This is a genomic window from Paracoccus alkanivorans, assembly GCF_003697785.1.
GTDB lineage: Bacteria > Pseudomonadota > Alphaproteobacteria > Rhodobacterales > Rhodobacteraceae > Paracoccus > Paracoccus alkanivorans.
In genome coordinates this window covers 1-57671 of sequence record NZ_QOKZ01000012.1, presented here as the reverse complement: position 1 = coordinate 57671, position 57671 = coordinate 1, and the positions used below count along the sequence as shown (strand labels likewise).

At 64.2% G+C, this 57671-nt stretch carries 51 protein-coding genes and 2 pseudogenes (1 of these 53 running past the window's edge); 21 read left to right on the top strand and 32 right to left on the bottom strand.

Annotated elements, in window-relative coordinates:
• Together C9E81_RS20635 and C9E81_RS20630 are read left to right on the top strand one after the other, a co-directional pair.
• Window positions 1-1079 carry the 3' portion of a sigma-54-dependent Fis family transcriptional regulator gene (locus C9E81_RS20635; protein WP_122114249.1) on the top strand. 667 nt of this gene lie to the left of the window's left edge, so the window shows 1079 of its 1746 coding nt (coding positions 668-1746); the start codon falls outside the window, past its left edge; it ends in the stop codon at window positions 1077-1079.
• 164 nt (window positions 1080-1243) lie between these two features.
• Window positions 1244-3043, top strand: coding sequence for an NAD(P)/FAD-dependent oxidoreductase (locus tag C9E81_RS20630; RefSeq protein WP_122114248.1), 1800 nt, complete (start codon window positions 1244-1246; stop codon window positions 3041-3043).
• A 140-nt stretch (window positions 3044-3183) separates the two neighbouring features.
• Here C9E81_RS20630 and C9E81_RS20625 read toward each other — a convergent pair whose 3' ends face one another.
• From C9E81_RS20625 to C9E81_RS20560, 14 genes are all read right to left on the bottom strand, one after another.
• Window positions 3184-4230 (bottom strand): HlyD family secretion protein, encoded by a 1047-nt coding sequence (locus C9E81_RS20625; RefSeq protein ID WP_122114247.1) that lies wholly within the window; start codon window positions 4228-4230, stop codon window positions 3184-3186.
• A complete protein-coding gene (locus tag C9E81_RS20620) occupies window positions 4227-5876 on the bottom strand; it encodes an efflux MFS transporter permease (protein WP_122114246.1) in 1650 nt (549 codons plus the stop codon). The genes C9E81_RS20625 and C9E81_RS20620 overlap by 4 nt, the downstream gene beginning before the upstream one ends.
• Window positions 5873-6301 (bottom strand): MarR family winged helix-turn-helix transcriptional regulator, encoded by a 429-nt coding sequence (locus tag C9E81_RS20615; RefSeq protein ID WP_122114245.1) that lies wholly within the window; start codon window positions 6299-6301, stop codon window positions 5873-5875. Before C9E81_RS20615 ends, C9E81_RS20620 begins: the two co-directional genes overlap by 4 nt.
• A 177-nt stretch (window positions 6302-6478) precedes the next feature.
• A complete protein-coding gene (locus C9E81_RS20610) occupies window positions 6479-8083 on the bottom strand; it encodes a hypothetical protein (protein WP_122114244.1) in 1605 nt (534 codons plus the stop codon).
• Window positions 8084-8127: 44 nt separating this feature from the next.
• Complete coding sequence (locus C9E81_RS20605; protein WP_122114243.1) at window positions 8128-9204, bottom strand: protein-glutamate methylesterase/protein-glutamine glutaminase; 1077 nt, start codon at window positions 9202-9204, stop codon at window positions 8128-8130.
• A 4-nt stretch (window positions 9205-9208) separates the two neighbouring features.
• Window positions 9209-10063, bottom strand: a complete 855-nt coding sequence (locus tag C9E81_RS20600) for a CheR family methyltransferase (RefSeq protein WP_166461995.1) — start codon at window positions 10061-10063, stop codon at window positions 9209-9211.
• Window positions 10064-10068: 5 nt separating this feature from the next.
• Window positions 10069-10602, bottom strand: a complete 534-nt coding sequence (locus C9E81_RS20595) for a chemotaxis protein CheW (protein WP_166461994.1) — start codon at window positions 10600-10602, stop codon at window positions 10069-10071.
• A 64-nt stretch (window positions 10603-10666) separates the two neighbouring features.
• Window positions 10667-12850, bottom strand: coding sequence for a HAMP domain-containing methyl-accepting chemotaxis protein (locus C9E81_RS20590; RefSeq protein ID WP_122114240.1), 2184 nt, complete (start codon window positions 12848-12850; stop codon window positions 10667-10669).
• A gap of 13 nt (window positions 12851-12863) precedes the next feature.
• Complete coding sequence (locus C9E81_RS20585) at window positions 12864-13364, bottom strand: chemotaxis protein CheW (RefSeq protein ID WP_122114239.1); 501 nt, start codon at window positions 13362-13364, stop codon at window positions 12864-12866.
• Between the two features lie 9 nt (window positions 13365-13373).
• Window positions 13374-15347, bottom strand: coding sequence for a chemotaxis protein CheA (locus C9E81_RS20580; RefSeq protein ID WP_122114259.1), 1974 nt, complete (start codon window positions 15345-15347; stop codon window positions 13374-13376).
• A gap of 5 nt (window positions 15348-15352) precedes the next feature.
• On the bottom strand, window positions 15353-15718 hold the full coding sequence (locus tag C9E81_RS20575; RefSeq protein ID WP_122114238.1) for a response regulator: 366 nt from the start codon (window positions 15716-15718) through the stop codon (window positions 15353-15355).
• Entirely contained in the window at window positions 15711-16010 is a 300-nt protein-coding gene (locus C9E81_RS20570; RefSeq protein ID WP_122114237.1) for a hypothetical protein, read from the bottom strand. The genes C9E81_RS20575 and C9E81_RS20570 overlap by 8 nt, the downstream gene beginning before the upstream one ends.
• Window positions 16011-16253: 243 nt before the next feature.
• Window positions 16254-18458, bottom strand: a complete 2205-nt coding sequence (locus tag C9E81_RS20565) for a methyl-accepting chemotaxis protein (protein WP_243698749.1) — start codon at window positions 18456-18458, stop codon at window positions 16254-16256.
• A gap of 88 nt (window positions 18459-18546) precedes the next feature.
• Complete coding sequence (locus C9E81_RS20560) at window positions 18547-19077, bottom strand: chemotaxis protein CheD (protein WP_122114236.1); 531 nt, start codon at window positions 19075-19077, stop codon at window positions 18547-18549.
• A gap of 415 nt (window positions 19078-19492) precedes the next feature.
• Here C9E81_RS20560 and C9E81_RS23020 point away from each other — a divergent pair, with 415 nt between their 5' ends.
• From C9E81_RS23020 to C9E81_RS20520, 7 genes are read left to right on the top strand one after another with little or no spacing between them, the layout of a single operon-like run.
• A complete protein-coding gene (locus C9E81_RS23020) occupies window positions 19493-19768 on the top strand; it encodes an STAS domain-containing protein (RefSeq protein WP_166461993.1) in 276 nt (91 codons plus the stop codon).
• Entirely contained in the window at window positions 19765-20133 is a 369-nt protein-coding gene (locus tag C9E81_RS20545; protein WP_122114233.1) for a response regulator, read from the top strand. The genes C9E81_RS23020 and C9E81_RS20545 overlap by 4 nt, the downstream gene beginning before the upstream one ends.
• 5 nt (window positions 20134-20138) lie before the next feature.
• Complete coding sequence (locus C9E81_RS20540; RefSeq protein WP_122114232.1) at window positions 20139-22253, top strand: chemotaxis protein CheA; 2115 nt, start codon at window positions 20139-20141, stop codon at window positions 22251-22253.
• A gap of 15 nt (window positions 22254-22268) precedes the next feature.
• A complete protein-coding gene (locus C9E81_RS20535) occupies window positions 22269-22727 on the top strand; it encodes a chemotaxis protein CheW (protein ID WP_243698748.1) in 459 nt (152 codons plus the stop codon).
• 5 nt (window positions 22728-22732) lie between these two features.
• Entirely contained in the window at window positions 22733-23584 is an 852-nt protein-coding gene (locus C9E81_RS20530; protein WP_122114257.1) for a CheR family methyltransferase, read from the top strand.
• A gap of 11 nt (window positions 23585-23595) precedes the next feature.
• Complete coding sequence (locus C9E81_RS20525) at window positions 23596-23985, top strand: response regulator (RefSeq protein ID WP_122114230.1); 390 nt, start codon at window positions 23596-23598, stop codon at window positions 23983-23985.
• A complete protein-coding gene (locus tag C9E81_RS20520) occupies window positions 23982-24359 on the top strand; it encodes a hypothetical protein (protein WP_122114229.1) in 378 nt (125 codons plus the stop codon). The genes C9E81_RS20525 and C9E81_RS20520 overlap by 4 nt, the downstream gene beginning before the upstream one ends.
• A 97-nt stretch (window positions 24360-24456) precedes the next feature.
• Here C9E81_RS20520 and C9E81_RS20515 read toward each other — a convergent pair whose 3' ends face one another.
• From C9E81_RS20515 to C9E81_RS20500, 4 genes are read right to left on the bottom strand one after another with little or no spacing between them, the layout of a single operon-like run.
• Window positions 24457-27078 (bottom strand): nitrate reductase, encoded by a 2622-nt coding sequence (locus C9E81_RS20515; RefSeq protein ID WP_122114228.1) that lies wholly within the window; start codon window positions 27076-27078, stop codon window positions 24457-24459.
• Window positions 27075-27410, bottom strand: coding sequence for a nitrite reductase small subunit NirD (gene nirD / locus C9E81_RS20510; RefSeq protein WP_122114227.1), 336 nt, complete (start codon window positions 27408-27410; stop codon window positions 27075-27077). Before nirD ends, C9E81_RS20515 begins: the two co-directional genes overlap by 4 nt.
• Window positions 27407-29845 carry a nitrite reductase large subunit NirB gene (gene nirB / locus C9E81_RS20505; RefSeq protein ID WP_122114226.1) on the bottom strand — a complete coding sequence of 813 codons (2439 nt, stop codon included), beginning with the start codon at window positions 29843-29845 and terminating at the stop codon, window positions 27407-27409. Before nirB ends, nirD begins: the two co-directional genes overlap by 4 nt.
• Before the next feature lie 13 nt (window positions 29846-29858).
• Window positions 29859-31094, bottom strand: coding sequence for an MFS transporter (locus tag C9E81_RS20500; RefSeq protein ID WP_208021239.1), 1236 nt, complete (start codon window positions 31092-31094; stop codon window positions 29859-29861).
• 405 nt (window positions 31095-31499) lie between these two features.
• Here C9E81_RS20500 and nadA point away from each other — a divergent pair, with 405 nt between their 5' ends.
• The 6 genes from nadA to C9E81_RS20470 all read left to right on the top strand — a co-directional run bounded on the left by nadA (window position 31500) and on the right by C9E81_RS20470 (window position 38963).
• A complete protein-coding gene (gene nadA, locus C9E81_RS20495) occupies window positions 31500-32552 on the top strand; it encodes a quinolinate synthase NadA (protein ID WP_122114225.1) in 1053 nt (350 codons plus the stop codon).
• 12 nt (window positions 32553-32564) lie between these two features.
• Window positions 32565-34130 (top strand): L-aspartate oxidase, encoded by a 1566-nt coding sequence (locus C9E81_RS20490; RefSeq protein ID WP_122114224.1) that lies wholly within the window; start codon window positions 32565-32567, stop codon window positions 34128-34130.
• Window positions 34127-34972 (top strand): carboxylating nicotinate-nucleotide diphosphorylase, encoded by an 846-nt coding sequence (nadC, locus tag C9E81_RS20485; RefSeq protein ID WP_122114223.1) that lies wholly within the window; start codon window positions 34127-34129, stop codon window positions 34970-34972. The genes C9E81_RS20490 and nadC overlap by 4 nt, the downstream gene beginning before the upstream one ends.
• A 219-nt stretch (window positions 34973-35191) precedes the next feature.
• Window positions 35192-37720, top strand: a complete 2529-nt coding sequence (locus C9E81_RS20480; protein WP_122114255.1) for a heavy metal translocating P-type ATPase — start codon at window positions 35192-35194, stop codon at window positions 37718-37720.
• An 86-nt stretch (window positions 37721-37806) separates the two neighbouring features.
• On the top strand, window positions 37807-38208 hold the full coding sequence (locus C9E81_RS20475; protein ID WP_122114222.1) for a MerR family DNA-binding protein: 402 nt from the start codon (window positions 37807-37809) through the stop codon (window positions 38206-38208).
• Window positions 38209-38507: 299 nt separating this feature from the next.
• Window positions 38508-38963, top strand: coding sequence for a YaiI/YqxD family protein (locus C9E81_RS20470; RefSeq protein ID WP_122114221.1), 456 nt, complete (start codon window positions 38508-38510; stop codon window positions 38961-38963).
• A 437-nt stretch (window positions 38964-39400) separates the two neighbouring features.
• Here the strand turns inward: C9E81_RS20470 and C9E81_RS20465 are convergent, their stop codons facing one another.
• Together C9E81_RS20465 and C9E81_RS20460 are read right to left on the bottom strand one after the other, a co-directional pair.
• Window positions 39401-39679 carry a hypothetical protein gene (locus C9E81_RS20465; RefSeq protein WP_122114220.1) on the bottom strand — a complete coding sequence of 93 codons (279 nt, stop codon included), beginning with the start codon at window positions 39677-39679 and terminating at the stop codon, window positions 39401-39403.
• A 223-nt stretch (window positions 39680-39902) separates the two neighbouring features.
• Window positions 39903-40541 (bottom strand): class I SAM-dependent methyltransferase, encoded by a 639-nt coding sequence (locus C9E81_RS20460; protein ID WP_122114219.1) that lies wholly within the window; start codon window positions 40539-40541, stop codon window positions 39903-39905.
• An 86-nt stretch (window positions 40542-40627) separates the two neighbouring features.
• Between C9E81_RS20460 and C9E81_RS23715 the strand changes: the two genes are divergently transcribed.
• Window positions 40628-41092, top strand: a complete 465-nt coding sequence (locus tag C9E81_RS23715) for a LysR family transcriptional regulator (RefSeq protein ID WP_425010677.1) — start codon at window positions 40628-40630, stop codon at window positions 41090-41092.
• A gap of 154 nt (window positions 41093-41246) precedes the next feature.
• On the opposite strand, the gene C9E81_RS20445 is transcribed toward C9E81_RS23715, so the two are convergent.
• Entirely contained in the window at window positions 41247-41969 is a 723-nt protein-coding gene (locus C9E81_RS20445; RefSeq protein ID WP_208021238.1) for a GNAT family N-acetyltransferase, read from the bottom strand.
• Between the two features lie 300 nt (window positions 41970-42269).
• Here C9E81_RS20445 and C9E81_RS20440 point away from each other — a divergent pair, with 300 nt between their 5' ends.
• Together C9E81_RS20440 and C9E81_RS20435 are read left to right on the top strand one after the other, a co-directional pair.
• On the top strand, window positions 42270-42782 hold the full coding sequence (locus C9E81_RS20440) for a GNAT family N-acetyltransferase (RefSeq protein WP_122114218.1): 513 nt from the start codon (window positions 42270-42272) through the stop codon (window positions 42780-42782).
• A 294-nt stretch (window positions 42783-43076) separates the two neighbouring features.
• Window positions 43077-44008, top strand: a pseudogene (locus C9E81_RS20435) (IS5 family transposase).
• An 80-nt stretch (window positions 44009-44088) separates the two neighbouring features.
• Here the strand turns inward: C9E81_RS20435 and C9E81_RS20430 are convergent.
• From C9E81_RS20430 to C9E81_RS20400, 7 genes are all read right to left on the bottom strand, one after another.
• A complete protein-coding gene (locus tag C9E81_RS20430) occupies window positions 44089-45297 on the bottom strand; it encodes a M20/M25/M40 family metallo-hydrolase (protein ID WP_122114217.1) in 1209 nt (402 codons plus the stop codon).
• A 45-nt stretch (window positions 45298-45342) separates the two neighbouring features.
• Window positions 45343-46218 (bottom strand): alpha/beta hydrolase family protein, encoded by an 876-nt coding sequence (locus tag C9E81_RS20425; protein WP_122114216.1) that lies wholly within the window; start codon window positions 46216-46218, stop codon window positions 45343-45345.
• A gap of 7 nt (window positions 46219-46225) precedes the next feature.
• Complete coding sequence (locus C9E81_RS20420; protein WP_243698747.1) at window positions 46226-47260, bottom strand: ABC transporter ATP-binding protein; 1035 nt, start codon at window positions 47258-47260, stop codon at window positions 46226-46228.
• Complete coding sequence (locus C9E81_RS20415; RefSeq protein WP_122114215.1) at window positions 47257-48255, bottom strand: ABC transporter ATP-binding protein; 999 nt, start codon at window positions 48253-48255, stop codon at window positions 47257-47259. The genes C9E81_RS20420 and C9E81_RS20415 overlap by 4 nt, the downstream gene beginning before the upstream one ends.
• The gene (locus C9E81_RS20410; RefSeq protein ID WP_122114214.1) at window positions 48252-49154 is read right to left on the bottom strand and encodes an ABC transporter permease; all 903 of its coding nucleotides are present in this window, start codon (window positions 49152-49154) and stop codon (window positions 48252-48254) included. The genes C9E81_RS20415 and C9E81_RS20410 overlap by 4 nt, the downstream gene beginning before the upstream one ends.
• Window positions 49151-50128, bottom strand: a complete 978-nt coding sequence (locus tag C9E81_RS20405; RefSeq protein WP_122114213.1) for an ABC transporter permease — start codon at window positions 50126-50128, stop codon at window positions 49151-49153. The genes C9E81_RS20410 and C9E81_RS20405 overlap by 4 nt, the downstream gene beginning before the upstream one ends.
• Before the next feature lie 81 nt (window positions 50129-50209).
• On the bottom strand, window positions 50210-51835 hold the full coding sequence (locus C9E81_RS20400) for an ABC transporter substrate-binding protein (RefSeq protein WP_122114212.1): 1626 nt from the start codon (window positions 51833-51835) through the stop codon (window positions 50210-50212).
• An 84-nt stretch (window positions 51836-51919) separates the two neighbouring features.
• Here C9E81_RS20400 and C9E81_RS20395 point away from each other — a divergent pair, with 84 nt between their 5' ends.
• Window positions 51920-52825, top strand: coding sequence for a MurR/RpiR family transcriptional regulator (locus tag C9E81_RS20395; RefSeq protein ID WP_122114211.1), 906 nt, complete (start codon window positions 51920-51922; stop codon window positions 52823-52825).
• Between the two features lie 273 nt (window positions 52826-53098).
• Here the strand turns inward: C9E81_RS20395 and C9E81_RS20390 are convergent, their stop codons facing one another.
• Complete coding sequence (locus C9E81_RS20390) at window positions 53099-54082, bottom strand: LacI family DNA-binding transcriptional regulator (protein ID WP_122114210.1); 984 nt, start codon at window positions 54080-54082, stop codon at window positions 53099-53101.
• A gap of 159 nt (window positions 54083-54241) precedes the next feature.
• On the opposite strand from C9E81_RS20390, the gene hisD reads away from it, so the two are divergent.
• Together hisD and C9E81_RS20380 are read left to right on the top strand one after the other, a co-directional pair.
• Window positions 54242-55552 (top strand): histidinol dehydrogenase, encoded by a 1311-nt coding sequence (gene hisD, locus C9E81_RS20385; RefSeq protein WP_122114209.1) that lies wholly within the window; start codon window positions 54242-54244, stop codon window positions 55550-55552.
• Window positions 55549-56304, top strand: a complete 756-nt coding sequence (locus tag C9E81_RS20380) for an SDR family NAD(P)-dependent oxidoreductase (protein ID WP_122114208.1) — start codon at window positions 55549-55551, stop codon at window positions 56302-56304. Before hisD ends, C9E81_RS20380 begins: the two co-directional genes overlap by 4 nt.
• A gap of 151 nt (window positions 56305-56455) precedes the next feature.
• Here the strand turns inward: C9E81_RS20380 and C9E81_RS20375 are convergent, their stop codons facing one another.
• The 3 genes and pseudogenes from C9E81_RS20375 to C9E81_RS20370 form a co-directional block, all read right to left on the bottom strand.
• Window positions 56456-57262 (bottom strand): substrate-binding domain-containing protein, encoded by an 807-nt coding sequence (locus C9E81_RS20375; protein WP_243698746.1) that lies wholly within the window; start codon window positions 57260-57262, stop codon window positions 56456-56458.
• Between the two features lie 29 nt (window positions 57263-57291).
• Window positions 57292-57465 (bottom strand): LacI family DNA-binding transcriptional regulator, encoded by a 174-nt coding sequence (locus tag C9E81_RS23430; RefSeq protein ID WP_243698745.1) that lies wholly within the window; start codon window positions 57463-57465, stop codon window positions 57292-57294.
• Window positions 57466-57544: 79 nt separating this feature from the next.
• A pseudogene (locus tag C9E81_RS20370) lies at window positions 57545-57671 on the bottom strand (IS5/IS1182 family transposase); the annotation flags it as partial.

Below are 57671 nucleotides of genomic sequence, written 5' to 3'. Positions count from 1 at the left end.
TCCTGGAGGTCGATCCCGAGGCCGCCATCGCGCTGGACGGATCGGGGCGGATCATCGGCATGACCCATGCGGCGCAAGAGGTGCTTGGCGCGGGCAATGGCAGCCTGCTGGGGCAGCGGCTGGACCAGGTCATGGAGCTGTCGGCCGATGACCTGCCCGAGCTGATGCGCGGGCGGCCAAGCGAGGAACGCGTGATCCGCCTGCATGACGGCCGCGCCCTGTTCGGTCATGCGATCGCCCCGCAATCGCCGAGGGTGCCGCGCGGAACCGGGGTCGCGCTGCCCGGCGGGCTGTCCAGCCTCGCCGGCCCGGATCCGGCGATGCAGACCCTGCTGACACGGGCGGCCAAGTTGGCGCGGACCCGGATCCCGCTCTTGCTGAGCGGCGAGACAGGGACCGGCAAGCAACGCCTCGCCCGCGCCATCCACATGTGCGAACCCGACGCGCGGCCCTTTTTCCTGCTGGATTGCGCCGGGGCGGATCCGGCGGCAATCGATGCGCTGCAACCACGCGCCGATCAGGCGGGCACCCTGTTCCTGCAGGGCGCCGACGACCTGTCGGCGGCGGGACAAGCCGCCCTGCTGCGGCTGTTGACCGACGCCAAGCTGCGGGTCATCGCCTCGGCTCGCGGGGATTTGGCGGCGATGACCCGCTCGGGCGAGTTCCGGGGCGAGCTGTTCTTTCGTATCGCCGGCGCGACGCTGGCCCTGCCGCCCTTGCGGCTGCGGCAGGATTTCGACTGGCTGCTGGACAAGCTGCTGCGGCAGCGCAATCCCGATGGGCTGCGCCTGACCCCCGCTGCCCGCGCCGAGTTGAAGGCCCGCGACTGGCCCGGGAACCTGCGCGAACTGGCCAGTACGCTGGATGTGGCCGTCAGCCTCGCCGAGGGCGTGGCCATCGACATCACCGATCTGCCCGATCCGGTGCTGGCCGGGGCCGGCCGGGACTCTACCGAAGGTTTCGAGGCGCTGCTGGACGCCTGCGGCTGGAACATGGCGCTGGCGGCGCGGCGGCTTGGCGTCAACCGCTCGACCGTGCTGCGCCGGGTGCAGCGGCTTGGGCTGACCCCGCCGCAATAGACCCGCCGCATTGGGGTTGCATCACCGTTGCGCGGCGTTGCGTCTGCAACCGCGCGGGCGGAAAATGCGCCCCTGCCCCGCTTGTCCCGCGAATTTCCCTGTTCGGACACAGCCGAACAACGCAGGTTTCCCCCGGAGGAATTGCAACCCGAGGGAGGAACAAGATGCTCGATTCCGCATTGTCAGACCACGTGCAGGCCACGCTGGACGAATTCGGCGCGGCGCTGGAGGCCGGAGATATCGGCCGCGCCACGCAGATGTTCGTGAGTGACTGTTACTGGCGCGACCTGGTGGCGTTCACATGGAACCTGCGCACCATGGAGGGGCAGGACCAGGTGGCCGACATGCTGCGCGCGCAGCTTGGAACGGTGAAGCCTTCCGGCTGGAAACTGGCCGAGAACGAGATACCGGCCGAAGAGGACGGCGTCGTCACCGCATGGATCACCTTCGAGACCGGGGTGGCCCGGGGCTACGGCCTCGTCCGGCTGCGCGACGGCAGGATCTGGACGCTCTTGACCGCCATGCAGGAACTCAAGGGCCACGAGGAGGCCAGGGGCTTTGCCCGTCCCTTGGGCGCGAAACACGGTGCGGGCAAGAACCGGCAAAGCTGGAAGGAAGAGCGCGAGGCGGAGGCCGCCGAACTCGGCTATAGCCGCCAGCCCTATACCGTCATCATCGGCGGCGGTCAGGGCGGTATCGCCCTTGGCGCGCGGCTGCGCCAGCTTGGCGTGCCGACCATCGTTCTGGACAAGCATGACCGCCCCGGAGACCAGTGGCGCAAGCGTTACAAGTCGCTATGCCTGCATGACCCGGTCTGGTACGATCACCTGCCTTATATCAAGTTTCCCGACAACTGGCCGGTCTTTACGCCCAAGGACAAGGTGGGCGACTGGCTTGAGATGTATACCAAGGTCATGGAACTCAACTACTGGACGCGCAGCACCTGCCAGCGCGCCAGCTATGACGAGGCGGCAAAGGAATGGACCGTCGTGGTCGATCGCGACGGCGAGGAAGTGGTGCTGAAGCCGAAACAGCTGGTGCTGGCCACCGGCATGTCGGGCAAGCCGAATATCCCCGAATTCCCCGGCGCCGATACGTTCAGGGGCGAGCAGCAGCATTCCTCGCAGCACCCCGGCCCCGACGCCTACAAGGGCAAGAAGGTGGTCATCATCGGCTCGAACAACTCGGCCCATGATATCGCCGCTGCCCTGTGGGAGCATGACGTGGATGTCACCATGATCCAGCGCTCAAGCACGCATATCGTGCGCTCGGACACGCTGATGGATATCGGGCTGGGCGGGCTGTATTCCGAGCAGGCGGTGCAGAACGGCGTGACCACGGAAAAAGCCGACCTGATCTTTGCCTCGCTGCCCTACAGGATCATGCATGAATGGCAGATCCCGCTCTATGACCAGATGCGCGAACGCGACAAGGAGTTCTACGAGGGGCTGGAAAAGGCCGGGTTCAAGCTGGACTGGGGCGATGACGGCTCGGGCCTGTTCATGAAATACCTGCGCCGCGGCTCGGGCTATTACATCGATGTCGGCGCCAGCCAGTTGATCATCGATGGCGAGATCAAGCTGGCGCAGGGCCAGGTCACAGAGATCGTCCCCGATGGCGTGAAACTGGACACGGGTGAGGTGTTGCCCGCCGATCTGATCGTCTATGCCACCGGTTACGGCTCGATGAATGGCTGGGCCGCCGACCTGATGGGGCAGGAGATCGCGGACAAGGTCGGCAAGGTCTGGGGCCTCGGTTCCGGCACCACCAAGGATCCCGGCCCGTGGGAAGGCGAACAGCGCAACATGTGGAAGCCCACCCAGCAAGAGGCGCTATGGTTCCATGGCGGCAACCTGCACCAGTCGCGGCATTACTCGCTGTATCTGGCATTGCAGCTCAAGGCGCGGATGGAGGGGATCGAGACCCCCGTCTACAAGCTCCAGGAGGTTCACCACCTGGGTTAAGATCGTGGCCGGCGGGATTGCCCGCCGGCCATGGCCCAACCGCGCGGCTGCCTCTTCATCCAAATATCCCGAGGGGGTTGCCGACAGGCTGCGCCATTGGTTCGAAAGATCTGGTGGCGACGGGCATGGAGTCCCCTGCCCTATTGCCGCGACAGCCCGTTCGTATCCACCTGCACGACGACCGACAGGCCGGGGGCGAGATATTCCGACATCTCCTGCCCCGAATCGATCGAGATGCGGACCGGCAGGCGCTGCGCGATCTTGGTGAAATTGCCGGTGGCGTTCGAACCCGCCATCAGGCTGTATTCCGAGGCGGTGGCCGGGGAGAACGCCTCGACCTTGCCGGTAAAGGCACGATGCTGAAGCGCATCGACGGTAAAGCGAACGGTTTCGCCCACGCGCATCCCGTGCAGCCCGGTCTCCTTGAAATTCGCCACGATCCAGACATCCGTGCCGATATGCGAGACCAGCGCGCTGCCCGGCGTCACATATTGCCCCTCGCGGACCGAGACCTGGCCCAACCGGCCGTCGGCAGGGGCGCGGATCACGGTATTGTCCAGATCGATCCGCGCCAGTTCGACCGCTGCCTCGGCGCTGGCGATATCGGCCTTTTGCGCCGACAGCGCGACCCTGGTCGAATTGACCGCCTCGCGCTGGACATCCAGCTGCGCCTCGGCCTGCGTCACCGAGGCCCGCGCCTGTTGCAGCGCCAGTTCGGACTGATCGGCCGAGGATTGCGAGGCGACGCCGCGCGTCCGCAGCTCCCGCGCGCGGTCCCAGCTTGTCTGCGCGGTTTCCAGCGCCGATTTCGCCGAAGCCAGCCCGGCCTCGTTCGCCCGCAAGGTTGCTTGGGCCGAGGCCACATTCTGCTGTCCGACCTGCAGCGCGGCTCTGGCGGCGGCAAGCTGCGCCTCGGCCTGTGCCAGTTTCTGGCGATAGATCCGGTCGTCGATCCGGGCGATCACATCGCCTTTCTCGACCGTCTGGAAATCGCTGGCCGCAACCTCGCTGACATAGCCCGAAAGCTGCGGCGCGATCGTCGTGACCTTGCCGCGGATATAGGCGTTCTCGGTTGTCGGCTCTGCCGGGTGGAAGGGCGGCAGGTGCCAGGCAAACAGCAGCAGAAGGACTCCGGCGATGCCGATGACAAGGGCGATGGCGGTGGGCAGGATATGTGATCTGGTCATGATGCGGATTCCGTGTCGGATATGGCGTCCCGCCCGGATGCGAGGCGCGCGGCCAGCCAGTCGCGGAACACATGCAAAAGCAAGGCACCCGCGGTGAAACCGGCAATGAGGAAAATCAGGAAATAGGCGTCGTTATAGGCCAGCACATAGGACTGGCGGCTGGCCTCTTGCGCCAGCGATGAGATCGCCTGCGCCTTGCGCGCGGCGGCATCGGGGATCTGGCTGGCCAGCATGGCGGCGCGGGCGGCGATGGCCGAGGCTGTCTGGCTGTCGGTCAGGGTCAGCTGCTCTGACAGGGCCTGCAGATGCGCGGCCTGGCGGTGGTTGATGAAGCTGGTGAACAGGCCCGAGCCCAGCACCCCGCCAAGGCTCTGGGTCGAAATGAACACGATCACGAAGGACAGCAGGTATTGCGGCCCCCGCGCCAGCGCCTTGATCAGCCCGGCCATCATCGCCGGCGGCAGGAACAGCATCCCCGCAAAGGCGATCATCGCCTGGCTGAGCAGCATCTGCCCGGGCCTTGTATCCACGGTGGACCGGCTGTCCATGAAGGCCCCGGCCATGATCAGGATCAGCGCGACCAGGTGAAACCATTTCTCCCGCCCCGGCTTGATCCAGGCGATGCAGGCCAGCCCGCCCAGCAGGCTGGCAATGACGATGATCGAAAACAGCGTGACCATCTGCGAGGGCGCCACCCCGAGGGCCGAGAACATCCTGGGTGCGCCGGTGCTCTGTTCCGACAGGATCAGCCGGAACAGGAACAGCGTCGCGGTCAGGTGCAGCATGGCGGGACTGGTCAGCCAGCGTATATCGATGATCGGCGCCTTGCGGTTCAGCTCGATCACCACCACTCCGGTCAGGGCGGCGACCGAGGCCGCCAGCAGCCAGCCGATCCAGGGCTGCTCGACCCAGTAATGGATCGGCCCCATGACAAAGCCGATGATCAGCCCGCCGAAGCCGCAGGCGATCAGCAGGAAGCTGACGAAATCCAGCGGCTGGATGACCTTCATGCGCGGCATCGGGCGCAGCGGCAGCAGATAGACCAGCATCAGCGACAGCATCGCCATGCCAAGCGCGGTCAGGTGCAGCCATGTCAGCCCGCCATCGCCGATCAGCGCCGGCGAGACAACCCGCGCCAGCGACGGCCCCGACATGATCACCGCCATCGCCAGCGGCAGGCCAAGCCGCATCTTCCATTGCTGGGAAAGCGGTTCCAGCATGTAGAGGAAAGCCAGCGTCGACAGCGACGCGGCCGCCGCGCCCGACAGCAGCTGCACCACCACGGCCGAGCGGAAATCGCTGATCCAGACCGAGGCGAAGGCCACCGCGACATAGATCACGATGCCGATCTCGGCAAAGCGGCGCAGCCCGAATTGCGTGCGGATCTTGATCAGCATCACCGGCAGGGCGGCGCGGGGGATCATGTAGACCGCCATCAGCCAGCTTGCTTGGGTGGTGGTGATGCCCAGGTCTCCGGCGAATTGCGGGATGTTGGACGAAACGAACCCCTGCCCCAGCCCCTGCGACAGCGCCAGCATCACCGAGGCGCCCATATAGGCGAGCGCGCGCGGCACCGGCAGGGGCGGATGCTGCGGCGGGGCGGCAGGGGCTGCGGCGGGCGCGGGCTGTTGCGGGGCGTTGCTCATTTCCGCCCCAGTTTCACGATGTTCTCGGCGATCCTGTCCAGCACGTCGCGGGCGCGGGTCAGATCCTCGGGGGCAATCCCCTCCAGCACGTCCGAGCGCAGCTTGCGGGTGAAGGCGGTGATCTGGCTGGCGCGGCCCTGCTCGGTCAGGAAGATCGCATTCTTGCGCGCGTCCCCTTCGATCGGACGCCGGGAGACGAAACCCCCGGCCTCGAGCGCGTCGATCTGGCGTTTCAGCGTCGGCGCCTCGATGTCCAGCGCCGAGGCCAGTTCAGTCTGGGTGACGCCTTCCTTCCGGGTCAACTCGCTGATCACCCGCGCCCGGGACATCGTCAGCCCCATGTCCCGGGCGCAATCGTCGTAATGACGGCGCAGGATTCGCATGACCTGCAAGAGAGAGTCGATGATGGCGGTGTCCGTGGGCATGGCGCAGTCGCTTAGCTTGCTAATGATCCGAAGAATGTTAGCTAGCTAATGAATGCGGCGCCGGGGTTCAAGACCCGCGCGGGAATTTCATACGAGGGATGATCCCGCCGCATTGCTATTGGGTTGAAAAAGATGCGGCTGCATGCCGGTCCACAGCCGCACCGGAACGGGAGCGGGTCAGAAAAAGATGTCGTCCAGCGATTGCGACTGGCCCACGGCCACGGCAGCCGGAGGCGGCGCCCCGACCAGCCCGGCATGAACGTCGCGCTCGCGATCCATCGTGTAGATCGCGCTGAACGGCATCAGCACCGCCGCCTGATCCGGCGGCAGCGACTTCGCGGCCCTCGGAGCATATCCGGCAATCCTGGCAATCAGGTCCGGCAGGTTCGACAGGGCCAGCAGGCCATCGTCCACCGCGTGCTGCAGCGCCACCGCGCTTTGCCGGGCGGCCTGTTGCATCGCCTCGAGCCGCGCGAACATCTCGGAGGCCAGCGCCAGATCCGTATCGGCGCGCGCAATCAGGGCGCTGAGCTGCTCTGCCTCGGCGGTCAACTGGCTGAAATCGGCATTCCGGGTGTGATCGTCGATCCGGCCGAAGCTGGCGCGGCAGCGGGTATTCAACTCGTTGCAGGCATGCGCACGTTCCCGCACCGTCGTCGACAGCACGTCCATGGCCGATTTCGCCGAACCGCTGCGCCGCGCCAGAAGCCCGGCATTGACGGTCGCCAGGCTGACCTCCAGCGCGGTGGAGGAGAGCGTCTCGAGGTTCTCGCGGGCATGGCCGACGGCAATGTCGATATTCCTGACCGCCGCCATGGCCCCTTCCAGCGCGGGCGCGACAAGGCGCTCGATCTGGTGCCCGTCATCCAGCTCGGCCCGCCATTCGGCCAGAAGCCGCGCCGCCTGCGCACCGGTATCACCGGTCAGGGCCTTGGCGGCGGACTGGCCGATCACGCCCAGCTGCGCCAGTGCCTCGCGCGTGGCCGTCAGCATCTCGGATGCATCCGAAACCAGCGCCGAGATCTGCGCGGCGGCAAGGGAGGCGGCCGGGGGCTGGGAATCCGCAGCCTTCAGGATGGTTTCGATATGATCCAGCCGCTGCGCGAAAGCGTCCGAGAACTGGATCCCGGTCATCAGCACACCGGTATTGGCCTGCGTATGGCCGCGCATCTGTTCCGCGAGCGAGCGGGCCGCACCGCAGATATCCCCCATCTCGTGGACTGGCAGATCCTGCCCGCGCTCACCGATCGCCATCCGCGCGCAGGATACGGCAGAGCCAAGCTGACCGGTAGCCTGACGGACCGCGGTGCCGATGCTGACCAGATCGTCCTGCACCGCCATCGTCGTCGAGGAAAGGCGCTGGATCATGCCGCGCAGGGTGACGATATAATCCTCTATCGCATCGATATTGACCGAATATCCCGTGACCCGCGTCATCGAGGCGATCGCGTTGAGTTGCCGGCATTCGCGGCGCAGGGTCTCGACCGCGTCCAGCCCGTCGGCGATCGCATGGGCCAGTTCCGCCGTCGAGATCGCGGCATGTGCAGTGCCAAGATGATCGGCAAGATTGCCGCAGGCGTCGTGCAGTGCGCCGGATTCGCCCCGCGCGCTGCCCACCTCGTCAACCAGCTGCGTCAGGCGGTCGAAATCGCCGCCGATCTCCCGCAGCGCGGCATGCACCCTGCTCAGAACCTCGGTCAGCCGTTCGAACTGAGCCTGGCTTTCCTGGCGCAGGCCGCTCAGCCCGGCCGCGGCCGCGATCGCATTCTCAGCCGGCATCATCTCCACCTCCGTTACCCTTGTCCCGCATATCGCCCGCCCTTGCCTCAAGCCGATGCCCATCGCAGCAACGTGGCCGGCAGGCGGGAAAGCGGCAGCTCTTCCTCGACCGCGCCCAGCTTGCGGGCCTCGTTGGGCATGCCATAGACGACGCAGCTTGCCTCGTCCTGCCCCAATGTCCGCGCCCCGGCCTGCCGCATCTCCAGCAATCCGCGCGCGCCGTCATCGCCCATGCCGGTCATGATCAGCCCCACCGCGTTGCGCCCTGCCGCCCGCGCCACCGAGCGGAACAGCACATCGACCGAGGGCCGATGCCGCGACACCAGCGGGCCCTCCCGCACCTCGACGCAGTAATTCGCGCCGCTGCGGGTCAACAGGGTATGGCGGTTGCCGGGCGCGATCAGGGCATGGCCGCGCAGCATGCGATCGCCATCCTTCGCCTCGCTCACGGTGATCCTGCACAGCCCGTCCAGGCGGCGGGCAAAGGCAGCGGTGAAATGTTCGGGCATATGCTGGACCACCACGATCGGCGGACAATCCGCAGGCAGCGCCTCGAGCACCGACCGCACCGCCTCGGTGCCGCCGGTCGAGACACCGATGGCAATGATCGTTTCGGTGGTCTTGCTCATGGCGGATCCGGAAGGCGGCGGCAGCACGGCATCGGCGGACAGCTTGGCCGAGACATGCACGGGCCGGATACGGTTCAGCCTGGCATGCGCCGCCGCCTTGATCGCGTCGCACAGGACAGTCCGGCTTTCCTCCAGAAAACCTTTCACGCCCATCTGCGGCTTGCAGATCACGTCCACCGCCCCGGCAGCCATCGCCTGCTGCAGCGTCTCGGTCTTGTCTCCCACCAGCGAGGAACACATGATCACCGGGATCGGGTGCTGGGCCATCAGCTTGCGCAGGAAGGTGACGCCATCCATCCTGGGCATCTCGACATCCAGCGTGATGACGTCGGGCCGCTCCTTGCTGATCCGGGCCGCCGCGGCGAAAGGATCGGAGGCCGTATCCATCACCTCCAGCTCGGGATCCGAGGCAATCAGTTCGGCCATGGTCTGGCGGACCACGGCACTGTCATCGACGATAAGCACGCGAATGGGGCGGCGGGAAAGAAGTGACATGGGATCAGACCTTCTGATAGGTGGAAGCGGCGATCTGGCGCAGGTTCGCAGGTGGATCGGCGAGGCTTTCCGAATGGCCGGTCAGCAGATAGCCGCCATGCCGGAGCCGCGAGACCACACCCTCGACCGCGCGCCGCTGATCCTCGGGCTGGAAATAGATCAGCACGTTGCGCAGGAAGGCGACATCCGCGGTGATCTGCAGCTTGCGGTCCAGGTCGACGAGATTGGCCCAGGCCAGCCGCGCCCGGCTGCGCAGTTCCGGCACGATCCGGTAAAGCCGGGGCTCCCCACGGGATCGCAGCAGATAGCTGCGGCGCAGGTCGTCGGGGATACCCGCGATCTGGTCCTCGGTAAAGACGGCGGCGGCGGCCTGACGCAGGATCTGGCGGGACACGTCGGTGCCCATCACCTCCCACATGAGCCCGCCCTTTCTGGCCTGCGAGAACTGCTCCAGCACCATGGCCGCGGTCCACATCTCGGACCCCAGGGAACAGGCCGCACTCCAGATCGTCAGCTTGCGGTCGATGCCCGCACCATCCTCCACCAGGCTTGGCAGCCCCTCGCGTTCCAGCCAGTCGTAATGCACCTTCTCGCGGAAAAAGCTGGTGGTGTGGGTGGTCAGCGCCTCGGCCAGATAGCGGGCCTCTGCCGCGCCGTTCGGGCCGCGCAAAAGATCGACATAGCCGTCATAGTCCTGGCATCCAAGCTCGCGCAGGCGGCGGCTGACCCGCAATTCCAGGAACGAGAGCTTGTCGGTCGAAATGGCCACGCCGGTGATCTTCCTGGCAGTATCGATCAGGATCCGGGCCTGCGCGGGGTTAAGCCGGGGTGCGGCAGGGGCAACCGATTTTTGCGCCATGGCCGTCACGCGAAATCGAAGGGGCCGCTTGCGGCTCCGGTGAAAAGCCGGTCCAGCGCAAGCATCATCGTCAATTGCCCATCGACCCGCGCCACACCGATCATCGCGTCGGATCGCCATCGGGTCATGGCATCCGGCGCGGGCTCGATATCGGCATCCGCGATCGCCACCACGCTCAGCACATGATCGGCGATCACGCCCACCGGCTTGCGCCTGTCGGCGCCAAGCTCGAACACCACGATCCGGCCGTCACCGGGATTGGCCTGGTGCATCAGGCCAAGATGGCTGGGCAGATCGATCACGGCGATCCCCTCGCCGCGCACATCGATCATGCCCAGCAGATCCGCCGGCGCGTTGGGAAGCCGGGAAATCGGCTGCAGATCGAGGATCTCGCGCACATTGGCGACATCAACCGCGAAAATCTGACCGGCCAGCTCGAAGGTGACATAGGTATGCGGCTCGGTCGTTTGCGCATTGTCGTCGCCCGGTTCCCAATCATCGGCGGGCAAGGAGGGTGCATCTGCAAGAAGCTCGGACATGGAAAAAAGCGCTCCGGGACGGGGGAAGGGAAACCGGGGCGCGGGCGGCGCCCCGGCGGTCGGATCAATAGCGTTCGAAATCCGCGTCGGAGAACTGGTCGCCGCCCAGATCCAGCGCCACCCCGCCCGGCTTGGCATTCACAACCATCGCGGGCTCGGCGGGCGACGCGGTATCATTCGCCGCGGGACGGGATGCGGAACGCGTGTTCCGCTGGACCGGAGCAGCCGGCTTGCGCGCCGCATTCGTGGCCTCTTCGCCCAAGCGGAAGAACGAGATCACACCGCGAAGCTGTTCGGACTGGGTTGCAAGGCTGTCGGACACGCTTGCCGCCTCGGTCGAGGCTGACGCGTTCTGCTGGATCACCGCGTCAAGTTCGCGGATAGCCGTGTTGATCTGTTCCACGCCGATATTCTGCTCGCGCGCGGCGGCGCTGATCTCCTGCACCAGATCGGCGGTGCGCTGGATCGAAGGCACCAGCGAGGACAGCATCTCTCCGGCTTTCTGGCTGACCTCGACGGTGCGGCCGGACAGTTCGCTGATCTCGCCGGCGGCCTGCTGGCTGCGCTCGGCCAGCTTGCGCACCTCCGAGGCGACCACGGCAAAACCCTTGCCATGCTGACCGGCGCGGGCGGCCTCTACGGCGGCGTTCAGGGCCAGCAGATCGGTCTGCCGGGCGATCTCCTGGATGATGTTGATCTTCTCGGCGATGGTCTTCATCGCGCGCACCGCCTCGTCCACGGCCTCGCCGCTTTCGGCGGCCTCTTTCGCGGATTGGGTCGCGATCTTCTCGGTCTGCGCCGCGTTATCCGAGGACTGCCGGATATTGGCGGTCATTTCTTCCATCGAGGCCGATGCCTGTTCGGCCGCGGCCGCCTGCTCGGTCGAGCCCTGGTTGAGCTGATCGGCGGTGGCGGACATCTGCTGTGCGCCCTCGGCGACGCCATTGGCGCTGGCATTGGCATTCGAGATCACGCCACGCAGCTTGTCGAGCATGCTCTCCAGCGCGATACCAAGCGAGTCGACCTCGGACCGGCGGCGGATTTCCACGGTCAGGTCGCCCTTGCTGATCTGCTCGGCCACGCCGGTGATATTCCGCATCGAGCCGTTCATGCGGTCCATCGCGGCAAGCACGTCGCCGATCTCGTCGTTGCGCGTGGGAACTGCGTCCACGGTCAGATCGCCCGCGCCGACCGCTTCGGCGACCGAGACGACATGGCCAAGGCTACGGCTGATGGACAGGGCAATCCAGGTGGCGGCACCGACTCCGATCAGTGCGGCGATTCCAGCGCCAAGGAAAAGCAGAACAAGGTTCTTGTGATAGTTTTCTTCAAATTCCTCGACCGAGCCATGCATGCGTATGTTGCTGCGCCCCGCGAATTCCTCGAGCAGTCGGTCATTCGCGGCGGCAAGGGGCAACAGCTCGGTGTTCACAAGGTCGATGGCAGTCTCCGTGGTGTTGCGCTGCGCGATAGCGACGACTTTCGTGACCGATTCGTCCAGCGCCCTGCTGGCTTCATGCAAGCGGGCCATTTCCGGCCTTGCATATCCCTTGACCACGGTTTCCAGAGCATCCACCGCGGCCAGCAAGGCGGCGCTGGAGTTGAGGGCTTCCTCCGCCTGCTTCGCTATGCTCACCGTTTCCACCAGCGAGATCGTCCGGTAGACGCGGCGAACCGCGTCGATCATGTTGCGCTTGATCTCGGCGGCCAGGAACCGAATCTCGTCCGGATTGGTCGAGGGGTTGCGCGAGGCGGCGGGGATTACGGCATCCACGGCGGCCAGTGCGGCCTGCAATGCCCCTTCCGTCTCGGTATTGGCCAGATCCGCCGACCGCGCATTGGTGTCTTCCAGGGCCAGGGCAAAGACCTGTTCCAGCCTCAACTTGACCTTCTCCCGGTTCCCGGCGAATTCTTCAAGAAGGTCGAGGCCCGTTTCACCGCTCAAGGCCACGAGATGATCATGGGCCTCGTCGATTTCCCGGTTGTATTTCTCGACCTCGGCAATTCCGGCCCGTCTCGCCGCATCGTCCCCGGCCAGCAGGGTCACGCCGATCGTACGGCCGAACTGGGCCACGCTTTCCTGCAATTGCAGGGCATTTTCGACCCGCTCGTGATAGACATTGACCAGATTGTCCAACCGGTTCTTGGCGGAGGACAGGCTATTGATCGACAGCCACAGGATCGCCCCAAGCATCAGCAGGACGGCGGCGAATGCGGCAGCCAGTTTGGCCTTGATTGTGATACGCATGGATTTTCCTCGCTCAGGCAAGCGCGGGACGCTCGGCGTCCGGGCAAAAAAGGTTTTCGGTTTCCAGAAGGATGGCAAGGTCGTCGCCTATGCGGACCACACCCCTGATGTAATGTTCCGGCCAGCGCGCGCCCAGATCGGGAACGAGCTCGAGCGCCTCCAGATTGGTTTCGGTAACTTCCTCTACCGCGTCGGTCATGATCGCCAGCCGCGTCGGCACGCCCGCCACCGGCAGCTCAAGCACCACCAGCCGCGAGGCCGGGCCCGGCGTGACCGGAGGCATCCGCAGCCGGTGGCGGATATCGATCAGCGGCACGATGGCACCGCGGACATTGACGAGCGCCGGAACATAGGCGGCTGCATTGGGAACCGTTGTCATCGGGATCGGGTCGAGGATCTCGTGAACCCAGCTGACCGAGATGGCGAAGGCCTCTCCCGACAACCGGAAGATCAGGACCATCTCGGGTGCAGCCGCCCGGTTCGGCGCCGGGCTCAGGGAAGAAGCTGTTGTCATCGGATTCTCCTATGCTGCCGGCTTGCGTTCGGCCCGCTCGGCCAGGGCGCGGCGGGTCAGGGTGGCCACGTCGATGATCAATGCCACCGAGCCGTCACCCAGGATGGTCGCCCCGGCAAAGCCCTCGACATCGCGGTGATACTGGCTGAGCGTCTTGATGACGGTCTGGTGCTGGCCAAGAATGTCATCGACCACCAGCCCCAACCGCTGCCCGTCGGCCTTGACGATCACCACCCGGCGGCGGGTTTCGGTGCTGGGGTCGCGGCCAAAGACCACATCCAGATCCAGGAACGGCACCAGATGCTCGCGGATGCACAGCATGGTGCGCCCGGATTCGCGCTGCCGTTCGGCGGCATCCAGTTCCACGCATTCCTCGACCGAGGCGAGCGGGATGACGAAGACCGCATCGCCAAGACGCACCAGCAGCCCGTCGATGATCGCCAGCGTCACGGGCAGGCGCAGGGTCACACGCGTTCCAAGGCCCGCCCGCGAGGCGACCTCGACCGCGCCGCGCAGGGCGTCGACGGTGGTGCGCACCGCATCCATCCCCACCCCGCGCCCCGAGACGCTGGAAAGTTCTTTCGCAGTCGAGAAGCCGGGGGCGAAGATCAGCTGATACAGTTCACTCTCGCCGGGCTGGGCCTCGGATGTCAGCAGGCCGCGTTCGATGGCCTTGGCCCGGATCGCTTCGGCATCCAGACCCGCACCGTCATCCTCGATGGCGATCAGCACCTCGCCGCCCTCTTGCCGCACCGTGCCGCGCGCGGGCTTGCCGGCGGCCAGCCGCACCCCGGCGCTTTCGATCCCGTGATCCATGCTGTTGCGGATCATGTGCACCAGCGGCTCGGACAACCGGTCGATGACGGTCTTGTCGATCTCGGTCTCGCCGCCCTCGGTGATCAGGGTCACTTCCTTTCCCAATTCGGCCGAAAGGTCGCGGACGACACGGCGGAATTTGCCGAACACCACCTCGATCGGCAGCATCCGGATGGAAAGCGTCGCATCGCGCAGCCCCGTCACCAGCCGCTCTACCTCTTCGACGACGGATTCCAGTTCGGGCTCGTGCGAGGCCATCTGGCTGAGCCGGGCCTGCGCGATGACCAGCTCGCCAAGCTGGTCCATGATCTCGTCCAGCTTCCCGGCCGGCACGCGCACGCTCTCGCCGGTCTTTTCCGGTTTCTTGCGCGATGCCTCGCCGGCTGCCGGTTGAGCCTGGCCCACGACCGGCCTGACCGGGTTCTCCGGCGCTGGTTCGGTGACCTCCCCGGTAATTTCAAGCTCGGCGTCATCGGCAAAGATGAACACGGCCTCGATAGCGCTGCGCGGCTGATCGGTGTCCAGCGTGACGGTCCAGCCAAGATGGCTGAGCGTCGGGTCAAGATCGGCAAGCGCGGGCAGCGCCCCGATATCGGCCCCGACCTCGACGGAACCGAGCCCGCCCAGTTCCGCGATCAGCAGGTCGGGCCGCATCCCGTTGCGCAGGGCATCGGGCTCGGGCCGGAAACGGATCGTCCAGCGGCGCCCTGCGGTCCGCGAGGGCGCAGGTTCCGGCGTGGCCTGTGGCGCGGCGCCCTTCGGCGCAACCGATGCCGCGCCGGTGATCTCGGCCAGCGCCGCCAGCAGGGCCACCGCCCCGGGCGTAGCCTCCAGCGCGGTTGCCCCGGGTCCGTCGCCGCCGCAATCCAGCAGCGCGATCATATGGTCGCGCGCCTTCAGCGACAGGTCGATCAGCCGGCCATCCACGGACAGCCGCCCTTCGCGCACGCGATCGAAAGCGTCCTCGAAATGATGGGTGAACCTGGAGAGCGTGCCAAAGCCGAACATCGCGCCCGAGCCCTTGACGGTGTGCAGCGTACGGAACACCGCATCGATCTGTTCGGCATCACTGTCGCTCTCCAGGTCCAGCAGCAAAGCCTCGAGCCCTTCGAGTATTTCGCGGGCCTCCTGGACGAAAGCGCTGACGGCGGGGTTTATCTCGTCCATCCCGCTCATCCCGCCAGTTTCTTCGCCACCGACAACAGCATGTCCGCGTCGAACGGCTTGTTGATCCAGCCGGTCGCGCCGGCAGATTTGCCCTCTGCCTTCATCTCGGGCTTGGTCTCGGTGGTCAGCATCACGATCGGGATGCCGGCCCCGGCCGCATCCTGCCGGGCATGGCGGATGAACTCGATGCCATTCATCACCGGCATGTTGAGATCGGTGATCACCAGCGCAGGGTTTTCGGCCCGCAGCCTGGTCAGCCCTTCCGATCCGTCGCCCGCGCCGACACAGCGGTAGCCATGGGGTTCCAGCGTGAAGGTGACCATGTCACGGATCGCCTTGCTGTCATCGATGATCAATACGGTCTTAGCCATTGTCGGCCTCCTGAACGGCGGTTCCTGCAAGCGCGCGCTTGCCCAGCAGCGTGTCGCACAGCGCCTGCGCGCCGGGCGCAAGCCGGGCCTCCTGGCGGCGCGACAATTCCGCCGCCGCGGCAAACAGGATCTGCAGGGCGGGCTGAGTCGGCAGTTCCGGCGGAGCGGGCACGGGGTGGATATCCAGAACCCCCTCGCCAGCCGCGACCCAGAGGCCAACCCCTTCAAGGACCTGCCTCGCATCCGCCGGCGCTAGGGAGCCGTCGATCGTGAATGTCGTTGCGCTTGTCATGATAGATTCGATGCCCAGAGATGGTTCGCTGTTGCATCATCATTAGATCGGGAAAGGCTAAGACTCCGTTACCCGGGGAGCGATCGACTGGTCCTTGCGGCGCATGGTTGCGGACAATTGGATATAAATGCGGAGGACTTGGGGATTCCGCCCGCCCGGGAATCGACGCGGCCCGCCGGTTTCCACCGGCGGGCCGCGAAAAAACGGGCGGGATGTCAGCCCGGAAAGGGTCCGGCGCTGCAGTCAGAACTCGTGCAGCCGCGCGCTGACCGGCTGGCCCGCTTCGCCATTCGCCGCCATGCCGGCCGGGCTTGCATCCGCGGCCGCCACGTTGTCATTCGCCTGCTCCGGGGGCCGCTTCGCGGCATCCTGCTCACCGGTGCTGAAGCCCGAGAACGCCCGCAGCAAGTCATCGGCGCGTTGCTGCAGACTGGCCGCGACGGTACTGGTCGCATCGGCAACGGCCGCGTTCTGCTGGGTTACCTGGTCGAGCTGGTTGACGCCGAGCGTGATCTCTCCCAATCCCGTCGACTGCTCGCTCGCCGCCACCGCGATGGCCGAGATCTGCTCGGACACGTCCTGGGCCTTGCGCAGGATCTGTTCCAGGCATTCACCGGTGCGATCGACAAGCGCCGAGCCGGTCTCGACCTGCGTAGCGCTTTCCGAGATCAGCGTCTTGATCTCGCGCGCCGATTCCGATGCCCGCTGCGCCAGACCCCGCACCTCCGAGGCGACCACGGCGAAACCGCGCCCCGCCTCGCCTGCCCGCGCGGCCTCGACCCCGGCATTCAGGGCCAGCAGGTTGGTCTGAAAGGCGATATCGTCGATGACGCCGATGATCCGGGTGATCTGGTCCGAGGATTTCTCGATCCCCTTCATCGCCACCACCGCGTCGCGGACCACCGAGGCACCGCTTTCGGCGATGCTGCGATTGTCATAGCTGGTCTTTTCCGCGTTCTTGGCGCGTGCCGCCGTGAATTTCACGCTCTCCGTCAGCTCGTTCAGCGCGGCGGCGGATTCCTCCAGCGTGGCGGCCTGCGTTTCCGCGCGGCTGGACAGGTCCTCTGCCGCCGAGGTGATCTCGTCCGAGCCGACGCGCACCTGGTCCGCCACGTCCGAAATCCGCGAGAGCGTTCCCGCAAGCGAAGAGACGACACTGTTATACGCCTCGCGCAGCGCTTCGTATTCGGCCGGGAACGGGTCATGTTCCGGACTCGGGATGGTTTCGGTGAGATCGCCCTTTGCCAGCCGGTTCAGCCCGGCGCCGATTTCGCACACGACACGTGACTGGGCCTGCAACTCGACCTCGCGCCCGGCGAGTATCTCGGCCTCGCGGATCCTCGCCTCTTCGGTCAGCCTGCGCCGCTCCAGCGTGCTTTCCTTGAAGACGATCAGGGCGCGGGCCATCTGCGCAAGCTCGTTCTTACCCTCGGCGCCGGTGATCTCCACCGCCAGATCGTTATCGGCCAGCCTGCGGGCCTGCGCCACTGTCCCGGCCAGTTGCCGCGACAACGAAAGCGCCAGGAACACGGCGATCGCCCCGCCCAGCACTATGATCGACAGGATCCCGGCGGTAATCGAGCGAATCGTCGAGTCGGTGATTTCCGTGCTCTGCCTGTCAAAGCTTTCCCGCAAGTCGCTGGCTTCGCGACCGATCGTGGCCGCCTGCGCCAGAACCTCTCCCATGGTCGCCTCGGCGATGTCGCGTGCCTGGCGGCTCGCCGCGATGCCCTGGTGGATTTCCTGCGCGGTCTGCCAGAAATCCTGAATCCCGAGCCGGGCGTCATTCATCAGCATGCGCTCCTCCGATCCCAGATCCGCGGCGGCAAGTTCATCCAGAATGGCCTGCGTGTTTTCGAAAGACGCCTGCGCATTGTTGAAATCCCGCTCGTCCGAACCTTCAAGATCGCGGTCCATCATCATGCGGGTTTCAAGCGCCGCCTCGGTCGCGCGAAGCGCCAGATACGCCTCTTCGATCCCGCCGCGGGTTTCAAGCTTTTCCTGCAGCAGCGTCAGCTTGCCGTGATAGGCAAGCTCGAGATCGCCGTATTCCTTCGTCAGCGCATCCCTTTCCAGGTAGAGCGCGGCGAATTTCCGCACCTCTTCCTTCTGTCGGGCCAGAAGCACCTGGAGCCGGCCCGCCTCGGGCAGGTTCTGTTGATCCAGCTTTTCCGCCAGAAGCTGCACGCGCTCTATCGCGGCCGCAAGATTCGCGGCCGCTTCCGCGTCAGGCATATCGATGAATCTCGCAGCCGCGCGGCCGGATTCGGAAACGCCAAGCCCGATATCGGCCGCGATGCCGGTGATCAGGTCGGAACGCTGATCGGCGCGCTTGATCCTGTCCAGGTTGCTCAGACGGTCCCAGGTGAACAGTCCGAAAGCCAGGAACAGAACGAGAATGACGCAAAAGCTGTAAGTGACCTGCGCTCCGATTTTGATGTTTTTCAACATGAGGGTCCTCGACGAGAATTGGGATTGGTTCCGTTGGAGATATCCGGGGATGGTGCCGGGAAGAGGGTTGGTTTCACCAGATCCATCATGGCTCACCGTAAAACAGTTCGATCTCACCGCTTTTCGGCAGGGTCGGGGTTTCACGGCGCGGCGCCTGCGCCTCTCGTAGAAAGCGCAGCTGCACCCGCCCGATGACCGGCCAGAAATGGATCCGGCGCGCCTGTCTTCCGCCAAGATCGCCCTTGACCAGGCGGATCCCCTCGTTTTCCAGGAAACGGCAGGCCGCCTGAGCGTTCAACTGCCCGATATCGGGCAGCCCCGTCAGCACATGCGCGCCACCGAACAGCTTGGCCCTGAGGCGCGCCCGCACTGCCCCGCGCCGCATCAGCCCGTTGACCAACACCTCCATCGCGGCGGCGGCATAGCGAATATCCGATCTCGTGGGCCCGGTATTGGGCAGGAGGAAATGGTTCATCCCGCCGATACCACGCTCGGGGTCATACAGACAGGCCGAGACGCAAGAGCCGAGCACCGTGGTGATCACGGTATCCGGATGATCCGAGATCGCATGTTCGCCCTGCACCACGTGAACAAGCTGTGCCGCCGCGATCGTCATGCGGACCGCTTTCCGGCATGCGGTGGGACCGTCCCGGAAAATAATTCAAATGCGCGGCAATTCGCGGTGTCGCCGGTGATGGTCCCGGCCCCGGACGGGCAGGACGTGGCGAATCCCCGGCCTGCCTCCGGCGCATGCATGCCCGGCCCGTGTGTGATGGCGCAATCCACGCGGCCCCCGCTGATCGCGCCATGGGGCTGGCCGGTCGAAGCAGTGGCGGGCGGGGACCTGTCAGACATTTTGAAACTCCTGTCCATTCGCGATGCACGCTAGGCACAAAAGATTAAAAAAGCCTGTTCATGCCCCTGCCCCGGCGATCATTCCCCGTCCGCCGAACCTGCGCGGCGCCGGGCAATCTTTTGTTAAACCCCGGCTGCTAGAGACAGGTGGTTGCCGTTATTGCGAGGGAATTGCCGTGACTGCCTTACCCCTGCCAGAGACGCTTGACCGAAAGGCAGCGTCAGAGCTTTCGAAAGCGCTGCTGACGCATCGTGGCGCGGATATCGTGCTGGATGCGGCCCCCGTCCGGAAACTGGGCGCCATCGGGGTGGAGCTGCTGATCGCCGCACGCCTGCAATGGCAAAACGACGGCGCCGGGTTCGAGATCCGCAACTGGCCCGATGCCGCCTTGCAGGTGCTGGACCGGATCGGCGCCGCACCCGAGATATTCCAGGCCGGAGGTGCACGATGACCACCCGCATCCTCGCCGTGGATGATTCTCCGACCATCCGCGCGCTTGTCGCCAAGGCCCTGAGACCGGCCGGATTCGATGTCTCCCTTGCCTCGGACGGGGTCGAGGGCGTGGAGGCGCTGCCCCAGGTCGATCCGGACCTGATCATCACCGATATCAACATGCCGCGCATGGACGGCTTTGGCCTGATCGAGAGCGTGCGTGCCAACGAGGCCTATTCCGAAGTGCCGATCCTCGTGCTGACCACCGAAAGCGGTGCCGACCTGAAGGCGCGGGCGCGGGCAGCCGGGGCGACGGGATGGATCGTCAAGCCCTTCGAAGACGCGCGGCTTCTGGCCGTGATCGACAGGGTCCTGGGGAGATAGCGGATATGGCGGACATGGATGAAATCCAGGAAATGTTCTTCGACGAGTGCGATGAACTTCTGGAGGGGCTCGCCACCGGTCTGCGCCAGATGGACGAACCCGGCCACGACAAGGAGACCGTGCATGCGGTGTTTCGCGCCGTCCATTCGATCAAGGGCGGAGCGGCGGCCTTCGGGCTGAGCGATCTCGTCACTTTCGCCCACAGGTTCGAGACGGTCCTGGACCTGCTGCGCTCGGACAAGCTCGAAGCCGCTGCCGGGGTGATGCCGATCATGCACCGCTCGTCGGATTGCCTTGCCGACCTGGTTGCCGCCGCGCGCCAGTCCAGCGAGCCCGATCACGATCGCCGCGAAACCTTGCTGGCCGAGCTTGACCAGATCATCGCGGCGAATGGCGATGGCGAGGACGACCTGGTATTCACCCCCCTCGCCATCGATATCGGTCCCGTGGATCCTGGCGGCCATCTTGCCGAACCGGATGCGGGGACGGCTTCCGGCACGGGCTTCCGGATCCATTTCATGCCCGATGCGGATCTGTATCGCTCGGGCAACGATCCGGCGGCACTGCTGCATGCGCTGGCCAAGCTGGGCGAAATCGAGGTCATGCTGGATGCCGAGATGGTGGCACCCCTAGAGGACTGGTCCGAGGATCAGCCGCAACTGAAATGGGATGTCCTGCTGCAGACCGACGAGGCCCGGGAAGAGGTCGAGGCGATATTCGAATTCGTCGAGGATTGCTGCGATCTCAGGATCGTTGCACTGGGTGGCGGTCAGGAACCGCCACCCTCCGGACCTGAACCCGACCCCCTGCCCCCTGCCATCGAGGACAGCTCTCCGGCGGAAGCATCCCCGGTCCCGGAGCCCGCCCCCCCTCCGCGTCCGCGCGCCGCACCACCGGCGGAATCGGGGCAGCCCGGCGCAACCATCCGGGTCAGTCTCGACCGCGTCGACCGGCTGATGAACATGATCGGGGAACTGGTCATCAAGGAGGCGATGTTGTCGCAGGTCATCCAGACCGCCGGGATGAGCGAGGATCCCGATGTCGTGGCCGGCCTCGATTCGATCCGCCAGCTTGCCGGCGACATCCAGGAAAGCGTCATGGCGATCAGGGCGCAGCCGCTCAAGCTGGTGTTCCAGCGCATGCACCGCATCGTCCGCGAGGCGGCGGACGCCACCGGCAAGCAGGTCCGCCTTGTCACCATCGGCGAGCAGACCGAAGTCGACAAGACCATGGTCGAGCGGCTCATCGATCCGCTGACCCACATGATCCGCAATTCCGTCGATCACGGGCTGGAGGATGCCGAGACAAGGCGCGAACGCGGCAAGCCCGAAGAGGGCACGATAACCCTGTCCGCGGCACATCGCTCGGGCCGGGTGCAGATCGAGGTCTCGGATGACGGCGGCGGCATCAACCGGCCGAAGGTGCGCGAGATCGCCGAGGAAAAGGGGCTGGTCGCGCCCGGCGTCGCGCTCAGCCCGGGCGAGATCGACCAGCTTCTGTTCATGCCCGGCTTCTCCTCCAAGGAGGAAGTCTCGGCCCTGTCGGGCCGCGGTGTCGGGCTGGACGTGGTCCGGCGCGAGATCATGGACCTGGGTGGCCGCGTGATGATCCATTCCGTCGAGGCCGAGGGCACGACCTTTTCCATCGCCCTGCCGCTGACGCTGGCGGTGCTGGAGGGCATGCTGATCCAGCTTTGCGGCCAGACCATGGTCCTGCCCATCAATTCCGTGCAGGAGACGATGCGGGCGAATCCGTCGATCCTGCATGGCGTGGGTCAGGGCGGGCGGCTTCTGTCCAATCGCGGCGACCTGCTTCCGATCATCGATCTGGGCTGTGTCTTTGGCCTGCGCGATGAGGCGGCGCCACTGGAAGAGGGGGTGCTGGTCGTGGTCGAGACCGACAGCCAGAAACGCGCCGCCCTGCTGATCGACGGGATCTTCGATCAGCGGCAGGTCGTCATCAAGTCACTCGAAGAGAATTACGGCCAGGTGCCGGGCGTCTCGGCCGCCACCATCCTTGGCGACGGCAAGATCGCACTGATCGTCGACCCCGAGGCGATCGTGATGTCCTCGTCGAACGATTACGCCAGACCGGCCATGGCCCTTGCAGCGAACGGATAAGAGATGCTCCAGTCAATGTCCCCGAATTCCGTCGGAAAAAGCGACGTCGTCGCCTTCAAGCTGGCCGAGCAGGATTTCTGCATCGATATCGGCCTTGTCCGCGAGATACGCGGCTGGTCTCCAACCACGGTGCTGCCGCATGCACCGCATTACGTCAAGGGCGTGATCAACCTGCGCGGCTCGGTGGTGACGGTGGTCGATCTGTCGGCGCGGCTTGGCTTTGGAGCGACCGAACCGTCGCAGCGCCACGTGGTGATCATCGCCATGCACGAGGGGCGTATCGTCGGCCTGCTCGCCGATCTGGTCTCGGATATCGTGACCGTCAATGACGAGCATATGCAGGCAGTGCCGGACATCGCCTCGGATCCGGCGCGGGAGTTCATCATCGGCATGATCACCTTCGAGGATGGTCGCATCCTGCGAAAGATCGATCTTGCCCAGCTGCTGCCTACCCCGCAAGGGGGCGCGGCGTGACCGTGATGGAACCCATAGGCGATCCGCAGTTGTCCGACGATCAGTTCGACAAGCTGGCGCGGATCGTTCATCACGACAGCGGGATCGTGCTGACACCGGCCAAGCGGGGCCTTCTGGCGGCACGGCTGAGCCGGCGGCTCCGCGCGCTTCGCCTGTCCGATTACGGGGCCTATTGCGACCGGCTTGCCGGGGCCGGGGGAACCGAGGAACGCCGTCATCTTCTGTCTGCGATCACCACCAATGTCACCGCCTTCTTCCGCGAGGGGCATCACTTCGAAGAGCTTGCCGCCAAGGTTCTGCCGAAACTGATCGCATCCGCGAAGGCGGGGGGGCGGATGCGGCTGTGGTCGGCGGCCTGCTCTTCGGGCGAAGAGGCCTATTCGATCGCCATCACGCTGCTGGAGGCATTCCCCGATGCCGCGAGGCATGATGTCCGGCTTCTGGCGACGGATATCGACCCGGCCATGATCGCGCGTGCCGAAGCCGGGCGCTACAGGACGGCGGATCTGCGGCCGATCGGAACCAGGCGCCTGCTGCGGTTCTTCACGAGCGAAGGCGAAACCTGCACGGCACGCGCCGGGCTGCGGCAGATCATGCGCTTTGCCGAGTTGAACCTGCATGCGGACTGGCCCTTCTCGGGCCGGTTCGACGTGATCTTCTGCCGCAACGTGGTGATCTATTTCGATGCCGGAATGCGGCAACGGCTCTGGCTGCGCTTCGCCCGGCTGATCGCACCCGGCGGGCATCTGTTCATCGGCCATTCCGAACGGCTGGACGGCCCCGCCGCCCGGTGTTTCGACCTGGCCGGCGCAACGCATTACCGCCGCAACAGCACCCCACCGCCCCCCTGGTCCTGAAGGAGAAGACGATGCCCCTGAAGTCACAACTGCATGTGATGGTGGTGGATGACATGACCGTCAGCCGCGCCCTGATCGAACAGGCGCTTGACTGGATGAAGATACCCAATGTGCGCTATGAAGCGAATGGCGAGGCGGCGTTCCGGAAACTCGCCGCATCGCCGGTCCATCTTGTGATCTCGGATTACAACATGCCCGGCATGGACGGGCTGGCACTGCTGGAGGCGCTACGGGGCAACAAGAGCACCGCGCGCATCGGCTTTATCCTGATCACCGGCACCGCCAACCGCGAGATGATCACGCGCGGGCAGAAGGCCGGCATGAACAATTTCATCGCCAAACCCTTCACCAAGGAAGACCTGTTGAAATGCATCGAAACAGTGACGGGCAAGCTGCAATGAGGCCGGAAGACGAAGCGCGCGCATCCGAAGCCGGGGCAGAGCCGCTGCGGATCGTCCTGCACCGCGTGGCGGAAGAGGCGGCCACGCTGGCCAATGACATTACCTCGCTGGACCGGGCGATCGGCCAGGCATTGACGGTGACGGATATGGGCGCGCTTGACGGGCTTCAGCGTGCCGACGCGATCCGGCAGGGGCTCGAGGGGTTGTCGAATTTCCTGACGCGCCTTGCCCGGACGGTCGAGCCGGGGGTGATCTGCGATCCGGTCAGGGCGGCGGAGGGCATGGCCCTGCGGGCGCAGGTGCAGCGCCTTGCCGGGCTGGCGCCCACCTCTTTCCCCGGCCGGGACGATGCTGGAACCGATCTTTGGGATTGACGATCCCGAAAGCCGAAGGACCGGCGACGACCGCCATGCGCTCGGGCCCGCGTCCACCATGTCCTGCATGCCCCCGCCGGAAACCGGACCAGACGGTTCAGACCGCTTCGGTAAGGCTGCGCTCGATCAGGGCCCGGATCTCGGGGCGGCAGGAACCGCAATTGCTGCCGGCCTGCAGGGCCGCGCCGACCTGTTCGACCGTGACCAGCCCCTGTTCGGCGATGGCGCGGGCGATGCGGTTTACCCCCACCCCGAAACAGGCACAGACCGTGGCTCCCTCGTCCGGCTGATCGGCACCCGCGCGCCCGGCCAGAAGATCGGGTCGCGCTTCCGCCCCCAGCAGGCCGGCGACATGGCTGCGTGACAAACCCACCGGGCGGGGAGCGACGAACAGCGCCGCGGCCAGCCGCCCGCCCTCGACAAAGGCGAGGCGCTGCATGCCGCGCGCACGGTCGGAAACTACCAGCGGCTCGCTTTTCAGGCCGAACATCGCGGCGGCCCATTCCCCCCAGTCACCGGGTTTTTCCACCCCGGCCAGCTCGGCCTGCATCCCGCCGGGCAGGCTCGCGCGCGCCCAATAGGCGCAATCGGGGCGGAACGGGCTTGACGCCAGCGCGAAGCCGAACCAGTCCGCCCCAAAGGGCCGGATCGCCACCGGCGCGGATTTCGAGGCGGGCTGACCCGAAAGCGGATCGGTCAGCCATGGCACCAGCGCATCGATACGGCCTGAAGGGGCGGTTTCCCCGGTCCAGTGCATCGGCGCAAAGGGATGGCCGGGGGCCACCCGGTCACTCACCAGCACGCGCAGGATCGCCCTGCCATGCGGGCTGCTGACCTCGGCCAGTTCCGCCGGTTTCAGGCCCAGTTCCGCCGCGTCCTGCGGATGCAGCTCCAGGTAAGGTTCGGCCAGATGGCGGCTCAGGCGCGGAGACAGGGCGGTGCGGGTCATGGTGTGCCAGTGATCGCGCACCCGCCCGGTATTCAGCCGGAACGGATAGGCCGGGGCAAGCGGCTGCGGCACCCGGGGGGTGACGGGCACCATCCGCGCCTTGCCGTCGGGCGTATGGAAACGGCCATCGCCAAAGAAGCGGCCGCCCTGCCTGCGTGCCGATCGCGGCCAGAGAAACGGCTCCAGCGCGTCATATTCGGCGGGCGTGATCCCGGCATGGGCGGAAATGTCGAAATCGCTGCCAAGTTCCCCGGCCAGCCCGGACAGGGCCGCATATTCGGCAAAGACCTCGGCGGCAGAGCTCCAGCCGAATGCGCTTTCCCAGCCCATCCGCCGTCCCACATCCGCCAATATGCGCCAATCGTCCCGCGCCTCGCCCCTTTGGGGCAGGCTGCGGCGCTGGCGGCTGATGCGGCGCTCGGAATTGGTGACGGTGCCGTCCTTCTCGCCCCATCCGGTAGCGGGCAGCAGCACATGCGCAAGCCGGGTGGTGTCGGTCTGTTCCATCATGTCGCTGACCACCACGAAGTCGCAGCCCTCGATGGCGCGGGCGACGCGGTCGGCCTCGGGCATGGTTACCGCCGGATTGGTGCAGATGATCCACAGCGCCCTGATCCGGCCCTCTTCGACGGCGCGGAACATCTCGACCGCCTTCAGCCCCGGCCCTGGCGCCATCCTTGGCGCCTGCCAGAAATCCTGCACGGCGTCGCGATGCGCCTTGTTCTCGATATCCAGGTGACAGGCCAGCATATTGGCCAGCCCGCCCACCTCGCGCCCGCCCATGGCGTTGGGCTGGCCGGTGACGCTGAACGGCCCCATGCCGGGGCGGCCGATGCGGCCCGTGGCCAGATGGCAGTTGATAATCGCGTTCACCTTGTCGGTGCCGCTGTCGGATTGGTTGATGCCCTGGGAATAGACCGTGACGACCTTTTCCGTCCCGATCCACATGTCGAAGAACCGCGCCATGTCGCCCAGTGACAGCCCGGTCATTTCCGGGTCGCTGGCGCGGGCGGCCCTTATCGCATCCTCTACCCCCGAGACATGGGCCATGAAATCACGATCGACCGCGCCCTGCCGGTCGATCCTCGCAAGCAGGGCATTGAACAGCGCCGCGTCTCCGCCCGGTTTGATCTTCAGATGCAAATCGGCAATGTCACAGGTCGCGGTGCGGCGCGGGTCGATCACCACGACGCGCGGCCCCTGCCCTTTTTCCCGTGCCGCGACAAGGCGCTGATACAACACCGGATGGCACCATGCGAGGTTCGAGCCGACCAGCACCACCAGTTCCGCTTCCTCGAAATCCTCATACAGGCCCGGCACGGTGTCCGAGCCGAAGGCGCGGCGATGCCCCGCCACCGAAGACGCCATGCAGAGCCGCGAATTCGTGTCGATATTGGCCGAGCCGATGAAACCCTTCATCAGCTTGTTGGCGACATAGTAATCCTCGGTCAGCAACTGCCCCGAGACATAGAACCCCACCGAATCCGGGCCATGTTCGGCGATGGTTTCCCGGAAACGCCGTGCCACCATGTCGAGCGCGCTGTCCCAATCGGCCACCCGTCCATGGATGCGCGGGGTCAGCAGCCGGCCATCGGGCCGGAGCGTCTCGGCCAGCGCCGCGCCCTTGACACAGAGCCTGCCGCGATTGGCAGGATGTTCGGGGTCGCCGGAGATCTCCAGCCCGCCCGCACCGTCCGGCCGGGCCAGCACACCGCAGCCCACCCCGCAATAGGGGCAGGTCGTGCGGATCGGTCGGGCCTGGAAATTCATGCCGCGCTGCGCCTTGGCAAAGCGCTGGCATCCAGCAGCACGCGGCCACCCTCGACCCGGGCGGGATAGGTGCCCACCTGCCCCTCGTCCGCGCCCTGCGCGGCGCCGGTATTCATGTCGAACACCCAGTTATGCAGCGGACAGGTCACCGAGGTGCCATGGACGATGCCTTCGGACAATGGACCGCCCTTGTGCGGGCAGCGGTCGTCCAGCGCGAAGACCCGGTCATCGGCGGTGCGGAACACCGCGACGCAGCCCTGCGCGGTCCGCACCAGGCGGGCACCCTGCACGGGGATATCCTCCAAGGCTCCGATATCGACGAATTGGCTCATTCCGCGGCCTCCAAGGTAAGATCGGCCATCGGAGCCCATTTGGCGCGCTCGCGGTCGGTGGAATGCTCGGCCCATGGATCCTTGCGATAGACGGATTGGCTCAGCTCGAATCGCTCGACCAGCGCCTGCCGCCCGGCAAGGTCATCGACGACGCGCTGTTTCACCCAGTCCAGCCCGACCTTGGCGACCCATTTATAGGGGCGGTCCAGGTATTTGGCGTTCTCGCGGTAAAGCTGGATGAAGGCGGTGATGATCTCGACCGCCTCGTCCTCGGACGGGGTCGAGGCGAGATGCTCGGTCTCTTTCACCTCCATGCCCGCCGCGCCTGCGACGCTGATATTGTAGCCGGAATCGACGCAGACCACGCCGACATCCTTGCAGGTCGCCTCGGCGCAGTTCCGGGGGCAGCCCGAAATGCCCAGCTTGACCTTGTGCGGGGTCCAGGATCCCCAAAGCAGCTTTTCCAGCCTTATGCCGAGCCCTGTCGAGTCCTGCGTGCCGAAACGGCAGAAATCCTTGCCGACGCAGGTTTTCACCGTGCGCAGCCCCTTGGAATAGGCATGGCCCGACACCAGCCCGGCCTTGTTCAGATCGGCCCACATATGCGGCAGATCCTCCTTGCGGACGCCCAAGAGGTCGATGCGCTGCCCGCCGGTGACCTTGACCATCGGCACGTCATACTTGTCGGCGGCGTCGGCGATGGCGCGCAGCTCGGCGGGCGTCGTTACCCCGCCCCACATGCGCGGCACGACGGAATAGGTGCCGTCCTTCTGGATATTGGCGTGGTTGCGCTCGTTCACGAAGCGGCTCTGGCGGTCGTCCTGATACTCGGTCGGCCATTCGGCCAGCAGGTAGAAATTCAGCGCCGGGCGGCAGGAATGGCAGCCGCCGGGGGTTTTCCAGCCCAGTTCCTGCATGACCGCGGGAATGGATTTCAGCCCCATCGACTTGATCAGCCGGCGCACATCCTCGTGGCTGTGATCGGTGCAGCCGCACATGCCCGAGGGGGCGGAGGCCGCGAAATCGTCGCCAAGCGTGAATTGCATCACCTGTTCGACCAGCCCGGTGCAGGTCCCGCAGGAGCCGCTGGCCTTGGTCTGCGCGCGCACGGCGTCAAGCGTTACCGCGCCGCCCTGAACCGCCTGGACGATCTGCCCCTTGCAAACGCCGTTACAGCCGCAGATCTCCGCCTCAGGCGGCAAGGCTGCAACGGCCGCCATAGGGTCCGGCGCACCCCCTCCCTGGAAGGCGGGGCCGAATATGAGCGTGTCGCGCATCTCGCTGACATCGGTTCCGTCCTTCAGCAGACCATAGAACCAGTTGCCGTCGGCGGTGTCGCCATACATGACGATGCCGATGATGCGGTTATCCTCCAGCACCAGCCGCTTGTAGATGCCGCGCCCCGGATCGCGGAAGACGATATCCTCGCGCCCCTCGCCCTCGGCGAAATCCCCAGCGCTGAACAGGTCGCAGCCGGTGACCTTCAGCTTGGTCGCGGTCTGGACAGGGCGGAACTCGGCGGCCTCGCCCTGCAGGGTTTTCGCCAGCACCTTGGCCTGATCGTAAAGCGGCGCGACAAGGCCGAAAAGCTGCTGGCGATGCTCGACGCATTCGCCAAGCGCAAAGATCGACGGATCGGTGGTGCGCATGCTGTCATCGACGGTGATGCCGCGCTCGACCTCCAGCTTGGCATCCACGGCGATGCGCGTCTCGGGGCGGATGCCCACGGCCATGCAGACCAGGTCCGCCGGGTAGACGGTGCCGTCTTCCAGCAGCACCGCCTCGGCCCGCTCATGGCCGAGGATCGCCTTGGTCGCACCTTCGCAATGCACCTTGATGCCGCGGCTCTCCAGGTCCTTCCTCAGCAGGTAGCCCGCCGCCGGATCGAGCTGCCGTTCCATCAGGTGGCCCATCAGGTGGATTACGGTGACATTGGCGCCGCGCGCGGCCATGCCTGCCGCCGCCTCCAGCCCCAGCAGCCCGCCGCCGATCACCACGGTATCCTTGCCCGCGACACCGGCCTCGATCATCGCATTGGTGTCTTCGAGATCGCGATAGGTGACGACGCCGGGAAGTTCCTTGCCGACCACGGGAATGATGAAGGGCGCAGAGCCGGTGGCGATGACCAGCGCATCATATTCGGCCGAACCCTGGTTCGTGCGAACCACCTTGGCCTCGCGGTCGATCCGGACCACCGGCTCGCCGAAGCGGCAGGTCACGCCATGGGCTTCATACCAGTCGGCGTCATGGGTGACGATCTCTTCATAGGTCTTTTCGCCCGACAGGACCGGCGACAGCATCAGGCGGTTGTAATTGCCGCGCGGCTCCTCGTTGAACAGGGTGACGTCGTAGAGATCGGGGGCGGCGTCGAACAGATGCTCCAGCATCCGGCCCGAGGCCATCCCTGCTCCGATGATGACGAGTTTCTTTTTCATCGCATGGCTCCTTTCAGGCGGCTTGCGGGACAGCGGCGCGGTCAAGGCGGCGGATCGACAGATGCATCCAGCCGAAACCGATGGCGACCAGCACGAACAGCACCATGAAGCAGCTTGACCAGAGGCCCGTCTCGTCGCGCAGCCAGCCGAACAGCAGCGGCAGGAAGAAGCCGCCCAGGCCCCCGATCATGCCGACCAGCCCGCCGACCGCGCCGACATTCCGCGGGTAATAGCTGGGCACATGTTTATAGACGGCGGCCTTGCCGAGGCTCATGAAAAAGCCCAGCACGAAGATCGCCGCAATGAAGACCAGTGGCGGCAGCCCGCCCGGAAGCGACAGGACCCCCGTGAGTGCCAGCGAAACGGCAAAGGTCCAATACATCACCCGCCGCGCGCCGATCCGGTCCGACAGCACCCCGCCATAGGCGCGAAAGACCGAGGCCGGGATGGAATAGGCCGCGCCGATCATCCCGGCGGTCTTCACGTCGAAGCCGTAAACCTCGATCAGGTAATGCGGCAGCCACAGCGCCAGCGCAACAAAAGCCCCGAAGGCAAAGAAGTAATAGAAGGAAAAACGCCAGACCTGCAGGTTCTTCAGCAACGAAAGCTCGGCTGACAGGCTGCGCGGCTGCGCCTTTGGGGCGGTGCCGTGATGGCGGGCGAAGCTGTCGGGATCGTCATAGGTGGTGAACCAGAACAGCGCCGCCATGACGACCAGCAGCAGCGCCCAGATCTGCGCGGTGCCCTGCCAGCCGACCGCGATCATCACGAAGGGCGCAACGAACTTGGTCACCGCCGCGCCGACATTGCCGACCCCGAAAATGCCAAGCGCCGTGCCCTGCCGCCCCGCCGGGTAGAAGCGCGAGACATAGGCGACGCCGACCGCAAAGGACCCGCCCGCCACGCCGACTCCGGCGGCGGCCAGCAGCACCTGCGGATAGGTCTGGGCGAATGACAGCAGCAGCGTCGAGGCGGCGGCGGTCAGCATGGTCAGGCTGTAGACGATGCGCCCGCCCAGCCTGTCGGTCAGAAGCCCCAGAACGATCCGCAAAAGCGAGCCGGTGAGGATCGGCAGCCCGACCATCAGGCCGAATTGCGAATCGCTCAGCCCGAGCTGCTCGCGGATCTGCAGACCGATGATCGAAAAGATGGTCCAGACCGCGAAACAGACGGTGAAGGCGATGGTGGACATGATCAGGGCGCGATTGGCCTCTTCGGGCGAGGCGGGTGCGTGGACGGACTCGGTCATATGGGCTCCCTTGGCGATACGGTGGCTTCCCGCATGCATCAGCGCCACGACCTGCCATCTTCATGCAAGCCTGACAGGGGAATTAGCGTCTCTGCAGCGCAGCATTACGCAAACAGCCCAAGGCTTGATCGCCGGAATCGGGCATCTGACCAAGAAATGGGCGGTTTGAGATCTGCGGCGCGAAGCCGGATTTTCCACGATTGCACCATCTGCAGAATCATCCGCCTTTCGGGGGATGGCCGGTTTTCAGCCGCGTTTCGGCCAGCAAAACCTGCCCGGAACGCAGCGAATGCTTGCCGTGAGGGCAAGCAATGTCTAGAACAGCGCGAATGCGCCGCCCTCCGGCGCAGCGACCGGATCCGCTCGACCACCCGAGCGCCCATGCATGCGAGAGGTGTCAGACCATTGCTCGACCAGACCGACCTTCGCGCCGAGCTTGAAGCGCATTACGATCTTGCCCCCTCTGTCGCACTGGCCGAGGAGATGGGGGATATCTATGCAAGGATGGATCGCGTCGTGCCGCCGCCCGATTGGGCGATGCAGGCCCCCTATGTGGCCGCGATCAACCGGCTCAAGAAGGAACGCAACGCCGTGGTGCTGGCGCATAACTACATGACGCCCGACATCTATCACGGCATCGCGGATTTCGTCGGCGACAGCCTGCAGCTTGCCATCAAGGCGACCGAGGTCGAGGCCGATGTGATCGTGCAATGCGGCGTGCATTTCATGGCCGAAACCTCGAAGATCCTGAACCCCGCCAAGACCGTTCTGATGCCGGACATGGAAGCGGGCTGCTCGCTGGCCGAAAGCATCACCGCCGAGGGCATCGCCGAGATGCGGGCGCAATATCCCGGCGCGCCGGTGGTCAGCTATGTCAACACCACCGCCGAGGTGAAGGCCGCCTCGGATATCTGCTGCACCTCCGCCAATGCCGCGCAGATCGTCGCCGCGATGGAGGGCGACACCGTCATCATGACGCCCGACAAATACCTGGCGCAGAACGTGGCGAAACAGGTGCCGCAAAAGCGCGTCGTCTGGTGGGACGGCGCCTGCATCGTGCATGAGCGCTTCACCCCGCAGGACCTGCGCGATTTCCGCGACTGGAACCCGGGGCTGAAGATCATCGCCCATCCCGAATGCCCGCCCGATGTCGTGGCCGAGGCCGATTTCGCCGGCTCGACCTCGGGGATCATCGATTGGGTCAGCCGCGAGAAGCCGGAAAAGACCATGCTGGTCACCGAATGCTCGATGGCCACCAATATTTCGGACGCCTTCCCCGAGGTCGAGTTCCTCGGCCCCTGCAACATGTGTCCCTATATGAAAAAGATCACGCTGGAAAAGGTGCTGTATTCGCTGCACAGCATGACCGGCGCGGTCGAGGTGGACCCAGAGATCGCTGGTCGCGCGCGGCTGGCGGTGCAGCGGATGATCGACCTGTCGCGCCGTCTGGCCGGCTGAGAGGCCACGCATATGCCGCAAATCGCGACTGACCGGATCGTGATCGTCGGTGCGGGGCTGGCGGCGATCTATGCCGCGCTGAACCTTGCCCCGCGCCCGGTGCTGATGATCTCGCCCGAAAACCTGGGCCAGGGCGCAAGCTCCGCGTGGGCACTTGGCGGCGTCGCGGCGGCGATGGACCCGGCAGACAGCGCCGCCGCGCATGCCCGTGACACGATGCGGGCGGGGGCGGGAACGGTCGATGCCGATGTGGCGCGGATCGTGACCGAGGCGGCGCGCAACCATATCCTCGACCTGACCGGGCTTGGCGCGCCTTTCGACCGCGACGCGGATGGCGGCTATGTCATGTCGCGCGAGGCGGCGCACAGCTTTGCCCGCGTCGTCCGCGTGAAAGGCGATCAGGCCGGGGCCGAGATCATGCGCGCGCTGATCGCCACCCTGCGCGCCACGCCCTCGGTGCAGGTGCTGGAGGGGATGCTCGCCACCGGGTTGCAGGTCGATGCGGGCCGGGTGACCGGCGTCGATATCGCCCGCGCGGATGGCTCTGCCCCGGTGACCATCAGCGCCCCCGCCGTGCTGCTGGCGGGCGGCGGCTCCTGCGGGCTCTACGCGGTGACGACCAATCCCCTGCGCATCCGCGGACAGGTGATCGGCATAGCGGCGCGGGCGGGGGCGATGATCGCCGATGCCGAATTCGTGCAGTTCCACCCCACCGCGCTTGCCTGCGGCCTCGATCCGGCCCCGCTGGCGACAGAGGCCCTGCGGGGCGAGGGCGCATGGCTGGTCAACCGCAAGGGCGAGCGGTTCATGCAAGGCGTTCACCCGGATGCCGAGCTTGCCCCCCGCGATATCGTCGCCCGCGCGGTCTATGCGCAGACGCAGGCCGGGCTGGAGCCGATGCTGGACTGCCGCGCCTGTCTTGGCCCGCGCATCCTGACCGAGTTTCCCGCCCTTGCCGGAGCCTGCGAAAAGGCCGGCATCGACCCGGTCACGCAGCCGATCCCCATCGCCGCCGCCGCGCATTACCACATGGGCGGGATCGCCACGGATGCCGATGGCCGGGCCAGCCTTGACAGGCTTTGGGTCTGCGGCGAGGCGGCGTCCACGGGGCTGCACGGGGCGAACCGGCTGGCCTCGAACGGGTTGTTGGAGGGGCTGGTCTTCGCGGCGCGCTGCGCGCGGGACATCGCCGCTGCCATGGGCACTGGCCCCGACAATGCCGCATCGCTGCAACTGCCCGATCTGCCCGATGCCCCCCTGCCCGACCCGGCGCTGGTCTTGCGCCTGCGGCATGCCATGACCGAGGGCGCCGGAGTGCTGCGCGACGCGGAGGGCCTGAGCCGCTGCCTGCGAGAGATCGCCGCTATCGAGGCCGCGCAGCCCGACTGCGTATCGCTTCTCAACATGACCGCCACCGCCACGCTGATCGCCGCCGCAGCCCTGCAACGCGAGGAAAGCCGAGGCGCGCATTGCCGCCGCGATTTCCCCGACAGCCTGCCCGAGCCTCGCCGCAGCCGGCTCTCGCTGGCCGAAGCGATGGCGATCCGCGACGCGTTTTCACCGGAGACCACCCCATGATCCCGCCCCTGCCCGATCTGCTTGTCGAACCCCTGATCCGTGCCGCGCTGGCCGAGGATCTGGGCAGCCAGGGCGACATCACCACACGCACGGTCATCCCGGCGGATCTGCGCTATAGCGCCCATCTGCGTGCGCGCGAGGCCGGCGTGGCCTCAGGCATGCAACTGGCCGCGATGGCCTTCCGGCTGGTCGATCCGGGGCTGACCCTGCGCATCGCCTGCCCGGACGGCACCGCCTTCCAGCCCGGCGAGTTGCTGATGGAGATCGAGGGCAGCGCCGCCTCGATCCTCTCGGCCGAGCGGGTGGCGCTGAATTTCGCCGGCCGGATGTGTGGCATCGCCAGCCTGACCGCCGCTTTCGTCGCCCGGACCCAAGGCACCGCAACCCGCATCACCTGCACCCGCAAGACCACGCCGGGCCTGCGGCTGGTCGAGAAACAGGCGGTGCTGCATGGCGGCGGCTTCAACCACCGTTTCTCGCTGTCCGACGCGATCCTGATCAAGGACAACCATATCGCCGCGGCGGGCGGTATCCGCCCGGTCCTGCAGGCGGTCAAGGCCCGCGCATCGCATATGATCCGCTGCGAGATCGAGGTGGACAGCCTTGGCCAGCTTGCCGAGGTGCTGGACGAAGGCGGCGCGGATGTCGTGCTGCTGGACAATATGGACACGCCCACGCTGCGCGAGGCGGTGGCCATTGCGGCGGGGCGCGTGGTGCTGGAGGCGTCGGGCAACATGCGGCTGGAGCGGATCGCCGAAGTGGCGGCAACCGGGGTGGATTATATTTCCTCAGGTGCGCTGACCCATTCGGCGCGGACGCTGGACCTGGGGCTGGATTTCTGAAATCGGCCTGCGGGCACAATGTGCGGTTGCCTCCGGCGATGGCCGGGGGCCTTGCCCCCGGACCCCCAAGGTATTTTCCCAAAGAAGAAGGGGCGCGTCCAGCCAGGGCGGAGCGGATTGTCCCGTCGTGAGGTTTTTTCAACAAGCCCCTTGACCCTCCAGTAACTGGAAGCCCTAGATCAGGTGTCAATGACAGGAATCCATTGACGGAGCGGCATGATGAGTGATGACAAGATCCTGCAGATCGGCGTGGACGGGATGAGCTGCGCCTCCTGCGTCGGACGGGTGGAACGGGCCCTGAAACAGGTGCAGGGCGTGACCGGGGCCGAGGTCAACCTCGCCACGGAAAGCGCGACCGTGCGGCATGATGGCAGCCTGACGGCGGGGCAACTGGCCGAGGTGCTGGAAGAGACCGGCTATCCCGCGCGGCTGGCCGAGACCACGCTGGAGATCGACGGCATGTCCTGCGCCTCTTGCGTGGGGCGGATCGAGCGGGCGCTGACCGCGACGCCGGGAATCGTCTCGGCCAATGTCAACCTGGCGGCGGCGCGCGCGGTGGTGCGCCATGCCGAGGTGCTGGGCGCGGGCGAGATCGCGGCGATCGTGACGGGGGCGGGCTATCCGGCGCGGCCATACCGGGCCGATGAGGGCCAGGCCGATGCCATGGATGCCTCAGAGGAGCGCAAGGCGGGCGAGATCGTGGCACTGCGCCGCGACCTGCTGATTGCGACAGTGCTGACCGTGCCGGTCTTCGTGCTCGAAATGGGCAGCCACCTGATCCCCGCCTTCCACCGCCTGATCGCGGGCAGCATCGGCATGCAGGGTTCATGGGTTATCCAGTTCCTACTGACGACATTGGTGCTGATCGGGCCGGGCCGGCGCTTTTACACCAGGGGCTTTCCGGCATTGTTGAAAGGCGCGCCCGACATGAATTCGCTGGTGGCTTTGGGCACCGGGGCGGCGTGGATTTATTCGACCGTGGCGACCTTCTTGCCCGCATTGCTGCCCGAGGCCAGCCGCAATGTCTATTTCGAGGCGGCGGCGGTAATCGTCGTGCTGATCCTGCTGGGCCGGTTTCTCGAAGCCCGCGCCAAGGGCCGCACTGGCGAGGCGATCCGCAAGCTGGCCGGTCTGCGCGCCCGCACCGCGCGGGTCGAACGCGGCGGCGAGGTCACGGAACTACCCATCGAGCAGATCGCTGTCGGCGACCTGATCCATGTCCGCCCCGGAGAAAAGCTGGCGGTGGACGGGCAGGTCGTCTCGGGCGGGTCCTGGGTCGATGAGAGCATGATCACGGGCGAGCCGGTGCCTGTCGAGAAATCCGGGGGCGCGCAGGTGACCGGCGGCACGGTGAACGGCAATGGCGCATTGGTGTTCCGCGCCACCCGTGTCGGTGCCGACACGATCCTGTCGCAGATCATCCGCATGGTCGAGGAGGCGCAGGGCGCGCGCCTGCCGATCCAGGACCTGGTGAACCGCATCACCATGTATTTCGTTCCCGCCGTCCTGGCCGTGGCGCTGCTGACCGTCGGATTGTGGCTGGCATTCGGGCCGGAACCGCGGCTGAGCCATGCGCTGGTTGCCGGGGTGGCGGTGCTGATCATCGCCTGCCCCTGCGCGATGGGGCTCGCCACGCCGACTTCGATCATGGTGGGCACCGGGCGCGCGGCGGAACTGGGCGTACTGTTCCGCAGGGGCGACGCGCTGCAATCGCTGCAGGGCGTGGCGGTGGTCGCTCTGGACAAGACCGGCACCCTGACCGAAGGCCGCCCCAGCCTGACCGCATTCGAGACCGCGCCGGGCCTGGACCGCGCCGAGTTGCTGGCACAAGTGGCCGGGGTCGAGGAGCGCTCGGAACATCCCATCGCCCGCGCCATCACCGAAGACGCAAGGGGCGAGGGGCTGACCCCCGCCTCTCCCGACGGGTTCGAGGCGCTGACCGGGCTGGGCGTTCGCGCGCAGGTGGCGGGCCATGAGTTGCTGATCGGTGCTGCCCGGCTGATGGAGCGCGAAGGCATCGACACCGGTGCACTGACTGCCAGGGCCGAAGCGCTGGCCGCCGAGGGGCAGACCACGCTTTTCGCCGCGCGGGACGGGCGGATCGCGGCCCTGATCGCGGTGGCCGACCGGATCAAGGACAGCGCGCCCGCCGCCATCGCCGGCCTGCATGCGCAGGGGCTGCGGGTGGCGATGATCACCGGCGACAGCCGCGCCACGGCAGAGGCGGTCGCGGCAAAGCTGGGCATCGACGAGGTCGTGGCCGAGGTCATGCCCGACGGCAAGCTCTCGGCCATCCAGCGGCTGCGCGAACACGGGCCAGTCGCTTTTGTCGGGGACGGCATCAATGACGCCCCTGCGCTGGCCGCGGCGGATGTCGGCATCGCCATCGGCTCGGGCACGGATGTCGCCATCGAAAGCGCCGATGTGGTGCTGATGGGCCAGGGCCTCGGCACCGTCGCCAATGCTTTCGCGGTCAGCCATGCGACGATGCGGAATATCCGCCAGAACCTGTTCTGGGCCTTCGGCTACAATACTGCGCTGATCCCGGTCGCGGCGGGGGTGCTGTATCCGCTGAACGGCATGTTACTGTCGCCGATCCTCGCCGCCGGGGCGATGGCCCTGTCCAGCGTCTTCGTGCTGAGCAACGCGCTGCGCCTGCGCCGCGCCGGCCCCGGGTCGCGGACCGGAATACCACCGGCTGCCGCAGGGCAAGGCGGCACCCGCATAGCGCCGCAACCCGCTGGGTAAACACCGTCCCGGTCATGGCAGGCGGTTGAAACCGCCGCCCGCCATGACCAGTTTCCATACACCCGCCATAGCGCAGGAGCCAGACGATGAATATCGGTGAAGCCGCAGAGACGACCGGGCTGCCGGTCAAGACGATCCGCTATTACGAGGAAATCGGCCTTGTCGCCCCGGATCGCGGCAATAATGGCTATCGCGATTTCAGCGGCCAGCAACTGACCCGGCTGCGCTTTCTGTCGCAAGCCCGCAGCCTGGGCTTTTCGCTGGAGGAATGCCGCCGCCTGATGGGGCTTTACTGTAACGAGAACCGGGCCAGCCGCGATGTCCGCGACCTGGCCAAGGCGCATCTGTCCGATGTCCGGGAAAAGATCGCCCAGCTGCATGCGCTGGAACGGAAACTGCAGGACTTGATCGCCGAATGCCGTGGCGATGACGATCCCGACTGTGCGATCCTCGACGAACTCGGTGGATCGGGGGCTGGGCGCGGCTAGCGCGGCCCGGCCGTTGCAGGCATTGCCCCTGCCTCCGCCCAAAGGCGAACCCGTGCGCAACTCATCGTTCAGCAGGAACAAGGTGTCACGTCCTGCCAGCGCGTCGATCAAGCTGCTTGTCCCGGAGGCGCATCGGCAGATTGGCATTCACGGGAGGAAAACTGTTCCGACCGTGCTGCAACATGCTTTGGACGAACAGGCAAAGGCGGGAGCTTGCGGTCATCAACATCAGGTTGGTTCGACATTGCCGTCACCGCGCGTGACAGTATGCTGTGCGTCCAACATCCGGCGAGAAGGCCATGACCACGCTCTATATCGATGCTGATGCCTGCCCGGTGAAAGACGAGGCAGAGCGCGTGGCGACCCGCATGCGGGTTCCCATGATCCTGGTTTGCAATGGAGGTCTCCGCCCATCCCGGAACCCGCTGGTTTCGCTTGTGATCGTGGACCAGGGGCCGGATGTGGCGGATCAGTGGATCGCAGCGCAATGTGGGGCGGGTGATGTGGTCGTAACCGCGGACATACCGCTTGCAGACCGGTGCATCAAGGCCGGTGCCCATGTCCTCACCCCGGCTGGAGAAGAACTGACACGGACCAATATCGGCCAGAGGCTCGCAACCCGGGACCTGATGAGTGATATCCGCGCTGCGGATCCGTTTTTCCGCGGTGGCGGCTCTTCTTTCACCAGGGCCGATCGGTCCCGGTTCCTGCAGGCGCTCGACGCTACCTTGACCATCGCGCAACGCGGCCGGTAATGTGGCGACCTGGCCGCTGCCCATCCATTACTGCCGTCCGCGATCCCGTCAAGCACCGTGCCGGGGCTTGCCTGTTGCGGATATTCGAAACCCGCCTGATGTTCAGCAGCGTTGGAACGGCATTGCGGCCGGGCTGTTCCTTCGCGTTTTCGCATCGCGGCAACTGCCAGCGCGTGATCTGAAACCATGTATCGTTTCGGTTTTTCGCTGAAGCGCCCAAACTATTTAAGTTTTTGTTTTTATGCATTTTCAAACGCATTGAGGCAGGATCGAAGAACAGTCCGGAGGGCTGTTCTTCTGCCGAAACGGTATCCGCTTTTGCTGGAAATGCTTCAGCATGTGCCGGCAATGATGATCGGCCTCGATCCCGCCGCCTGCGAAGGTCGGATATATGCGATGAACCGTTCGCCTTTACCGCTCATGCGGTCAAGCGGGGCTCAAGGTTTTCTCAGGGCGTTCATTCCCGCGAACAGATCCTCGCCGCCGTGATGAAGCCGGATATGATGCTGCCGGCAGAGCCACCTGACCCGAAGCGGCGCGCTGTAATCGTCATGATGCGCATCCGTCCGGGGATCACCGCAGACCTCGCAGGCCTGGCGGACCAGATCGCCGTTGTTCAGCCCCCGCTGCACGGCCAGATGGGCGTGGTATTTCTCGGCGTTCCGCTGGCGCCAATGGGCCTGCCGGGTATGGGTTGTCAGCTTCGGCTCCGTCATGACATATCATTCCTCCCGATCTTGCCCGCTTCGCCGGGCGGTTATCGATCCGGGACAGCACCCGGCTGCATGCTGCCATCGGCGAATGGGCGGGTCCAACGCATTTTCGGAATCGGTCCGGGCGAATTGATTCACCCGGCTGATAAATGAACACAGGACCTCCCGATATCTTGCCCCGAGCGTTTCGAACGCGGCAAGGAAGCGAAGCCTCTATCCTTCCATCCTATCCTTTGCGTGCGACGATATAGGGGCGTGCATCCCTGCCTTTAGTCGCGTGATATTCAGTGACAACGATATCGAAGCCCGCGGCAGAGATGAGCCGGCTCAATTCGGTTGCGCGAAAAGCACTGACATAAGGGGCTTTCCCTACTGCGCGCAATGCGGGCAGCAAGGCGAGGCGGATCAGCGGGTTCATATCCCCAAGGCAAGGCGTCTTGGAGATGAACAGGCCTCCTGTCGCAAGCTGGGCATGGATATGGTTCAGGGTGCCGGGCAAGTCGCGAAGCAGATGGAGGTAGTTGAAACCCAGGACCGCGTCGAACGGCCCGGCCTCGGATATGAGCGTTTCCACCGTCGCGGTGCGGAAGGCCAGTGCCGGGACAGGATCGGCAACGAGTTTCTCGTTGGCGATGCTGATCATGTCGGCGGAAATATCCGTGGCCAAGTAGCCTTGCACATCGCTCGCAAGCCGGAGCGCCGTCGTTCCCGTCCCGCAGCCCAGTTCCAGCACCCGGTCACCCGCTCCCAGCAGGGCACGGGTCCGGTCCAGGCTGCGTTCATATCCGGCCAGATCGCTGATCGCGGTCCTGGCATATTTCCGTGAAGCTCTGTTCCAGAAGCGGGCGTCGCTCGCTGAACTCATGAGAAGGCACTCCTTTGCCTTGCAATCTAGCATATGCGCAAAAAGCATAAATTGCCGAAATTTGCAGGAATGATATACGTCAATGCATGAAATCGCTTGATTGGAACCATATCCGGGCATTTCACGCAACTGCGGCCACCGGCTCGCTGTCGGCGGCGGCGCGTCAGCTTGGCCTGACGCAGCCATTGTCACGGCAGGTGCAGGAAATCAGCGGGCGGGTCTGTATCTCGGCCACCGACAGCATGTCCGCGTATATCCTTCCGGGGATCGTCGAACGCATCAGAGCGGAGGCACCGCGGATCGCCATCGTGATCACTGCCGCAAACGAACTCGGCAATCTGCATCGGAGAGAGGCGGATAACCGGGGCTTCGAAGGATACACCGCTGCGGCGCTTTGGCCAGCCCGACGACATTGCGCGCCTAGCGGTTTTTCTGGCGTCGGATCAGGCCGCACGGGTGACTGGGATGCGCATCACGGACTCCGGCGGCTTCCAGTAGACATGGTGGATGGAACGCTCGATCCGCAAGCTGGACCTGCACAATTGGCGTAGACTGAGGGGGACGTGATCCTCCACTCCACCCTCCCTTCCGACTAAGACATATGTCAGGCGTCCACGATGCCCGGCCTCCGGCGATGTTTACTGTCAGGACATCCGGCGTGCAGCTTCAGCAGACCGTCTGTGTCTGATGGATGAAGATGGACAGCTAGATGAACCGGACGCTGTTGCCCACAAATGGTAGGCCCAATTTCGACGCGACCTTTCGCGACGAAGTATTAGATCGATCGGTGCTGTAGAAGAGATGGCGCTTTTGAAGCGGCGCCAGCGACGACCAAGCCGCAACCGCGGCCAAAGCCAAGCCCCGTCCTCTGTAAGCTTTCGCGGTCGCCAGACCGAGTTCTGCGCCAACCTCGGAAATGCGTGCGGCAAAGGCAATAGAAGCCACTTCGTCGTTAACCATGACGGCACACCACGGGGGCCATAGATCCGAAGCCCTGCGGAACCCAAGATCGATCATCCCTTGTGGCATTCCGTTGACCGCCAAATCTTCGTAGAGGCCCTTGCCTCGCTCGCTTTCGCTCTCAATCAGAACGGCGCTTGAGGCGAGGGGAAGTGAATGCGGAAGTCGATAGACGAGCCCATATTCCACGGTAGCGGGGCACAACAGAGCGTTATAGCGTTCATGATATCTCAGCCTGCCGCCCACATCACCGAACGGCACTTCCAGCTTGGCAATGGATGCGACTTCAGCAGCGACGTCGTCGTTCACTTCCGCCCCAATGCTCACGATATTTCCAGATCGACATCCGGCGAGCCAGAAGCGTGGCCCGGCCGATCGGTCGGGATCGTTCTCTCGTCGGATGCGGCCGTTGTCGAGGACAAAAAGCGTCTGCATCTCGACAGCGAGTAGCTCAATGTCAGTAATCACACGGCCTCACGTAATCGGTACAACGTTGATGTAAGGTATCGGAAAAGCACTTCGGCATCCTATGTTGGCCAAGGGCAATCCGGAATCCTGTAGGTGAAAAGTTATCGACTATGCCCATGGTGGTCCATCCGACCACTCGGAGTGAATCGCCTCAATGAACATGCGCACCTTCGGAGATACATGCCGTCGCGTCGGATATCCCTGTCCACGGTCCATGGGGGCCGCCCCACATAGAGGGCGAAAGGTAAATACGCGCCTGAGCCCTTTTCTAACTATTGGCCTTCAGACTAAACTGAGCACATGACGAACATCAGACCTGCAAACGCCTGCGATATCCGCCTCTTACCAGAAATCGAGCGCAGTTCCGGTGAGATATTCCGGCAATGGCCGGGATTGGAGTGGATAGCGGATGACGAGGTTCAATCAGAAGAGCGGCATAGCGCTATGATTACAGGCGGTCTTGCGCTGGTCGCGGAGGTGCAAGGCTTCGGGATTGCTGCTTTCGTAAACGGCCAGGTGACGCCTGACGCCTTTCATATCTGGCAAATGGCAGTCCACCGTGATCGGCAGGGGCATGGCATCGGACGGAAACTGATCGAAGCTGTGCAGCGTAGTGCCGTTGATCTTGGGATCAACGCACTCACGTTGACAACATTCAGGGAAGTGCCCTGGAACGAACCATATTATCAAAGACTTGGATTCATAACGCTGGACAGCAAAGAACTCTGCCCCCGGCTGAGGGCGATTCTGGTGGCTGAGGGACAAGCCGGGCTGCCCATGGCACTGCGTTGCGCCATGAGGAAACCTCTCTGACCACAGAACGGTGTTCTGCCGGTTCACGTTCTTGCGTTCAGGGATTATCCTGCAGCAGATGATGCTCAGCCCTCGATATTCGATCCATCCTATTTGCCGCCGTCCGCCGCCGATACCCGCATACACTGAATACCTGTTGAACCGGCCCGATTTCGGGCTTTCTTAATCGCCCCCGATTAGGGGACCGTCTGTCGATCGCCTCGTGAAAAACGAGGCCGAGATGGCTGTCAACCGCCGGGGTCGCGCCCTATAATAATTTCTTGAATCCAGTCTGTTACATGACTCATGCTTGGCATGAGCGGAAACCATGATCAATATTTCTGGCTGGCACCGCAGCAGATGCGGCGCATTCAGCCTTGCTTTCCAAAGACACCTGGCCGAGCCCGGTACGATGACCCAAGGTGCTGAGCGGTATCATCTATGTCAAGCGATACCGGCTGCGCTGGCAGGACGGTGAGGGTTGAGCCCGCCAACCGAGGGCCAGCCCGAACGCGGTCTATGGGCCTTTCAAAACCCTCTATAACCGCTTCCTGCGCTGGTCACATATGGGTGTCTTTGCCAGGATTTTTCAGGAGCTGGCGCAGCCCGGTCCCCAGGGAGGCACCCTGATGATCGACAGCACGTTCCTGAAGGCGCACCGCACGGCAACCAGCCTTCGAAAGTCCGGAAGACAAGCAAATGATCCGGGGGATCGTTTCCCTGACGGACGGATCGGCCGCGGGCGATCGGGCGCACGAAAGGTGGCCCGGACTCCAAGCTGCACATGCTGAGCGATGGGCCTGGCCGCCCACTGGATTTCCTCCTCTCGCCCGGCCAGATGGCAGACAGTCGCGGTTCTCTTGTCCTGCTCCGGAACCTTCCGGGAGCGAAGCGCCTCCTGGGTGAGCTGCCGTTGGAGCGCCATTGGTCCGAGCGGCAATGGCGACGCCTGTGACGCCGACTGGCTACGCGACGCTCTGAAGCAACGCGGGATCCGTCCATGTATCCCACCACGAAAGAAGCGCAAAAAGCCGGCCAGATACAACAAGCGTCTCTATCGCAAACAGGATTGCATCGAGAACGCATTCGGCCGGATAAAGGGCTGACCAATCGTCGGGAAAACAGCCCACCGGACTGTTTTCGGATCCTCCTCATATATCGCAACCCGCTACGGGCGACGGGGCGATACTTTCCTGAATGTCATCATCCTCGCCGCCATCGCCATCTGCTGGCTTTATCGTTTATGAGGCACGAGCCTAGGGCCGACTCCTCGCACCTGGCACCATGAGTCACCGCGAAGCGCCGGCATTTATGCCGCCATTGGCAATCACTTCGCCAGGCCAGCGGTGCCGAGTATCGTCGCAAGCCCGGCATACAGGCCCCGCAACGATTCCTCGGGCTCGACATCGATCCATTCGTCCAGCGAATGCGCGCGCCCTCCGGTGCCGCCGGAACCAAGCCGGATCGCGGGAATTCCCAGACTCATGGGAATATTGGCATCTGTCGAACTGGATCCGGTCGTAGCCTCGAAACCGAAATGCGGCAAGGCGGCGAAAGCCGCCTGCACGATTGCGGCATCATGGGGCGTTCCGCCTGCCGGGCGATTGCCGATCCGGGTGATCTCGGCGGCAATCTCGCCATTCGTGGTGTCGCCCCGCGCATTCTCGCCAGCCACCGCCTGTTCCACCAAATCACGCAAATCGGCATCGAGCTTGTCCAGCTCGGCCTGCCCTTCCGAACGCAGATCGACTTCGGTCCAGACCTCTTCCGGGATGGCATTGACCGAGGTGCCACCGCCGAAAGTCGAGGCGCAGAACGTGGTTTGCGGCGTCTCGGGCACGTTGATGCGGGCCATGCCCGCCAGTAATGTCCCAAGCGCATAGGCGGGGTTGACCGTGCCGAAAGCCATCAGCGAATGCCCGCCCGGCCCCCGGAAAGTGATCCGGTAGCGATAGGAACCAACGGCGCGGGTGGTGATCTCTTCCAGTTGCAGGCCGTCGACGGTGAAAAAGCCGGCAATCTGATCGCGATATTTGCCTTTGGTGAACAGGTGGCGGACGCCGCGCAGATCGCCCTTGCCCTCTTCACCGACATCGCCCACGAACAGCAGATCCTGCTCGGTCCCGATCCCGGCGCCATCCAATGCCCGGATGAACGCCAGCAGCGCGGCAAGACCGCGCGTATCGTCACCAACCCCCGGCGCGAACAGCTTTGTTCCCTCGCGGCGCACGGTGCAATCGGTTCCCTCGGGAAATACGGTGTCCATATGCGCGGCGACCGCGATCATCTGCCCGTTGCCGCGACCGCGACGAATGCCCAGCACATTGCCGATCTCGTCGCGATGCACATCTTCGAGCCCGAGTTCACGGAATTTTTGTTCATAGGCCTTTGCCCGGCGTTCTTCCTTGAAGGGCGGGGACGGGATTTCCGTCAATTCGATGATTTCATCGACAAAACGATCATGCTGATCCCGCAAGATGTCCTGCGCCATTCCGAAGGCTTCGGAAGAGATGATCTTGGCCACGTCGTAAGTCATTTTACTGCTTTCTCCAATCAGTCTCGCAAAGCGCGGGTGCCGTTCTCAGGCGTTGACCTGTCCGGTGCCGACAGCCAGCACCTCTGCCGATGGCAACCCGCCCTCGAACCACATTCCCGCAGCCGCCTGCGACATCGCACAGCCGTCATGCGCGACCCCGGGCACTTCGGTGATCCGCCAGCCGAAATCGCAGCCAAGCGCGGCAGCGGCAGCCTTGCCCTTCGCCATATAGTTCCGTGCGCGATGCAAACGGCCGGGTCCCTGTTCCAGGGCTTCGGGCTGCGACGGCAGGTTATCGGCATTCGCATCGCTGTCCTGTTGTCCCGCCATGATCCAAAGCCCGGATTCGAGCAATTGCCGCAAGCCCTGTTCACCCAGTCCGATCCCACGCAGACCGGCGGGGAAATCCGTATCCAGTGCAGGCAGCGAGTACCAGCCCGCATTGGCCGCGATCACCGAAGCGAACGGCCCGAAACCCACTGTCGACACCATCCGGTGCAGGAACTGCCCGCCGGCGGAATGGCCATAGATCCGGGCGCAACCTTCATGCATGACGCCCGCCGCGACCAAGCGCTCCGCGATCTCTCCCGGAACGTGATAGATCCAGCTTTCCCTGGGGGCGGGCTTGCCATCGCTATCGAGAACCATTCCGTTATTGTAATTCTCGGCTTCGGGAAAATCCTTGTCCGAGAAAGTCGGCGCGACGATCAGAAGATCGTGCCGGTCGGCGGCGGGAATCCAGAAATCGCGGTAATCGTCGCCATTGCGCATCATCCCGTGCTGCACGAACACCACCGGCCTGCCGGGCGTGTATCCGGCGGCGCGATAGCAATGCAGCGTGATGGACTTGCCCTTCTGACCTGCGAATTCATAGGAGAGCGCAATCTTGCCCTCATGCTCCAAAAGTTTGTCCAGAGTCATTTCGACCTCAGTTATTGTCAAAGAGATGGCAGGAAACGCGATGCGTTTCTGTCAGGTCACGCGGCAGTGGCGCTTCGGCACGGCAGCGATCGGTGGCAAAGGCACAGCGCGGATGAAAGGCGCAGCCCGATGGCGGCTTCAGCGGTGAGGGAATCTCGCCCTTGACCGCGTGAAACTTGCGCTTGCGGTTCCGGACCGAGGGGATCTGTTCCAGCAGGGTCCGGGTATAGGGATGGGCAGGCTCGGCAAACAGCCTGGCTGCCGGGGCCAGTTCCACGATCTGCCCCAGATACATGATCGCCACCCTGTCGGCGATATGGCGCACGACCGAAAGGTCATGGCTGATGAACAGATAGGTCAGATTGCGCCGCCGCCGCAGATCGAGAAAAAGGTTAATCACCTGCGCCTGAATCGAAACGTCCAGCGCCGCGATCGGCTCGTCGCAGACCAGGAAACGGGGCTCGACGATCAGCGCCCGCGCGATCCCGATCCGTTGCCGCTGCCCGCCCGAGAACTGATGCGGGTAACGATCGCGGTAAGAAACATCCAGCCCCACCTCGCGCAGCGCTTCATCGACCCGCTTGCGGGTTTCCGTCTCGCTTCGGGTAATCCGGTGAACGCGCAGCGGCTCGGCAAGGATGTCTCCGACTTTCTGGCGCGGATTCAGCGAGGCATAGGGATCCTGAAAGATCATCTGCACGTCCAGCGTGAAATCCCTCAGCGCCTGACCGGAAAGTTCCGTCACCGGCTTGCCGTTATAATCAAGCTCGCCCCGTGACGGAGAGGTGATGCCGGTCAGCATCCGGCCAAGCGTGGATTTCCCGCAACCGGATTCACCGACCAGTCCCAGAACCTCGCCTTCATGCACCGACAAATCCACGGATCTGACGGCCTTGAGAACTGGGATATCGATCTGGCGGCCCAGCAATCCAAGCAACCGTTCGGCCAGAACCGGCTTGCGGGTGAATTCCCGCTCCAGTGCACGCATCTCAAGAACCGGCGGCGGTGTCGGGCCCGCATCGGCATGAAGGGCATTCATCATGCGGCCTCCTCTTCCGGAAGGGGGTGGTAACAACGCCAGACCCGGCCATTGGCATCCGCCTCGGGCGGGGGTGGCTGATCCAGGCACATATCGCTGGCCCTGTCGCATCTGGGCGAGAAGGGACAGCCTGCCGGGCGCCGGGATAGCGGCGGGGCACTGCCCTCGATCTGCCGCAAGGGCTCACCCGCCGCAGTATCGCCGGGCACGGAGTTCAGCAAACCGCGCGTATAGGGATGGCGGGGACGGTCAAGCACATCATCGGTGCTGCCGGTTTCGACGATATCGCCCGCATACATCACCGCGATACGGTCCGCGAGTTCCGCGACAACGCCAAGGTCATGGGTAATCCAGATCAGCGCCGCGCCGCTTTCACGCTGCAGCTCCTGCATCTCGGCGATGATCTGGCCCTGAATGGTCACGTCCAGCGCCGTTGTCGGCTCATCGGCAATGATGAGATCGGGACGGTTGAGCATGGCAATCGCGATCACCACCCGCTGACGCATGCCGCCCGACAGTTCATGCGGATACTGGTCCAGCCGTTCTGCGGGCGAGGTGATCCCGACCCGCGCCAGACCCTCGGCACAGCGGCGGCGCAGGTCCGGGGTGGCGCCTCGGGTGTGTTCCGCAATCGCCTCGACCATCTGTTCCCCGATGGTCAGCACCGGGTTCAGCGTGGTCAACGGATCCTGAAAGATCATCGACAGCGACGCGCCGCGCAGCTGACGCAGCGATTCCTCGTCCAGCTTGCGAAGATCGCGCCCGTTGAACAGCACCTCGCCGTTGGTAATCTCGCCCGGCGGATCGATCAGCCCAAGGACCGAGAAGCCCGCCACCGACTTGCCCGAGCCGGACTCGCCGACCAGGCCCAGCACTTCGCCCTTGTGCAGCGTAAGGTCCAGCCCGTTGATCGCGGGCCATGCCCCCTGCGCGTCGTGAAACACGGTCTGCAATCCCCGTATCTCAAGCACTGGTATTGTCTTGTCCTGTCCGGTCATGAGCGTTTCGGATCAAGCGCCGTGCGCAGGCGATCCCCCACCAGATTGAGTGAAAAGATAAGAAGCAGCAGCGCGACACCGGGATAGAAACTGATCCAGTAATCGCCGCTCATCAGGTAGTCGAAGCCGCTGGCGACGAGCAGGCCCAGCGATGGTTCGGTCACCGGCACGCCGACACCCAGGAAGGACAGCGTGGCCTCCAGCGTGATGGCCGAGGCGATCTGCACCGTCGCCACCACCAGCACCGCGTTCAGGCTGTTGGGCATGATATGCCGGAACATCACGCGCGGTCTGGAATATCCAAGATTGAAGGCGGCCTCGACATATTCCTTTCGCCGCTCGGACAGCGCGGTCGAGCGCATGATCCGCGCGTAATTCGCCCATTGCACCACGACGATGGCGAAGATGACCTTGTCCACCCCGCGCCCGATCATGGCCAGCATGACAAGCGCCACCAGAATGGTCGGGAATCCCAGGATGAAATCGACGATCCGCATCAGCAGCGTTTCGATCCGTCCGCCCAGAACGGCGGCGGTAAGTCCGACGCAGATGCCGATGACGAGGGCGACCGCCGTCGAGATCAGACCGACCATCAGGCTGACCCGCATGCCGTAGAGGATCGCGGACAGCATGTCCCGCCCCTGCTGATCGGTTCCCAGCAGGAAGACCTGACCGTCGAAGCTTTCCGCTCCGGGTGGAAGACGGCTATCCATCACGCTGAAGGACGACAGATCATACGGGTTTTGCAAAGCGAGGCTTGGCAGCAAAAGCCCGGTCACGACGATGATCAGCAGCGCGATCAGCGAACCTTTCACACTCGGCCTGCGCCTTAGCCTGCGCAGGATGGCCCGGCGCTGCGGCGTGTCGGTTATCGGCTGGATGATGGCGGGATCGCTCATGACATCCTCTCGGTCAGTTTCACGCGGGGATCGAGCGCGGCATAGGTGAAATCGACCAGCAGGTTCACCATCACGAAGATGAAAGTGACCAGCAGCACATAGGCCACCACCACGGGCCGGTCGAGTTGGTAGATCGAGGTGATCAGCAGCTTGCCCATGCCCGGCCATGCAAAGACCGTCTCGGTAATGGTCGAGAAGGCGATAAGCGAGCCGAACTCGACCCCCAGAACGGTCACGATGGGGATCAGGATGTTGCGAAGGATATGCCGACGGACGATCCGCTGATTGCGCACGCCCTTGGCGCGAGCGAATTTGACATAATCCTGATGCACGGCCTCGGACGCTCCGGCGGCTGTCAGGCGGATCATCAGGGCGATATTCGGAATAGCCAGATTGATCACCGGCATCGTCAGGTGACGCAACCCGTCCAGCGTCAGGAAGCTGAGCGGGATACCCAGAACCGGGACCGTCTCGCCACGCCCCGAGGCGGGCAGCCAGTTCAGCCAGACCGCAAGCACGAGGATCAGCACCATACCTTTCCAGAAGCTTGGTATCGAATACCCCAGGATCGAGCCGGTCATGACCGCCCGCGAACCGAAGCTGCCGTCATTCAACCCGACCCATAGACCGATGGGGATCCCGATCAGGCTGGCCAGCAGAAGCGCACAGACAACCAGTTCGAATGTGGCGGGCATGCGCGACACGATCAGGCTGAGCGCGGGCTGTCCATGCACGAAGGACGTCCCCAGATCGCCATGCAGCGCATTCCAAAGAAAGGTCAGATATTGGGACCAGACCGGCTGGTCCAGCCCAAGCCGCGCGATCATCTGCTGGCGCTCGGCCTGCGTCGCCTCGGGACTGATCAGCAGATCGACCGGGTTGCCGACCGCATAGACCGCCAGAAAAACGGCGACCGAAACTGCGAGCAGCACACCGATACTCTGCATGAGCCGTTGCATGATATAGAGAAGCATCGATCCATTCCCCGATCCGGGAGGTTCCGGCGCAATGACCGCGCCGGAAATCAGTTAGAAGTGGCGGATGCCTGACGAACGTTACTGGCCGTTGTCCGAGGTAATCTCGTAGGCCAGCGTATACTGGTCCTTGCGCCCCTCGTAATGCAGCCCCTTGCGATAACCCCAGATCGAGCTTTCGAAATGGATCGGAATGAATCCTTGCTTGTCCATCGCCAGCTTGACGGCCTGCTGCAGAAGCCCGGCCCGTTTCTCGTTGTCGATGGTGGTGATCGCTTCCAGCAGAACGGCGTCGAATTCGGGATCGGACCAGCCACCGTAATTCGATGCCCCGACACCCAGTTCTTCGTTCCCGGTGGTGACATACTGGCGCAGGAAGGATGCCGCGCCGCCTTCGCTCGATCCCCAGCCACCCATCGAGAAACTGAACTCGCGGTTACTGCGGCGCGTGAAGAAGATCGAGCGGGTCATCGCGTCCAGCTCGGTTTCGATGCCGATGCGGGTCAGGAATTGCGCAATCGCCTGAGCCACCTGGGAATCGTTGATATAGCGGTCATTGGTGGCATGGAATGTCACCTTGAACCCGTCGGGATAACCGGCTTCGGCCAGCAGAGCCTTGGCACCTTCGGGATCGTAGGGGATCGGTTCGGGGTTTTCGAGCGCTCCGAACATAGTGCCGGGTACGAATTGATAGGCCGGTTCCGCAAAACCGTCCATGATCCGGTCAACGATGGCCTGACGGTCGATCGCCATCGAAATGGCGCGGCGCACCCGCTCGTCCTGGAAAGGGTTCGAGCCGTCCGCGGCCTCGATGAACGGGCTGTCGTCCCGGCCGGTATCCATCTGCAGGAAAATCACCCGGTTCGACGGTGCGGCGGTATATTCCAGACCTTCGTTATTTTCGATCTGTTCGATATCGCGTGCGGCCGGATTCTCGATCAGATCGTAATCCCCGGACAGCAGCCCGGCCAGGCGCGGTCCGGAGCTTGGCACCGGCTTGAACGTCACCTTGTCCCATTCCGGCGTCTCGCCGTGAAAATTCTCGTTCCGGGTCAGTGTAATGCTGCTGCCTTTCGTAAATTCCTCCAGCACATAGGGACCTGTGCCGATGGCCGCCTTTCCATTGTTGAAATCATCGACCGAGGGCCATGCACCGGTCACGCCGCAATCGTTTTCAAGGTCAAAGGACAGTTCACCATGCTCGGCGATCCCGTCGCTCAGCACCATGATTTGCGACAGGAGTTCCGGCAGCAGCGGCTCGACCTTTTTGGTCTTGATGCGGACGGTATAGGGATCCGGAGCCTCGACCGAGGCGAAATTCGTCACCTCTGTCGTCGCGGTTCCCGAAATACTGCTTTCGTTGTTCATGACTCGGCAGAAGGTGAAGACAACGTCATCGGCGTTGAATTCCGACCCGTCCGAAAAGGTGACGCCCTCGCGCAGCTTGAAAACCCAGGTATTGTCGTCCTCGGTTTCCCATGATGTGGCAAGGTCGGGATGCACTTCCTGCTCGGCATCCAGGCGTCCAAGTGCCGAGAAGATATGCAGCCCGACGGCATTGTTCGGCGACAGATCGTGATAATGCGGATCCACCGCAGTCGGTTCTGATGCCAGGCCAATCGTCAGGTCTTCGGCCATGGCAGGCGCCGCCGTCAGTGCAGCCACAACGGGGGCATAAAGCTTGAGATGCGTTTTCAATACGTTCATCCTCCTTGCTGGAATGCGGGTGTCCTTACTGGCATCCGTTCTCTTGGTATGAAATAATAATTTCATAAACATGAAAGCCATGAAATGCGGCAATCAGTCAAGGGAGAAGATTGGAAAATGGGCAAGGACTTCTATTCGGACGTGGCTCAGAGAGTGTCCAAAGCTTATTCCAGGCTTAGCGCAGGGCATCGGCAGATATCTGATTTCATTATCAAAAACCCAACCGAAGCCGCAACGATGACCAATGTCGAACTTGCCGCCAAATGCAATGTCTCCACCGCGACGGCGACCCGTTTCGCGCGCGCCATCGGCTTTGACAGTTTCGCGGAATTCCGGGAAGCGCAGATCAACGGGATTCGCAACAACCTGTCACATGCGAACAGGCTCAGTCAGGAAGTCGATGCCGACGCATCCCATTTCGACCTTGTCCGGAATGGGATCGAGCAGGATCTGGCCAATTTGCAAACGACCAGCGCCGGCCTGCATGAAGACACCTGCCGTCACACCGTCGATCTGATCCTGAACTCGGAACGTGTCTTCGCCTTCGGCGCCGGGCTAAGCCAATATGCGATCGGGGTGCTGATGCACGGTCTGGAGCCCTATTGCCGCGGCAACGCCACCAATATCGGTCCGATGGGCAACGGCAATGCCGGGATCCGCCGTGTGCTGCACAGCACTTCGAAAGACCTGGTCATCACCTGCTCCTTTCCGCATTACGCCGCCGAAACCCTGGAGATCACGCAGGTCGCCCGCAAGAACGGATCTTCGGTTGTCTGCATCACCGATCATCCGACCAGCCCGCTGACCGAATGGGCCGACGAGATTTTCTATGCCCATGCCAATCGGCGGCTGCTTCCCAACTCCATCACTGCGGCAGTCGCCATTGCCGAAGGGCTTATTGCCGCCGTTGCCAACCGGCGCACCGAAGGCATTGCCCTGCATCGCACATTGGATGCACGGCATAGCCCGCCCGGAAAAGGAAATGGGTGACACTCACTGCCGAAATGAGGACTTAATCTGTGAACAAGCACCGAAGTTGAACCCCATCCACAGACGGAATAACCAATTGAAACAACCTCTGGAATTTACGATCATGTGGGGTATCAATCCGCGCCGATTTGGACTCCACCTTCCGTGATTATTATTATGCGATATCAAAGTGTTAAATGTCGACGATGATAGGGCTCAACTTCGGTGCTTATTCACACACAACGGACTGGAAGTCCTGTAATGATACGCTGATACCCCGATTTGGGTTGCCGGTCAGGCGCTGTCGCGTTCAATCAGGCGGACCGGAAGAACCCTGATCGTGCCATTTGTCCCCTGCCCCGCTTTTATCATGTCGATCAACTGCAACACCTCGGCGACCATCTGCCGCATCGGCTGACGGACCGTTGTCAATCGATATGCCTCCCAACCCGCGAGCGGGATATCGTCAAAGCCGATGATCGCGAGATCCTCGGGCACCCGCAGCCCGATCATTCGCGCGACATCCATGGCAGCAAGCGCCATGATATCGTTTTCGCAGAACAGCGCGTCAGGCAAGGCCGCGGCTCGTAGCAGGGGCAGAACCGCATCCCGCGCATGGCTGTAGGAGAAATTCCCCTCGGCCTCGCAGAACGGCCGCAATCCATGCCGTTCCAACTCGTCCAGAAAACCACGAGCGCGCTCGAGATGGGTCGAGGTATTCCGCAATCCGGCAATATACCCGATACGCCGGCACCCGCGAGACATGAGGCGCTCGGCCACCATCTGCCCGCCCCGGTAGTTGTCACATGTCACGGCATTCATCTGCAGATCAGGCTGGACGCGGTTGAACAGGATCACCGGCAGGTTCTGTTTGCGGCATTCCCTGGCCAGTTGCGAAGACATCGTCGCCGAAGCAACAATGGCCGCATCGGAACGGTAACCCGATACCTGCTGCATGACCAGATCGACCGAGGCGCCCGCCGGGACGGCATGCAGAACCAGCCTGCGCCCCTCCTCGTGCAGCCGCAGCGACAACTCCTCCAGGACCACCGGGTAGAAGGGATTGGACAGATCGCCCGCAACAAGACTGATCGTCCCACTGGAAACGCGGCTGAAACTACGGCCTGACGGGGTCTTGTATCCCAATTGCTCAGCGATCCGCAGAATACGCGTCCTCTTGTCCTCCGCCAGCGGACTGTCGGGTTGAAACGCCCGCGAGACCGCCGCCAGCGAAACCCCTGCCCGCTCCGCAACCGTCCTTGCAGTCACCTTTGCCACGGCATGTCTCGAAAATTTTTCATCTCAGGAAATCGCATCGATGTCATGCAACCCGCATTGGCGCAAATTTGCAATGAAATATTTTCATATACGAGCCAACGGCATTGCCTCGGTATGACGATTCAGGAATCCCTCGAACAACATCTGGAGGGATCCTCAATGACCATCACCTATCTGAAACGCGGCAAATCCGAGGAAGACAGAAACCGGGACGACGCCAGGACCCGCTCTGTCGTAGAGGCAACGCTACAGGATATCGAAACGCGCGGCGATGCAGCCATCCGCGAACTCAGCGAGAAATTCGACGGCTATGCGCCCGAAAGCTTTCGCCTGACGCAAGATCAGATCGACGAGTTGATCGCGCAGCTCTCGCCGCGCGAGCTGGAAGATATCAAGTTCGCGCAAGAGCAGGTGCGGATCTTCGCGCAGGCGCAGCGCGATTCCATGCTGGATATCGAGGTCGAGACCCGCCCCGGCGTGATCCTTGGCCACAAGAACATCCCGGTCCAGTCGGTCGGCTGCTACATTCCGGGCGGCAAGTTCCCGATGGTGGCCTCGGCGCATATGTCGGTGGCGACGGCCAGCGTGGCGGGCGTGCCGCGCATCGTCGCCTGCACCCCGCCTTTCAAGGGAAAGCCCAATCCTGCCGTCATCGCCGCCATGCATCTGGGCGGCGCGCACGAGATCTACGTGCTTGGCGGGATCCAGGCGGTCGGGGCGATGGCCATCGGCACGGAGACGATCAACGCGGTTCACATGCTGGTCGGTCCCGGCAATGCCTTTGTGGCCGAGGCCAAGCGGCAGCTTTACGGCCGCGTCGGCATCGACCTGTTCGCCGGCCCGACCGAGACCATGGTGATCGCCGACGAGACGGTGGATGCGGAGCTTTGCGCGACCGATCTTCTGGGTCAGGCCGAGCATGGCTATAACAGCCCCGCCGTGCTGCTGACCAATTCGCGCAAGCTGGCCGAGGACACGATGTCCGAGGTTGAGCGGCTGCTGACGATTCTGCCGACCGCCGAGACCGCCGCCGCGAGCTGGCGCGATTATGGCGAAGTGATCCTGTGCGACAGCTATGACGAGATGCTTGCCGTCGCCAATGACATCGCGTCCGAGCATGTGCAGGTGATGACCGATCGTGACGACTGGTTCCTGGACAACATGACCTGCTATGGCGCGTTGTTCCTTGGCCCGCGCACCAATGTCGCCAATGGCGACAAGGTGATCGGCACCAACCATACGCTGCCCACCAAGAAGGCGGGGCGTTATACCGGCGGGCTATGGGTCGGCAAGTTCCTGAAAACCCACAGCTATCAGAAGATCACCACGGATGAGGCCGCCGCCGAGATCGGGACCTATTGTTCGCGGCTCTGCATGCTGGAAGGTTTTGTCGGCCATGCCGAGCAGGCCAATATCCGGGTTCGCCGCTATGGCGGCGCGAATATCGCCTATGGGACGGCAGCGGAATGATCGCGGCCAGTTTCGACCTGACCGGCAAGCGGGCACTTGTCACCGGCGCCGGGCGCGGCATCGGGCGCGGCGTGGCCGAAGCGCTGGCATCGGCAGGGGCCGAGGTCACGCTCTGCGCCCGTTCGGGCGGCGAGATTGCGGCGGTTGCCGAAACCATCTCCAAGGGCGGGGGCCGAGCCGAAACGCTGACGCTGGACGTCACCGACACGCGCGGATTTGCCGATGCACTGGCCGCGCGACCGGCCTTCGACATCTTCGTCAACAATGCAGGGACCAACCGGCCCAAGCCACTGGCGGAAGTCAGCGAAGAGGATTTCGACGCGGTCATCGGGCTGAACCTTCGCGCGGCGGTTTTTGCCGCGCAGGCGGTGGCACGTGGGATGGCCAAGGCCGGGCGCGGCGGCTCGATCATCAACATGTCCTCGCAGATGGGTCATGTCGGCGCGGCGAACCGGACGCTGTATTGTGCCTCGAAATGGGCCATAGAGGGTTTCACCAAGGCGCTGGCAGTCGAGCTGGGGCCACAGCGGATCCGCGTGAACACGATTTGCCCGACCTTTATCGAAACGCCCATGACCCGGCCCTTCCTGGAAAAACCGGGCTTCCGCGAAGAGGTGCTAAAGAAGATCAAGCTGGGCCGGATCGGGCAGATCGAGGATATCGCCGGGGCGGCGGTCTTCCTTGCCTCGGACGCCTCGGCATTGATGACCGGTTCGGCGCTGATGCTGGATGGCGGCTGGACCGCGGATTGAGACGGGGCGCGTCTTGGTTGCGTCCCGCGATGGCTGGGGCTCTGCCCGTCGCCGGCTGGTTCTCGAACCAGTGGCGCGACCGGCCGGCGACCCCGGGATATTTGCATGAAGAAGAAGGGCCAGGCGCAGGAATGCAGGCGGCGACTGTTCCTCAGACCGGATGCGTCGTGCCGCGCCGGATAAGGGTTGGAGGAATGCGCAGTTTCACCGGCAGTGGCGTGCCGGGTTCCTCGATGGCGGTGACCAGTTCGGTCACGGCCTTGGACACCATCTGGTTCACATGCTGGCGCATGGTGGTCAGGTTGAAGCTGGGCCAGGCCGCCTGCGGCACATCATCGAAACCGATCACCGTCACATCCTCGGGGATGCGCAGGCGGAATTCGTGGCGAATCACGTCCATCGCGGCGAAGGCCATGTGATCGTCGGTCACGAATAGCGCATCCGGCGGATCGGGGCGGTCGAGCAGCTCATGCGTCGCCTCGGCCGCCTCGGCATAATGGAAATTGCCGACCGCGCGGGCATGCAGACTGTAGCCCTCGGCCTCCAGCCTGCGCAGGAAACCCGCCTCGCGCTCGATTTGCGTCGAGGCGCCCTCGAAGCCCGCCAGATGGCCGATCCGCTTGGGCTTGCCTTCGAGCAGCACCTGCGCGGCAAGACTGCCCCCGCGGGTGTTATCAGTGGTGACGGCGAGCAGGTCGAGATCGGGCTGGTCCCGGTTGAACAGCAGCACCGGGATCGACATCTCGGCACAGCGCTGCGCCAGCACCGACGAGATCGACACCGAGACCATGATGATCCCGTCCACCCGGTAGTCGAGGATTTCCTGCATCACCGGCTCGACATCGCCGATGGTATGCGAGGCCATGAACAGCAGCACGTGGTAGCCGCTTTCCTGCAGCGCCACCGACAGTTTCTCGACCGCCTCGGGATAGAACTGGTTTTCGAGATAATAGACCACCAGCCCGATGATCCGGCTTTTCCCGGTAATCAGGAGCGCGCCAGGACATTGGGGCGATAGCCCAGCTCCTCGGCCGCCACGCGGATCTTTTCGGCCATCTTCGCCGAAACCGAAGCCCCCGGCGTGAAGTAACGCGACACGGCGGACTGGCTGACACCTGCGTGACGGGCCACGTCGACAGAAGTTACACTTTTTACCGCCATATCGATCCCCGTTCACATCTTGCCTGGCTTTGTTGCGCAAAAGGAGCTTTGGGTATAGTTCCCCTTTTCTTGGACAGATTTATCCTACGGCCATTGTCATGGGCGTGCCGAGAGCTGTGTAACGGTTCATGACGGCGCAGCGGATTTGTATCTCCGCGACCTGCCGGTCGAAGTCCCGCGCCATAAGGCTCTGGCCCAGACGTTTT

Bases quoted from the DNA above. Each gene is read 5' to 3' on its own strand.
- C9E81_RS20630 (WP_122114248.1), top strand. From the start codon at position 1,244: ATGCTCGATTCCGCATTGTCAGACCACGTGCAGGCCACGCTGGACGAA.
- C9E81_RS20395 (WP_122114211.1), top strand. From the start codon at position 51,920: ATGCGGCAATCAGTCAAGGGAGAAGATTGGAAAATGGGCAAGGACTTC.
- C9E81_RS20545 (WP_122114233.1), top strand. From the start codon at position 19,765: ATGACCACCCGCATCCTCGCCGTGGATGATTCTCCGACCATCCGCGCG.
- C9E81_RS20420 (WP_243698747.1), bottom strand. From the start codon at position 47,260: ATGATGAATGCCCTTCATGCCGATGCGGGCCCGACACCGCCGCCGGTT.
- C9E81_RS20500 (WP_208021239.1), bottom strand. From the start codon at position 31,094: ATGACCGAGTCCGTCCACGCACCCGCCTCGCCCGAAGAGGCCAATCGC.
- C9E81_RS20620 (WP_122114246.1), bottom strand. From the start codon at position 5,876: ATGAGCAACGCCCCGCAACAGCCCGCGCCCGCCGCAGCCCCTGCCGCC.
- C9E81_RS20470 (WP_122114221.1), top strand. From the start codon at position 38,508: ATGACCACGCTCTATATCGATGCTGATGCCTGCCCGGTGAAAGACGAG.
- C9E81_RS20475 (WP_122114222.1), top strand. From the start codon at position 37,807: ATGAATATCGGTGAAGCCGCAGAGACGACCGGGCTGCCGGTCAAGACG.
- C9E81_RS20425 (WP_122114216.1), bottom strand. From the start codon at position 46,218: ATGACTCTGGACAAACTTTTGGAGCATGAGGGCAAGATTGCGCTCTCC.
- C9E81_RS20480 (WP_122114255.1), top strand. From the start codon at position 35,192: ATGAGTGATGACAAGATCCTGCAGATCGGCGTGGACGGGATGAGCTGC.
- C9E81_RS20600 (WP_166461995.1), bottom strand. From the start codon at position 10,063: ATGGCGCAAAAATCGGTTGCCCCTGCCGCACCCCGGCTTAACCCCGCG.
- C9E81_RS20515 (WP_122114228.1), bottom strand. From the start codon at position 27,078: ATGAATTTCCAGGCCCGACCGATCCGCACGACCTGCCCCTATTGCGGG.
- C9E81_RS20430 (WP_122114217.1), bottom strand. From the start codon at position 45,297: ATGACTTACGACGTGGCCAAGATCATCTCTTCCGAAGCCTTCGGAATG.
- C9E81_RS20535 (WP_243698748.1), top strand. From the start codon at position 22,269: ATGTCCCCGAATTCCGTCGGAAAAAGCGACGTCGTCGCCTTCAAGCTG.
- C9E81_RS23715 (WP_425010677.1), top strand. From the start codon at position 40,628: ATGAAATCGCTTGATTGGAACCATATCCGGGCATTTCACGCAACTGCG.
- C9E81_RS20615 (WP_122114245.1), bottom strand. From the start codon at position 6,301: ATGCCCACGGACACCGCCATCATCGACTCTCTCTTGCAGGTCATGCGA.
- C9E81_RS20540 (WP_122114232.1), top strand. From the start codon at position 20,139: ATGGCGGACATGGATGAAATCCAGGAAATGTTCTTCGACGAGTGCGAT.
- C9E81_RS20595 (WP_166461994.1), bottom strand. From the start codon at position 10,602: ATGTCCGAGCTTCTTGCAGATGCACCCTCCTTGCCCGCCGATGATTGG.
- nadC (WP_122114223.1), top strand. From the start codon at position 34,127: ATGATCCCGCCCCTGCCCGATCTGCTTGTCGAACCCCTGATCCGTGCC.
- C9E81_RS20585 (WP_122114239.1), bottom strand. From the start codon at position 13,364: ATGACAACAGCTTCTTCCCTGAGCCCGGCGCCGAACCGGGCGGCTGCA.
- C9E81_RS20460 (WP_122114219.1), bottom strand. From the start codon at position 40,541: ATGAGTTCAGCGAGCGACGCCCGCTTCTGGAACAGAGCTTCACGGAAA.
- C9E81_RS20415 (WP_122114215.1), bottom strand. From the start codon at position 48,255: ATGACCGGACAGGACAAGACAATACCAGTGCTTGAGATACGGGGATTG.
- C9E81_RS20410 (WP_122114214.1), bottom strand. From the start codon at position 49,154: ATGAGCGATCCCGCCATCATCCAGCCGATAACCGACACGCCGCAGCGC.
- nirD (WP_122114227.1), bottom strand. From the start codon at position 27,410: ATGAGCCAATTCGTCGATATCGGAGCCTTGGAGGATATCCCCGTGCAG.
- C9E81_RS20610 (WP_122114244.1), bottom strand. From the start codon at position 8,083: ATGATGCCGGCTGAGAATGCGATCGCGGCCGCGGCCGGGCTGAGCGGC.
- C9E81_RS20380 (WP_122114208.1), top strand. From the start codon at position 55,549: ATGATCGCGGCCAGTTTCGACCTGACCGGCAAGCGGGCACTTGTCACC.
- C9E81_RS20520 (WP_122114229.1), top strand. From the start codon at position 23,982: ATGAGGCCGGAAGACGAAGCGCGCGCATCCGAAGCCGGGGCAGAGCCG.
- C9E81_RS20530 (WP_122114257.1), top strand. From the start codon at position 22,733: ATGGAACCCATAGGCGATCCGCAGTTGTCCGACGATCAGTTCGACAAG.
- C9E81_RS20580 (WP_122114259.1), bottom strand. From the start codon at position 15,347: ATGGACGAGATAAACCCCGCCGTCAGCGCTTTCGTCCAGGAGGCCCGC.
- C9E81_RS20570 (WP_122114237.1), bottom strand. From the start codon at position 16,010: ATGACAAGCGCAACGACATTCACGATCGACGGCTCCCTAGCGCCGGCG.
- C9E81_RS20525 (WP_122114230.1), top strand. From the start codon at position 23,596: ATGCCCCTGAAGTCACAACTGCATGTGATGGTGGTGGATGACATGACC.
- C9E81_RS20405 (WP_122114213.1), bottom strand. From the start codon at position 50,128: ATGCTTCTCTATATCATGCAACGGCTCATGCAGAGTATCGGTGTGCTG.
- hisD (WP_122114209.1), top strand. From the start codon at position 54,242: ATGACCATCACCTATCTGAAACGCGGCAAATCCGAGGAAGACAGAAAC.
- C9E81_RS20400 (WP_122114212.1), bottom strand. From the start codon at position 51,835: ATGAACGTATTGAAAACGCATCTCAAGCTTTATGCCCCCGTTGTGGCT.
- C9E81_RS20575 (WP_122114238.1), bottom strand. From the start codon at position 15,718: ATGGCTAAGACCGTATTGATCATCGATGACAGCAAGGCGATCCGTGAC.
- C9E81_RS20560 (WP_122114236.1), bottom strand. From the start codon at position 19,077: ATGACGATCGCGGCGGCACAGCTTGTTCACGTGGTGCAGGGCGAACAT.
- C9E81_RS20490 (WP_122114224.1), top strand. From the start codon at position 32,565: ATGCCGCAAATCGCGACTGACCGGATCGTGATCGTCGGTGCGGGGCTG.
- C9E81_RS20440 (WP_122114218.1), top strand. From the start codon at position 42,270: ATGACGAACATCAGACCTGCAAACGCCTGCGATATCCGCCTCTTACCA.
- C9E81_RS23430 (WP_243698745.1), bottom strand. From the start codon at position 57,465: ATGGCGGTAAAAAGTGTAACTTCTGTCGACGTGGCCCGTCACGCAGGT.
- C9E81_RS20625 (WP_122114247.1), bottom strand. From the start codon at position 4,230: ATGACCAGATCACATATCCTGCCCACCGCCATCGCCCTTGTCATCGGC.
- C9E81_RS20605 (WP_122114243.1), bottom strand. From the start codon at position 9,204: ATGTCACTTCTTTCCCGCCGCCCCATTCGCGTGCTTATCGTCGATGAC.
- nirB (WP_122114226.1), bottom strand. From the start codon at position 29,845: ATGAAAAAGAAACTCGTCATCATCGGAGCAGGGATGGCCTCGGGCCGG.
- C9E81_RS20590 (WP_122114240.1), bottom strand. From the start codon at position 12,850: ATGCGTATCACAATCAAGGCCAAACTGGCTGCCGCATTCGCCGCCGTC.
- C9E81_RS20465 (WP_122114220.1), bottom strand. From the start codon at position 39,679: ATGACGGAGCCGAAGCTGACAACCCATACCCGGCAGGCCCATTGGCGC.